The sequence below is a fragment of the Aeromonas sp. FDAARGOS 1405 genome, assembly GCF_019048265.1.
Lineage (GTDB): Bacteria > Pseudomonadota > Gammaproteobacteria > Enterobacterales > Aeromonadaceae > Aeromonas > Aeromonas veronii_A.
Map to the genome: position 1 here is coordinate 849959 of NZ_CP077311.1, position 57671 is coordinate 907629.

53 protein-coding genes (2 of these 53 running past the window's edge) are annotated in these 57671 nt (G+C 59.8%); 16 read left to right on the forward strand and 37 right to left on the reverse strand.

The genetic code is table 11. The features are described 5' to 3' along the window. Both I6L35_RS04055 and I6L35_RS04060 read right to left on the reverse strand, forming a co-directional pair. Positions 1 to 213, reverse strand: partial view of a hypothetical protein gene (locus I6L35_RS04055; RefSeq protein ID WP_216979603.1) — the 5' end (the start) only. The gene continues 273 nt to the left of window position 1, outside the view; only the first 213 of its 486 coding nucleotides appear in the window; it begins with the start codon at positions 211 to 213; its stop codon lies beyond the left edge, outside the window. 86 nt (positions 214 to 299) lie between these two features. Beyond that, positions 300 to 722, reverse strand: coding sequence for a hypothetical protein (locus tag I6L35_RS04060; RefSeq protein WP_005340092.1), 423 nt, complete (start codon positions 720 to 722; stop codon positions 300 to 302). Positions 723 to 810: 88 nt separating this feature from the next. On the opposite strand from I6L35_RS04060, the gene I6L35_RS04065 reads away from it, so the two are divergent. Continuing rightward, on the forward strand, positions 811 to 1479 hold the full coding sequence (locus I6L35_RS04065) for a response regulator transcription factor (RefSeq protein ID WP_019446511.1): 669 nt from the start codon (positions 811 to 813) through the stop codon (positions 1477 to 1479). Then, entirely contained in the window at positions 1476 to 2720 is a 1245-nt protein-coding gene (locus tag I6L35_RS04070; RefSeq protein ID WP_216979604.1) for a HAMP domain-containing sensor histidine kinase, read from the forward strand. Before I6L35_RS04065 ends, I6L35_RS04070 begins: the two co-directional genes overlap by 4 nt. A 95-nt stretch (positions 2721 to 2815) precedes the next feature. Here the strand turns inward: I6L35_RS04070 and rimK are convergent, their stop codons facing one another. Together rimK and metH are read right to left on the reverse strand one after the other, a co-directional pair. Further along, the gene (gene rimK, locus I6L35_RS04075) at positions 2816 to 3712 is read right to left on the reverse strand and encodes a 30S ribosomal protein S6--L-glutamate ligase (protein ID WP_005340088.1); all 897 of its coding nucleotides are present in this window, start codon (positions 3710 to 3712) and stop codon (positions 2816 to 2818) included. Between the two features lie 231 nt (positions 3713 to 3943). Then, positions 3944 to 7639: a methionine synthase gene (gene metH / locus I6L35_RS04080; RefSeq protein ID WP_216980237.1), complete on the reverse strand. Its 3696-nt coding sequence runs from the start codon at positions 7637 to 7639 to the stop codon at positions 3944 to 3946. A 216-nt stretch (positions 7640 to 7855) separates the two neighbouring features. Here metH and I6L35_RS04085 point away from each other — a divergent pair, with 216 nt between their 5' ends. Continuing rightward, positions 7856 to 9133, forward strand: a complete 1278-nt coding sequence (locus I6L35_RS04085; RefSeq protein ID WP_019446508.1) for a sodium:proton antiporter — start codon at positions 7856 to 7858, stop codon at positions 9131 to 9133. A 506-nt stretch (positions 9134 to 9639) separates the two neighbouring features. Next, positions 9640 to 9816: a hypothetical protein gene (locus I6L35_RS04090; RefSeq protein ID WP_005340085.1), complete on the forward strand. Its 177-nt coding sequence runs from the start codon at positions 9640 to 9642 to the stop codon at positions 9814 to 9816. A gap of 155 nt (positions 9817 to 9971) precedes the next feature. On the opposite strand, the gene I6L35_RS04095 is transcribed toward I6L35_RS04090, so the two are convergent. Then, entirely contained in the window at positions 9972 to 10469 is a 498-nt protein-coding gene (locus I6L35_RS04095; RefSeq protein WP_216979605.1) for a GNAT family N-acetyltransferase, read from the reverse strand. 141 nt (positions 10470 to 10610) lie between these two features. Continuing rightward, positions 10611 to 11432 carry an HDOD domain-containing protein gene (locus I6L35_RS04100; protein WP_216979606.1) on the reverse strand — a complete coding sequence of 274 codons (822 nt, stop codon included), beginning with the start codon at positions 11430 to 11432 and terminating at the stop codon, positions 10611 to 10613. A 169-nt stretch (positions 11433 to 11601) separates the two neighbouring features. Here I6L35_RS04100 and I6L35_RS04105 point away from each other — a divergent pair, with 169 nt between their 5' ends. Next, complete coding sequence (locus tag I6L35_RS04105) at positions 11602 to 11865, forward strand: hypothetical protein (RefSeq protein ID WP_042658108.1); 264 nt, start codon at positions 11602 to 11604, stop codon at positions 11863 to 11865. Positions 11866 to 11964: 99 nt separating this feature from the next. Here the strand turns inward: I6L35_RS04105 and aphA are convergent, their stop codons facing one another. Beyond that, complete coding sequence (aphA, locus tag I6L35_RS04110; protein WP_216979607.1) at positions 11965 to 12684, reverse strand: acid phosphatase AphA; 720 nt, start codon at positions 12682 to 12684, stop codon at positions 11965 to 11967. A gap of 106 nt (positions 12685 to 12790) precedes the next feature. After that, the gene (locus I6L35_RS04115) at positions 12791 to 13465 is read right to left on the reverse strand and encodes an adenine nucleotide alpha hydrolase (RefSeq protein WP_216980238.1); all 675 of its coding nucleotides are present in this window, start codon (positions 13463 to 13465) and stop codon (positions 12791 to 12793) included. Positions 13466 to 13631: 166 nt separating this feature from the next. Here I6L35_RS04115 and I6L35_RS04120 point away from each other — a divergent pair, with 166 nt between their 5' ends. The 8 genes from I6L35_RS04120 to I6L35_RS04155 all read left to right on the forward strand — a co-directional run bounded on the left by I6L35_RS04120 (position 13632) and on the right by I6L35_RS04155 (position 21133). Then, complete coding sequence (locus tag I6L35_RS04120; protein WP_216979608.1) at positions 13632 to 14951, forward strand: MFS transporter; 1320 nt, start codon at positions 13632 to 13634, stop codon at positions 14949 to 14951. A 144-nt stretch (positions 14952 to 15095) separates the two neighbouring features. Then, positions 15096 to 15818 carry a MarC family NAAT transporter gene (locus I6L35_RS04125; RefSeq protein WP_216979609.1) on the forward strand — a complete coding sequence of 241 codons (723 nt, stop codon included), beginning with the start codon at positions 15096 to 15098 and terminating at the stop codon, positions 15816 to 15818. Between the two features lie 159 nt (positions 15819 to 15977). Beyond that, complete coding sequence (locus I6L35_RS04130; protein WP_005342922.1) at positions 15978 to 16181, forward strand: hypothetical protein; 204 nt, start codon at positions 15978 to 15980, stop codon at positions 16179 to 16181. Between the two features lie 183 nt (positions 16182 to 16364). Next, the gene (locus tag I6L35_RS04135; RefSeq protein ID WP_041209699.1) at positions 16365 to 16568 is read left to right on the forward strand and encodes a hypothetical protein; all 204 of its coding nucleotides are present in this window, start codon (positions 16365 to 16367) and stop codon (positions 16566 to 16568) included. Positions 16569 to 16832: 264 nt separating this feature from the next. Then, entirely contained in the window at positions 16833 to 17729 is an 897-nt protein-coding gene (gene murQ, locus I6L35_RS04140) for an N-acetylmuramic acid 6-phosphate etherase (RefSeq protein ID WP_216979610.1), read from the forward strand. Between the two features lie 96 nt (positions 17730 to 17825). Continuing rightward, on the forward strand, positions 17826 to 19280 hold the full coding sequence (gene murP, locus I6L35_RS04145; RefSeq protein ID WP_216979611.1) for a PTS N-acetylmuramic acid transporter subunit IIBC: 1455 nt from the start codon (positions 17826 to 17828) through the stop codon (positions 19278 to 19280). Positions 19281 to 19382: 102 nt separating this feature from the next. Then, on the forward strand, positions 19383 to 20456 hold the full coding sequence (locus I6L35_RS04150) for a porin (RefSeq protein ID WP_216979612.1): 1074 nt from the start codon (positions 19383 to 19385) through the stop codon (positions 20454 to 20456). A gap of 41 nt (positions 20457 to 20497) precedes the next feature. Beyond that, positions 20498 to 21133, forward strand: a complete 636-nt coding sequence (locus tag I6L35_RS04155) for a DUF2057 family protein (RefSeq protein WP_254204524.1) — start codon at positions 20498 to 20500, stop codon at positions 21131 to 21133. Between the two features lie 68 nt (positions 21134 to 21201). Here I6L35_RS04155 and I6L35_RS04160 read toward each other — a convergent pair whose 3' ends face one another. The 27 genes from I6L35_RS04160 to I6L35_RS04290 form a co-directional block, all read right to left on the reverse strand. Continuing rightward, positions 21202 to 22065: an SIS domain-containing protein gene (locus I6L35_RS04160; protein ID WP_005342915.1), complete on the reverse strand. Its 864-nt coding sequence runs from the start codon at positions 22063 to 22065 to the stop codon at positions 21202 to 21204. A 32-nt stretch (positions 22066 to 22097) separates the two neighbouring features. Then, a complete protein-coding gene (gene tldD, locus I6L35_RS04165) occupies positions 22098 to 23546 on the reverse strand; it encodes a metalloprotease TldD (RefSeq protein ID WP_216979613.1) in 1449 nt (482 codons plus the stop codon). Between the two features lie 133 nt (positions 23547 to 23679). Beyond that, positions 23680 to 24486 (reverse strand): carbon-nitrogen hydrolase family protein, encoded by an 807-nt coding sequence (locus tag I6L35_RS04170; protein WP_216979614.1) that lies wholly within the window; start codon positions 24484 to 24486, stop codon positions 23680 to 23682. Between the two features lie 25 nt (positions 24487 to 24511). Beyond that, complete coding sequence (locus I6L35_RS04175) at positions 24512 to 24832, reverse strand: Dabb family protein (protein ID WP_216979615.1); 321 nt, start codon at positions 24830 to 24832, stop codon at positions 24512 to 24514. A gap of 34 nt (positions 24833 to 24866) precedes the next feature. Next, positions 24867 to 28760, reverse strand: coding sequence for a YhdP family protein (locus I6L35_RS04180; RefSeq protein WP_216979616.1), 3894 nt, complete (start codon positions 28758 to 28760; stop codon positions 24867 to 24869). Beyond that, positions 28761 to 30230, reverse strand: a complete 1470-nt coding sequence (rng, locus tag I6L35_RS04185) for a ribonuclease G (protein ID WP_005340056.1) — start codon at positions 30228 to 30230, stop codon at positions 28761 to 28763. It abuts the gene before it with no gap. 95 nt (positions 30231 to 30325) lie between these two features. After that, complete coding sequence (locus tag I6L35_RS04190) at positions 30326 to 30913, reverse strand: nucleoside triphosphate pyrophosphatase (protein WP_005342909.1); 588 nt, start codon at positions 30911 to 30913, stop codon at positions 30326 to 30328. Positions 30914 to 30915: 2 nt separating this feature from the next. Further along, positions 30916 to 31401, reverse strand: a complete 486-nt coding sequence (gene mreD / locus I6L35_RS04195; protein ID WP_005342908.1) for a rod shape-determining protein MreD — start codon at positions 31399 to 31401, stop codon at positions 30916 to 30918. Continuing rightward, positions 31401 to 32294, reverse strand: a complete 894-nt coding sequence (mreC, locus tag I6L35_RS04200; RefSeq protein WP_005342907.1) for a rod shape-determining protein MreC — start codon at positions 32292 to 32294, stop codon at positions 31401 to 31403. The genes mreD and mreC overlap by 1 nt, the downstream gene beginning before the upstream one ends. Before the next feature lie 42 nt (positions 32295 to 32336). After that, positions 32337 to 33377: a rod shape-determining protein gene (locus I6L35_RS04205; protein WP_005340051.1), complete on the reverse strand. Its 1041-nt coding sequence runs from the start codon at positions 33375 to 33377 to the stop codon at positions 32337 to 32339. Between the two features lie 204 nt (positions 33378 to 33581). After that, positions 33582 to 37238, reverse strand: coding sequence for a DUF6701 domain-containing protein (locus I6L35_RS04210; protein WP_216979617.1), 3657 nt, complete (start codon positions 37236 to 37238; stop codon positions 33582 to 33584). Further along, positions 37235 to 37660, reverse strand: a complete 426-nt coding sequence (locus I6L35_RS04215) for an MSHA biogenesis protein MshP (protein ID WP_216979618.1) — start codon at positions 37658 to 37660, stop codon at positions 37235 to 37237. Before I6L35_RS04215 ends, I6L35_RS04210 begins: the two co-directional genes overlap by 4 nt. A gap of 37 nt (positions 37661 to 37697) precedes the next feature. Next, entirely contained in the window at positions 37698 to 38627 is a 930-nt protein-coding gene (locus I6L35_RS04220) for a type II secretion system protein (RefSeq protein WP_216979619.1), read from the reverse strand. Beyond that, positions 38627 to 39250, reverse strand: a complete 624-nt coding sequence (locus I6L35_RS04225) for a prepilin-type N-terminal cleavage/methylation domain-containing protein (RefSeq protein WP_216979620.1) — start codon at positions 39248 to 39250, stop codon at positions 38627 to 38629. The genes I6L35_RS04220 and I6L35_RS04225 overlap by 1 nt, the downstream gene beginning before the upstream one ends. Continuing rightward, positions 39237 to 39725, reverse strand: a complete 489-nt coding sequence (locus tag I6L35_RS04230) for a prepilin-type N-terminal cleavage/methylation domain-containing protein (protein ID WP_216979621.1) — start codon at positions 39723 to 39725, stop codon at positions 39237 to 39239. The genes I6L35_RS04225 and I6L35_RS04230 overlap by 14 nt, the downstream gene beginning before the upstream one ends. Before the next feature lie 56 nt (positions 39726 to 39781). Then, positions 39782 to 40219 (reverse strand): prepilin-type N-terminal cleavage/methylation domain-containing protein, encoded by a 438-nt coding sequence (locus I6L35_RS04235; RefSeq protein WP_139409366.1) that lies wholly within the window; start codon positions 40217 to 40219, stop codon positions 39782 to 39784. A 14-nt stretch (positions 40220 to 40233) separates the two neighbouring features. Next, a complete protein-coding gene (locus I6L35_RS04240; protein WP_106844142.1) occupies positions 40234 to 40905 on the reverse strand; it encodes a prepilin-type N-terminal cleavage/methylation domain-containing protein in 672 nt (223 codons plus the stop codon). Between the two features lie 77 nt (positions 40906 to 40982). Then, positions 40983 to 41444: a hypothetical protein gene (locus tag I6L35_RS04245; protein ID WP_216979622.1), complete on the reverse strand. Its 462-nt coding sequence runs from the start codon at positions 41442 to 41444 to the stop codon at positions 40983 to 40985. Between the two features lie 145 nt (positions 41445 to 41589). Beyond that, positions 41590 to 42810, reverse strand: a complete 1221-nt coding sequence (locus I6L35_RS04250; RefSeq protein ID WP_069528448.1) for a type II secretion system F family protein — start codon at positions 42808 to 42810, stop codon at positions 41590 to 41592. A gap of 3 nt (positions 42811 to 42813) precedes the next feature. Beyond that, positions 42814 to 44523, reverse strand: a complete 1710-nt coding sequence (gene mshE / locus I6L35_RS04255; protein ID WP_216979623.1) for an MSHA fimbrial ATPase MshE — start codon at positions 44521 to 44523, stop codon at positions 42814 to 42816. A gap of 74 nt (positions 44524 to 44597) precedes the next feature. Further along, a complete protein-coding gene (locus I6L35_RS04260) occupies positions 44598 to 45680 on the reverse strand; it encodes a tetratricopeptide repeat protein (protein WP_216979624.1) in 1083 nt (360 codons plus the stop codon). Then, entirely contained in the window at positions 45677 to 46567 is an 891-nt protein-coding gene (locus I6L35_RS04265; RefSeq protein ID WP_216979625.1) for an ExeA family protein, read from the reverse strand. The genes I6L35_RS04260 and I6L35_RS04265 overlap by 4 nt, the downstream gene beginning before the upstream one ends. Before the next feature lie 92 nt (positions 46568 to 46659). Further along, positions 46660 to 48327 carry a pilus (MSHA type) biogenesis protein MshL gene (gene mshL / locus I6L35_RS04270; protein WP_139405092.1) on the reverse strand — a complete coding sequence of 556 codons (1668 nt, stop codon included), beginning with the start codon at positions 48325 to 48327 and terminating at the stop codon, positions 46660 to 46662. Positions 48328 to 48397: 70 nt separating this feature from the next. Then, positions 48398 to 48727, reverse strand: a complete 330-nt coding sequence (locus tag I6L35_RS04275; protein WP_005342886.1) for an MSHA biogenesis protein MshK — start codon at positions 48725 to 48727, stop codon at positions 48398 to 48400. Beyond that, positions 48720 to 49367, reverse strand: coding sequence for a type II secretion system protein M (locus tag I6L35_RS04280; protein WP_216979626.1), 648 nt, complete (start codon positions 49365 to 49367; stop codon positions 48720 to 48722). Before I6L35_RS04280 ends, I6L35_RS04275 begins: the two co-directional genes overlap by 8 nt. Next, complete coding sequence (locus tag I6L35_RS04285; RefSeq protein ID WP_216979627.1) at positions 49367 to 49960, reverse strand: PilN domain-containing protein; 594 nt, start codon at positions 49958 to 49960, stop codon at positions 49367 to 49369. Before I6L35_RS04285 ends, I6L35_RS04280 begins: the two co-directional genes overlap by 1 nt. Continuing rightward, positions 49960 to 50823: an MSHA biogenesis protein MshI gene (locus I6L35_RS04290; RefSeq protein WP_216979628.1), complete on the reverse strand. Its 864-nt coding sequence runs from the start codon at positions 50821 to 50823 to the stop codon at positions 49960 to 49962. The genes I6L35_RS04285 and I6L35_RS04290 overlap by 1 nt, the downstream gene beginning before the upstream one ends. 87 nt (positions 50824 to 50910) lie before the next feature. Between I6L35_RS04290 and I6L35_RS04295 the strand changes: the two genes are divergently transcribed. Continuing rightward, positions 50911 to 51834, forward strand: a complete 924-nt coding sequence (locus I6L35_RS04295; RefSeq protein ID WP_216979629.1) for a 1-aminocyclopropane-1-carboxylate deaminase/D-cysteine desulfhydrase — start codon at positions 50911 to 50913, stop codon at positions 51832 to 51834. Positions 51835 to 51898: 64 nt separating this feature from the next. Here I6L35_RS04295 and I6L35_RS04300 read toward each other — a convergent pair whose 3' ends face one another. Continuing rightward, positions 51899 to 53827, reverse strand: a complete 1929-nt coding sequence (locus I6L35_RS04300) for an EAL domain-containing protein (RefSeq protein ID WP_005342880.1) — start codon at positions 53825 to 53827, stop codon at positions 51899 to 51901. Positions 53828 to 54324: 497 nt separating this feature from the next. Here I6L35_RS04300 and I6L35_RS04305 point away from each other — a divergent pair, with 497 nt between their 5' ends. Then, positions 54325 to 55854, forward strand: a complete 1530-nt coding sequence (locus tag I6L35_RS04305; protein ID WP_216979630.1) for an EAL domain-containing protein — start codon at positions 54325 to 54327, stop codon at positions 55852 to 55854. Positions 55855 to 56123: 269 nt separating this feature from the next. Then, positions 56124 to 57221, forward strand: coding sequence for a calcium:proton antiporter (locus I6L35_RS04310; protein ID WP_216979631.1), 1098 nt, complete (start codon positions 56124 to 56126; stop codon positions 57219 to 57221). Positions 57222 to 57294: 73 nt separating this feature from the next. Here the strand turns inward: I6L35_RS04310 and hutH are convergent, their stop codons facing one another. Beyond that, positions 57295 to 57671, reverse strand: the end of a protein-coding gene (hutH, locus tag I6L35_RS04315) for a histidine ammonia-lyase (RefSeq protein ID WP_216979632.1). The gene runs 1156 nt beyond the window's last position; the window shows 377 of its 1533 coding nt (coding positions 1157–1533); its start codon lies beyond the right edge, outside the window — the gene reads right to left on this strand; it ends in the stop codon at positions 57295 to 57297.

A 57671-nucleotide genomic window follows, 5' to 3' on the forward strand; every position in this document is an offset into this window, starting at 1 on the left:
AGCGAGCTGGTCGCCGGGTTTGAGTGGCTGCGGCCAAATCTCCCCCTGCCGCCAGACGGCGGCACTGCCCTGCTCCACTTCGGCCCCCTGAAATTGCAGGCGGATGCCGTCGCTGTGCTCCAGCTCCACCAGCCACAATTCGTCGGCTCCCGCCTGCACCGCCCAGAGCGGTACACCCAGCATCCATGCACACCACTTTCTCGATTGTTCCATCTTCGTTCGTCCCTGAACAAAAAGCCCATGCTGGACAAGCATGGGCTTCATTCGGGAGCATTTCTAATCGGAACGCAGAGATCGGATCAGTCATCCTCACGGCAGCGGCTCAGGCGCATGCCATCAAACTTGCACTCCAGCTCGAGCCAGCGCCCTTCAAACGGCGCCAGACTGTTATCCGAGGTGGTGTAGCCCCAGATCCGCCCCCCTTCCACCGGCCCCTCCAGATCCATCTCGTCCTTGTCATCTTCGTCGAGAGCTTCGACCTTGCGTACATAGCGCACGCCGTTCTCAACCACCCCTTTCATCTCGACCCAGGTACCACCGAGATCATCCTCGTTGAGCCAATCCTTGAAGCGGGTCTGGTCGTCGATCACGAACGGCATGCCGTTGACCATCAACTGGCCAAGCTGCCAGGTGGTGCGGCCGGTCAGTTTGAATTCGGTCGCCTGTGCGGTGCCAAGTGGCAACAAGATCAACAGCAGGAGGGCGCAGAGAGACTTCTTCATCAGGGATCCTCGGGGTTACACTGGCAAACAGGATGCCGAATCCGGTGTGAAAAGAGCGTGAAACGCTCGCCAACCAGGAGAGCAAAGCATGAAGATTTTGGTAGTGGAAGACAATCCTCAGGTGGCGGAAACCATCATGGATTATCTGGAGCTGGCCGGTCACCGCCTCGATTGTGCCTATCACGGTCAGGCGGCGCTGCAACTGCTGGAGGAGCAGCGTTTCGACGTCATCATCATGGATGTGATGATGCCGCGCCTCGATGGCCTCAGCACGGTAGCGCGCCTGCGCGAGCAGGGGATTGCCACTCCCGTGCTGTTTCTCACCGCCCGCGACAGCCTAGAAGACAAGCTGGCGGGCTTCAAGGCGGGAGGGGATGACTATCTGGTCAAGCCGTTCGCCATGGAGGAGCTGGAGGTACGGCTGCAAGCTCTGAGTCTGCGTGGCCCGCGCGGCGATGTGGGGGCCATCAGCTTTGGCGATCTGACGGTCGATGTCGCCAGCGGCCGTGCCACCCGCGCCGGTGAACCCCTCAAGCTCGGCAAGATCCCGTTCCAGATCCTCGCCCTGCTGGCCCGCCGTGCCCCCGCCATCGTCAGCCGTCAGGAGGTGCTCGACACCGTCTGGGGCGATGAGGAGCCCGACTCCGATGCCCTGCGCAGCCACATTTACGCCCTGCGCAACGCGCTCGACAAACCCTTCCCCACTCCCATGCTGGAGACCCTGCACGGCCAGGGCTACCGACTGGTGAGCGCATGAGTCTGCCGAGCCTGCGCCGCCGCCTGATCATGGCGCTCGGCGGCGCCGGGGTGGTGCTGTTGCTCCTGCTCTCCGGCCTGATGCTGGTGGCCGAAGACAAGATGGAAGAGCTGAGCCTGCGCCACTGGCTGGAAGCCGAAGTGACCCGCTACAGCGATGACTGGCTGCGACTCGGCCCGGCCGCCGCAGCCCCGAGCCCCAGACAGTTCTCCAGCTACTGGACCGAGTCGGGCCGTCTGCCGAAATGGCTGAAGCCCTACCAGACTCCCGGCTTTTTCGAGCATCAGCTGGGCAAGGAGGACAAACACTTTCTGGTGGCCCGTCACCCCTCCGGTGAGGGACTGCTCTATCTGGTGTTCAATGACGACGCCGATGACTACCTCGACCCCTACGAAGACAAGCTGCATCTGGCCACCCGACTGATCGGGGTGACCCTGCTGCTGGGCTGCCTCGGCTTCGGCATCTGGCTGGTGCGCCATATCACAGGGCCGCTGCAACGGCTGCAACAGAGGGTCGCCCACCTCACCCCGGATCAGGCTGATTTCGAGCCCGACGCCCCCTGGCAGGAGCTGCGGGATATCGAGCTGGCGCTGCTGGCCGGCAAACAGGAGGTGAGCGCAGTGTTCGCCCGCGAACAGGAGTTCAGCCGTTTCGCCAGCCACGAGCTGCGCACCCCCAACATGGTGATCCAGGGCTCGGCGGCCCTGCTCGGCAAGGTGACGGACTTGCCCGCACCAGCAGCTCGTGCCACCACCCGCATCCGCGCCGCCGCCGACGAGATGGCGCTGCTCACCGAGACCTTCCTGCTGCTGGGCCGCAAGGAGGCAGTGGAGCGACCGCTGCAGCAGGTGACCCCGCTGATCCGTCAGGAGCTGGCCCGCCTCGCTCCGCTGTTGCAGCGGGAGGCACTCGATATCCGGCTTAATCTGGACGAGAGCAGCGAAGTAAATGCCCCCCTCTCCCTGCTCGCCATCGCCCTCGGCAACCTGCTGAAAAATGCCCTGAGCTATGCCGAGGGACATATCGAGATCGAGCTGTATGGCCCGGTGCTCACCATCAGCAACCCGACGGCGGCGGCGCCGGATCAGATCCTCGGCTACGGCTGTGGCCTCACCATCATTCAGCGCATCTGCGAGAAACTCGGTTGGCAGATCGACACCCGGCTGGAAGATGGCGTATTTAGCGCCCGTCTGGCGATGATCACTGCCGAACAGTTCCCTCTCCCTTTGGGAGAGGGTTAGGGTGAGGGCGCAGTGGCACCGCCAACCCACCAGCCAGATAGCAACAAGGCGCCCGAGGGCGCCCTGTTGCTATCTGACAGATGCAAGCCTGAGGCTCACTCCGCCGGCTTGTTCTTGCGGCTCGCCTTGAGTTCGAGGAACTCAATGATCTTGCCGGCCACATCCTTGCCGGAGGCGGCTTCCACCCCTTGCAGGCCGGGGGAGGAGTTGACCTCCAGCACCAGCGGGCCACGGGCGCTACGCAGGATATCCACCCCCGCCACATCCAGCCCCATGATCTTGGCGGCCTGTACGGCGGTTGCGCGCTCTTCCGGGGTGATCTTGATCGCCTCGGCGGTGCCGCCACGGTGCAGGTTGGAGCGAAATTCCCCCGGCTGGGCCTGACGGCGCATGGCGGCAACCACCTTGCCATTGACCACCAGACAGCGGATATCGGCGCCATTGGCCTCGCGGATATACTCCTGCACCAGAATGTTGTTGTTGGTCTGGATAAAGGCTTCGATCACGCTTTCGGCGGCCTTCTGGGTCTCGCAGAGCACCACGCCAATCCCTTGGGTTCCCTCCAGCAGTTTCACCACCAGCGGCGCCCCGCCCACCATGGTGATGAGGTCGGGCACGTCGTGGGTGCTGTGGGCATAGCCGGTGATGGGCAGGCCGATACCGTGGCGGGAGAGCAGCTGCATCGCCCGCAACTTGTCGCGGGAACGGCTGATGGCCACCGAGCTGTTGAGGGCCATGGTGTTCATCATCTCGAACTGGCGCAGCACGGCGGTACCGTAGGCGGTAATGCTGGCCCCGATCCGCGGGATCACGGCGTCATAGCTTCCCAGCTCCCCACCCTCGTAGTGAATGGAGGGGTTGTGGGAAGCGATATTCATATAGCAGCGCAGGGTGTCGAGCACCTCTACCTGATGACCGCGCGCCTGTGCCACCTCGACCAGACGGCGGGTGGAGTAGTTTTTCGGCTCACGGGATAAAATGGCGATCTTCATGACAATTCCGCTAGAAGGCTATGCCTGGGCAGGATGGGGCGGGAGAGTATAAGGTGCCACAGCGCCAAGACAACGCCAATTGTTTATCCTGACAACAAGACAAACCACACCAAACAGCACTCTAACCTGTCACTGTGACCAACAGGTTAAACGGCGGCTCTGCGCAGGTTGTTCAACCCGTGCAAGGATGCCGCCGTTTCTCGTTAAAGATCAACCGATGTCACGCGGAAATCAGTTCAGGTTTGGCCCCAACCAGCGCTCGGCCTCTGCCAGCGTCATCCCCTTGCGAACAGCGTAATCTTCCACCTGATCGTGCTGGATCTGCGCCACTGCGAAGTATTTGCTCTCGGGATGGGAGAAGTACCAGCCGGACACGGCAGCCCCCGGCCACATGGCGTAGGATTCGGTGAGCTGCATGCCAATGGCCTGCTCGACATCCAGCAACTCCCAGATGCTCCCCTTCTCGGTGTGCTCCGGGCAGGCCGGATAACCGGGGGCCGGGCGGATACCCTGATAGTTCTCGCGGATCAACTCCTCGTTGCTGAGGGCCTCGTCGGGAGCATAACCCCAATGTACCTTGCGCACCTGCTCGTGCAGATACTCGGCAAATGCCTCGGCGAGACGGTCGCACACCGCCTGAATGAGGATGGCGTTGTAGTCGTCGTGCTGCGCCTTGTAGGCCTTGGCGATGGCCTCCTCACCGATACCGCCGGTCACCGCGAAGGCACCGATCCAGTCGGGCTTGCCACTCTCTTTCGGCGCCACATAGTCCGCCAGACAGTAGTTGGGGAAGCCCTGCTTCTCGCTCTGCTGGCGCAGGTGATGCAGCACCTTGATAACCTCGGTGCGCGACTCGTCACTGTAAACTTCGATGCTGTCCCCCACCCCGTTGGCCGGGAACAGGCCGATGATGCCGGCGCAGCGCACGCTCTGATCCTTTTCCAGCTGATCCAGCATGGCGTTGGCGTCGGCAAACAGCTTGGTCGCCTCCTCGCCGATGATCTCGTCCTCAAGGATGCGTGGATACTTGCCCGCCAGCTCCCAGCTGAGGAAGAACGGCGTCCAGTCGATGTAGGGGCGCAGCACCGAAATGGCCACATCTTCGAACTTCTGCACCCCGAGCTCGCGGGGCTTCGGCGGCTGGTAGCCAACCCAGTCCAGCTGGTGCCGGTTGGCGCGGGCGTGGGCCAGACTGACCGGGCGGGAGCGCGGCTGCTTGCGGGCATGCTGATCCCGGGCAATCTCGTACTCCTTGTCGATGCGGGCGACAAACGCCTCCTTGAGATCCGGGCTGAGCAGGCTCTGCGCCACCCCCACCGCACGGGAGGCGTTGGAGACATAGACCACAGGCTCCGAGTAATTCTGCTCGATCTTCACCGCAGTGTGGGCCTTGGAGGTGGTGGCACCGCCGATCAGCAGCGGCAGCTTGAAGCCCTGACGCTCCATCTCCTTGGCCACGTGCACCATCTCGTCCAGCGACGGGGTGATGAGACCCGACAACCCGATGATATCAGCGCCGACCTCCCGCGCAGTCTTGAGAATGGTCTCGCAGGAGACCATGACCCCGAGGTCGACAATCTCGAAGTTGTTGCACTGCAGCACCACCCCGACGATGTTCTTGCCGATGTCGTGCACATCACCCTTGACGGTGGCCAGCACGATTTTGCCATTGCTGGAGCCGCCCGATTTTTCCGCCTCGATATAGGGCTGCAGATAGGCCACCGCCCGCTTCATCACCCGCGCCGATTTCACCACCTGGGGCAGGAACATCTTGCCCGCGCCGAACAGGTCGCCGACCACGTTCATACCATCCATCAGCGGCCCTTCGATGACGTGCAGCGGCTTCTCCGCGCCAGCGCGTGCCTCTTCGGTATCCTCTTCGATAAAGTCGGTGATCCCCTTGACCAGTGCGTGCTCCAGCCGCTTGCCCACCGGCCAGCTGCGCCACTCCTGATCCCGCGGATCCTCAGCCTGGGCACCGGCACCGCGATACTTCTCGGCGATGGCCAGCAGCTCCTCGGTGGCGTTGTCATTGAGGTTGAGCACCACCGCCTCGACCTTCTCTTTCAGCTCCGCCGGAATGTCTTCATAGATGGCGAGCTGACCGGCGTTGACGATCCCCATGTCCATGCCGTTCTTGATAGCGTGGTAGAGGAAGACGGCGTGAATGGCTTCGCGCACCGGCTCGTTGCCGCGAAACGAAAACGAGACGTTGGAGACGCCGCCGGAGATCATGGCGTGGGGCAGGTGTGTCTTGATGTCCTTCACCGCCTCGATGAAGTCCACCGCGTAGTTGTTGTGCTCATCGATGCCGGTCGCTACCGCGAAGATATTGGGGTCGAAGATGATGTCTTCCGGCGGGAAACCGACCTGATCCACCAGGATCCGGTAGGCACGCTGGCAGATCTCGAACTTGCGGGCGCGGGTGTCGGCCTGACCCGCTTCATCGAACGCCATCACGATAACGGCGGCGCCGTAACGGCGCAGCAATCTGGCCTGCTGGATAAACTTCTCCTCCCCCTCTTTCATGGAGATGGAATTGACCACCGGCTTGCCCTGCACGCACTTGAGGCCCGCTTCCAGCACCTCCCACTTGGAGGAGTCGATCATCACAGGCACCCGGGCGATGTCCGGCTCACCGGCGATGAGATTGAGGAAGCGCACCATGGCCGCTTCGGCGTCCAGCATCCCCTCGTCCATGTTGATATCGATGATCTGGGCGCCGTTCTCCACCTGCTGCTTGGCAACGTCGAGCGCCTCGTCGTAGAGCCCCTCCTTGATCAGCCGCTTGAACTTGGCCGAACCGGTAACGTTGGTGCGCTCCCCCACGTTCACGAACATGGATTCAGGGGTAATGATCAGCGGCTCAAGACCCGACAGGCGGCAGGCAACCGGCAGCTCGGGCAGCACGCGCGGCTTGATGCCCGCCACGGCGTCGGCCATGGCGCGAATATGGGTCGGGGTGGTGCCGCAGCAGCCACCGACCAGGTTGAGGAAGCCGCTTTGGGCCCACTCGCGGATATGCTCTGCCATCTCACCCGCATCGAGGTCGTACTCGCCGAACGCATTGGGCAGACCGGCGTTGGGGTGGGCGCTGACGCAGGATTCGCTGATGCGAGACAGCTCCTCCACATACTGGCGAAGCTCATCGGGCCCAAGCGCACAGTTGAGGCCGAACGAAACGGGTTTGACGTGGCGCAGCGAGTGGTAGAAGGCTTCGGTGGTCTGGCCGGAGAGGGTACGACCGGAGGCGTCGGTAATGGTACCGGAGATCATCACCGGCAGGCTGTAGCCCAGCGCCTCGAACACCCCTTCCACCGCGAAGGCGGCGGCCTTGGCGTTGAGGGTATCGAAGATGGTTTCGATCAGGATGATGTCAGCGCCGCCCTCAATCAGGGCGTGGGTCGATTCGGTGTAGGCGGCCACCAGCTGGTCATAGGTGACGTTACGCTTGCCGGGATCGTTCACATCCGGCGAGATGGAGGCGGTACGGTTGGTGGGGCCCAACACCCCTGCTACGAAGCGCGGCTTGGCGGGATCTTTTGCCGTCCACTCGTCGGCCACAGCGCGGGCCAGACGGGCGGCTTCCCGGTTGATCTCGGCCGAGAATTCTTCCATCTCGTAATCGGCCATGGCGATGCGAGTGGCGTTGAAGGTGTTGGTCTCGAGAATGTCGGCCCCGGCAGCGCAATACTGCTCGTGGATCTCGCGGATCACCGCCGGACGAGTCAGCACCAGCAGATCGTTGTTGCCCTTGATGTCGGTATGCCAGTCGGCAAACCGCTCACCCCGATAATCCGCCTCCCCCAGCTTGTAGCCCTGGATCATGGTGCCCATGGCCCCGTCGATGATCAGGATCCGCTCCCTGAGGCAGGCTTCCAGCTTCTTTGTTACGTCCGACTGCTTGCTCGGCTCTCTGCTCGACATTACGTTCGACACCGCGTGTTCCTCTTACATCCATGCAACTGCGTAAACAGCATCCTAACAGCAAACAAATAAAATGGAAATCTAGCCGTCTATCAGTCCAAATGCGCCACCATATACTCATTTATGGGTAATGAGTAACATAGGGCCCGAGAGTAACCTATGCCCGTCCTGCATAGGGATACGTGCTTGCTGTCTACCAACGAGAAAAAAATAACTATGAGCGTCTACTACACACTCTGTTTTCTGGCAGCGTTGGCGATTTTTATCGCCTTTGCCAACCAGTATGTTGTGAAGATCCAGACCACCATCGCCATTACTGCGGGCTCCATGCTGATCTCCGCACTGCTGGTGCTGTTTGGCAAACTGGGCTGGTTCAACCTGGAACCTCTTGCCGTCAAGACCATGGAGAGCATCGACTTCCAGAACTTCCTGCTGAAGGGGATTCTGGGCTTCCTGCTGTTCGCCGGTGGCCTTGGCATCAACCTCAAGGCGCTGCGTAGCCAGAAGTGGGAGATCACCATTCTGGCCATCATTGCCACCCTGCTCTCCACCTTCCTCATCGGATACGGCTTCTGGTTTATCGCCAAGCTGCTGGGCTGGGAGTTGCCGCTGGTCTACTGCATGCTGTTCGGCGCGCTGATCTCCCCCACTGACCCGATTGCCGTACTGGCCATCGTCAAGAAGATGAAAGCGCCACCCCAGATCGCCATCCAGATCGAAGGGGAATCCCTGTTCAACGACGGTGTTGGCCTCGTCATCTTCGCTACCGTGTTTGCCGTCGCCTTTGGCGGTGTCGAGCCCACCTTCGGTAGCGTGGCCGGTCTGTTCCTGCACGAAGCCCTCGGCGGCATCCTGTTCGGTGCCGTGCTGGGCCTCATCGCCCACGTGATGATCAGCGCCACCGATGACGGTTCATTGGAGCTGCTGCTGACCCTCTGCATCCCGACCGCCGGCTTCGCCTTTGCCAACATGATCGGCGTCTCCGGCGCACTGGCCATGGTGGTCACCGGCATCATGATCGGCAACTGGACCCGTCACTCCGGCTTCTCCGAGCAGAGCAGCCATCACCTGGATCACTTCTGGGAGTTGATGGACCAGTTCCTCAACGCCCTGCTGTTCCTGCTGATCGGTCTGGCACTGGTACTACTGGATCTCGCCTGGCGTGACTGGATCCTGCTGGTCATTGCGGTGCCGCTCTGCCTGGGTGCCCGCTTTATCAGCGTGTCGCTGCCCTATGTGGCTTTCCGCCGATTCCGCAATTACAACACCTTCTCGGTGCGGATCCTCACTTGGGGTGGCCTGCGCGGTGGTCTGGCGATGGCGATGGCACTGGCACTCCCCTCCGGCGTCATGATGATCCCGGAACATGGCGTCGATCTGCGGGAGGTCATCCTGGTGATGACCTACTCGGTGGTGATGTTCTCCATCGTGGTGCAAGGCATGACCATCACCCCGATGATCACGGCTGCCAAGAAGGCCTGTGGCGACTACTGAGTCGGCCCACTGTGCTGATTGCAGAATGAGAGAGGGCTCCCGTCGGGAGCCCTCTTTTTATGGCGGATAGCTGTGGATATTTGCTGCTGATAGCACCTTGATTACACAGAGGAAAAGCGTACTGGCTTCAACATCGGCAAATTATTGTTTGCTTTTTATTCATTTCGAGGAGAGAATGCGCGTCGGCTAGTTAATCAGCCCTGTTTATGTTTACCCTGCAATGCTTCACCTCACGATGAATCCTGCCAGTACCCGCATAACCTTCTTCTGATTTACTCGCCTTGAGAACCGTCAGGCTGTCTGCCTGCGTTGCCCGGCTCTCACGGTGCAGACCCGATCTGCCCACCCAATTTGATTTATGCATCAGCATATTCCTTGAAAGTGCAGACACCCCTTAACCGGGCTGGGTATTCCTGCGCGCTTGTCGTTCACCCAATCGACCGCGCCCATTGACCTGACATTTGCCAATACAAGGAGCAACCACCTAATTTATATAGAGAAATACCATGATGAAAGCAGTACAAACACACAAGCCCCTGCGTCGCAGCAAGCCCATCAACCTGCCTGTGCAAGAGCACGACAATGATGCGTTTCTGATCCAGTTCAGCACCCGCTTCAGCGGCGGTTTCGCCATCTCCTGTGATGGTATCGCTGGCGAGTTCTCCATCGAAGACCTCAACTGATCCTGCCTGCCCTCCGGCAGCGCCCGATGCAGACAGGCCGCAACTCACGGCGGCCTCTTTGCTTCTCTCTCACTCCTTTAGCCAGACCCGGCCTCTTGCTTGTCACTCAGCCTGACAGCCACCTCGCCATTCGCTTTCCAGCTCTCTGACCTTGATCACTGCTCCAGCAGCAGGCACTCATCGGCATCTTCGCTCAATTTGACCAGCCGACTACGCACCAGCCCCAGCTTGGCCAACAGGCCGATGGAACGCTCGTTGCCCGGCGTAACGATGGCAATCACCTGCCCGATCCCCAGCCGACTTTTGCCATCGGCCAGAGCAGCCTGCGCCGCTTCGATGGCATAACCCTGACCGCGATACTGCGGCAGGAAGGCGTAACCGATATCGACCTGCTCCAGGGTATCGCGCTTGATCAGACCGCAGATACCGAGGCTGGCGCCATCTTCCCTGCGCTCGACCAGATAGAGGCCGTGACCATGACGGGCATAGCTCACCGCCGGTCCCTGCTGGATATACTCCTGCGCCTGTTCCAGGGTACGAATGCCCCGATCACCGATGTAGCGATAGAAGTCACCGTCATTGAGCAGCTCAAGAATAAAGGGGGCATCGGCGATGGTCAGTTCACGCAGAACGAGACGGGGGGAGGTAATCATGGCAAGGGCTCTCTCAAAACAGGCGAAGTCAGCAGAGTGCCCCCTCGACAACCGACTGACAAGCAATAGCGGGCTCACGGCCATGAAAAGGGGGCCAACCTCGGCCCCTTTTTACGATGTCACACAGCGGTAGCAGAGTGGTCAGGCAGCCAGCAACCCGGCATAGCCATTACCCTGCTCGCGCAGCGCAGTGAACTGGGCGGCACAATCGGCCCAGCTCAACCCCAGCGCATCTGCCACCTTGTGGGGCCACTCGGGTGGCGCCTCTTCCCCCACATCGGATTGCGCAGCCAGCACGATCGCCAGATGGATCAACCCGGCCTCGGGAGAGAACTCCTTGGCCAGCATGGGGTTGTAGTGATACTCCACCGCATTGCTGATGGTCTCGGGGAACTTCCAGTAACGTGCCATGGCCGCCCCGACCTGGGCATAGTTGAAGCCAACCACCAGTTCTTCCGCCTTGGCCCGCCCCTTGTGCAGCTCCAGATCGTGGATGTGATGGACGGTGTTTTCCGGCAGGCCCACATGCATCACCAGTCGGCCAAGATCGTAGAGCAGGGCGCAGGTAAAAACCTCATCTCCCTTCATCCCCTTCTTCACCGCCAGACGACGGGCCAGCTCCGCCACGTTGAACACGCTGCCCCAGAAGTGTTTGAGGTCAATGCCGGGCACCGCAGTGACCGATTCGGTGAGCCCGCAGGCCAGCACCATGTTGCGCACCATCGCCAACCCCAGCCGCACCGAGGCTTCATTGACGGTGCCGATCTGGCGACTACTACCGAATTTGGCCGAGTTGGCCAGCCGCAGCAACTTGGCGGAGATGACAGGGTCCTTGTTGATCAACTTGCTGATCTTGAGCAGATCCGGATCCTTTTCATTGAAGGTCTGGATCAAATCGCGCATCACTTCCGGGATCTGGGGCAGTAGCTTGGGCTCGGCCAGCAGGGAATCTATCGTGGGCATAGGCGTGTCCATCCATGTTATCTGTGTTCCAACCTGTTTGCCTTGGCAAACTCTTCCTAATTATGGGTAACAAATGGTCTCCCCATCGGATTGTTTATTCGCTGGCTGTTCAAGGTGTTAGCCCCATTCAGGCTATACTGGCCGCCACATTCACTGTTACGGATATCCCATGAACGACACTCAGGAGTTTTTTGACGAAGAGACGCTGCTGGAGATGGTGGAAAACCAGCTCAACGATGGCCACCCGCCCCATGTGAAGGCGACCCTGATGCGACTGGTGATGAAGGGCACCCCGCGGGAAGAGGCGCTACAGTATATCGCCTGCGCCCTCGGGGCCGAGCTGATGGCGATGGAAGCTGATCAGGGCCCTTTCAATCTGACCCGTTACGGCGAGTTCCTCGACAGTCTGCCCGAGATGCCGTGGGCTGACTGATAGCCGGTGCTGGCCAAGGCCCACGCCTTTGCATGATTCCTTAAAAACAGAAGGGCGGGTGCCAATGGCCCCGCCCTTGTTGCATGGATCCTCTCCGGATCAGAACTGGGAGTTGATGATCACCTCTTCCCCCAGCGCCCCTGCCAACGGCAGTGGCCGATAACTGGAGTTGGCGGCCCGCAGCAGACGAATGCCGCGAATGCCGACCTCCTGCGCCGCCTTGATATCCCCGTCGGCGTCGCCGTAGAAGAGCTTCATCTGCTTATCCTTGAGCCACTGCACCTTGGTGTTCTGGCCCGGCTGATCGCCGGCGAAGATCACCGGATTGAGCTGGTCAGCCGGAATACTCATGGTCTGCTGCAGAGTCTGGCTCACGGTTTCGGTCTTGGTGGCCGAGCGACCGGTGACGAAATAGATGTGGTCACCGCGCTTGAGATGCATGGCGATGAGCGCCTTGCCCACCTCTTTCGGCATGCTGAACGCATCCCAACCATTGTTCATCTTCTCCCAGAAGGCGGGGTTCTTCAGATAGCTCTCGTCGTTGGGCGAGAACTCCTGCTTGCCGCGATAAAAACCCGGGCTGGAGAAGAGCAGGGTATCGTCGATATCAAACCCGACAGCCATTGGCGGCAATCCATCAAGACTCTTGGCAATCTGCTCCACCGATACCCAGTGGATCGGCGCCTGCTGGGCCAAAGTGACGGTGGTGACACCGGCAGGGATAGGCTGAACGGTGGCGGCTTGACCTGCTACGGCAGGCAGAGAGAGGGCGGCAGCCAGCAAGGAGGCAAGCAGCGCCGGACGAGAGACGTGTTTCATAAGGCAGGTTGTCATCTTGAATCAAAAGAGGGGGCCAATAGTGCCCCCATCCCGCCTCTCAAATCTGTGAATACTCCTGCAAAAGGGAGCGTTTGACGCCCGATAATTAATCTTCGACTGGCAGCAGATCGGTAAAAACAAAGCCGTCACGCAGCACTGTCTCGCCGACTCGAATGTCGAGCGGGCGGGAGAACATGGGGCCATCATAGGCCAGGGTATGAAACTCGCCGTTCTCGCCGCACGGATCGACGCCCTCTGGCAGCGCCGCCAGCAGTGCCTCGTCAAAATCGTGACCACCCAGGCTGGCATCCAGCTTGTTCGGGTCGAGAGCACTGATCCGCGCCTTCAACCCAGCGGCCACCATCTGCGGCGCCAGGTCACGGGTATTGCTGCCCCACAACGGGAACAGTGGTTCGATGCCGGTGCCTGCCAGCTGCTTTTCACGGTAGGCGCGCACATCCTCGAGGAACAAGTCGCCAAAGGCCATATAGCGGATCCCTTGTGCCACCACATCGGCGATAAAGCCAGTCATGATGCGGGCGTAATCCTCGTTGCTGCAGGGCCAGGGCAGATCGATGGTGATGAGAGGCAGCCCGACGCAGGCGGCCTGCTCGGTCAACAGCTGCTTGCGCACCCCGTGCATCGCCACCCGCTCGAATGCCTGATTGAGGGTGGTAAACAGCCCCACCACTTCAATGGCGGGATCTTGCCGCAACTGATGCAGAGCCCATGCGCAATCCTTGCCACTGCTCCAGGAGAGCAGTACCCGTTTCTTTTCCATCATTCCTCCGCCAGCGGGGCATTCGGATTGCCCCAAAAAGATGCAAGACAGTGTTGCGAATTGCGCGATTTACACACAAGAGGCAGGCAGCATACTCTCGATCACCTGTATATGCCCCTTGCCCGGGGTGACAATAACTAAAAAAACCGATGGGAAACATACGGATATGACCACGACCACACAACAGCACGATCACTCCCGCCCCCTCAATCGACAGGATTACAAAACCCTGAGTCTGGCTGCCCTCGGCGGTGCGCTGGAGTTTTACGACTTCATCATCTTCGTCTTCTTCGCCGTGGTCATCGGCGAGCTGTTCTTCCCGGCCGACATTCCCGAGTGGCTGCGCCAGTTCCAGACCTTCGGCATCTTCGCCGCCGGTTATCTGGCCCGCCCGCTTGGCGGCATCATCATGGCCCACTTTGGCGATCTCATCGGTCGCAAGCGGATGTTCACCCTCAGCATCATCATGATGGCGCTGCCGACCCTGTTGATCGGTCTGCTGCCCACCTATGCGGTGCTCGGCATCGGCGCCCCCATCGCACTGCTGGGACTGCGGATCCTGCAAGGCGCCGCCATCGGCGGTGAAGTGCCCGGCGCCTGGGTGTTCGTCGCCGAGCACGTACCCACCCGTCGGGTCGGAGTTGCCTGTGGCACGCTCACCGCAGGATTGACGGCCGGTATCCTGCTCGGCTCCCTCATTGCCACTGCGGTCAACAAGAGCCTGACGCCGGCCGAAGTGAGCGAGTGGGGCTGGCGGGTGCCCTTCCTGCTGGGCGGCATCTTCGGCATCGTTGCCATGTACCTGCGTCGCTGGTTGCACGAGACCCCGGTCTTCGCCGAGATGAAAGCCAACAAGACCCTGGCTGACGAGCTGCCCCTCAAGGCGGTGCTGCGCAACCACAAGAGCAGCGTCGTAGTCTCCATGCTGCTCACCTGGCTGCTCTCCGCCGGGATCGTGGTGGTGATCCTGATGACCCCCACCTATCTGCAGAAGGTTTATGGCATCAGCCCGGCGGACGCCCTGACCGCCAACTCGCTGGCGATCGTCGCCCTGACCCTCGGCTGTATCGTCTATGGTCGACTGATCGACCTGCTGGGCAGCGGTCTTACCTTCATGTTCGGCTCCCTGCTGCTGGCTGGCTCCAGCTACGCCTTCTATCACGGTCTGACGGCCGGTACGAGCCAGCTGGTGCCGCTCTACATGCTGGCGGGCTTTGCGGTCGGGATTGTCGGTGCCGTGCCTTACGTGATGGTCAACGCCTTCCCGCCGGTGGTGCGCTTCTCCGGTCTGTCGTTCTCCTACAACGTGGCCTACGCCATCTTCGGTGGCCTCACCCCGATGGCGGTGACCCTCTGGATGAAGAGCGACATGCTTGCCCCCTCCCACTATGTGGTGAGTCTGTCGGTGCTGGGTTTTGCCATCGGCCTCTGGCTCTGGTTCCAGCAACGGGCCATCCGACAACAGCAAGCGCCGCAAGCGGCCTGACCCGAACAACAAGCCCCGGTAACTGCCGGGGCTTTTTTGTACTGCTTATGTTCAGTTTCGCCAGCATAAGATAGCCTCCCTCTTGAGTCAGGTGACCACCTGGATCAAGGTATTCCCATTCATCCTTGCTACCCGAGGCTCAACATGTTCTTTCAGGTCGTATTTCTCGCCTTGCTGGCGCTGCTGCCCATGGTCAATCCCCCCACCACAGCCACCCTGTTGCTGGGGCTGAGCAAGGGGATGTCGCGCGAACACGTGCGCCGTCAGGTCAATATGGCGGCCATCTATCTGTTCTGCACCCTCTGCATCACCTTCTTTATCGGATCTTCGATTCTGGATCTGTTCGGGATCTCCATCCCGGGTTTGCGCCTGGCCGGGGGGCTCATCATCGGCTTTATCGGCTTTCGCATGCTGTTCCCCGCCCCCAGCCAGCAGAGCGGGGTCGATATCAACCAGAGCATCGCCTTTGTACCACTCACCATGCCCAGCATGTGCGGGCCGGGCACCATGGCGCTGGTAATAAGCGGGGCAGCCCAGATTGCCGAGCTGCCTGACGAGTACAACCGCCTCACTATCTATGGCGCCATGGTCACTGCATTTGCCCTGATGAGCCTGATCAGCTGGGGAGTATTGAAGCTGGCGGATCCGGTCTGCAAGATCCTTGGCGCCACCGGCATCGATGCCATGACCCGCATCATGGGCTTCCTGCTGGTCTGCATGGGTATGCAGTTTTGCATCAACGGCATCAAGGAAGTGGCACAGGATCCGGTCTTCCACGGCGGCCAGGCCATGCAAACCGCACCGGCGCTACCGCAGGCTTCCGGCACGTTTGATCAGTTGCCGCAAAAGCCCGCCAGCTCTGATTGAAAACGGTATCAAAAAGTCCCTGACGATCTGCACTGATCTTGTTCCTGATCATGTTACTGACACAAAAATGGGTTAGTTTGTTTTTTATACAGACTTTATTCAGACGGACGCTGATAGGTTTGTTGATGAATACCCACTCAACTTCAGGAGAGTATGCAGATGGACAAGATGCTGACCGAAATAGGGAGCCATAGCCTGTTTCACGAGTACCTGAACGTGGTTGGGATTGCGAGCCCATCCCTCGCCAAGATTGAGCAACACTGGGAATATAAAAAGCGGGAGCAGCTGGTCGCCAAAATCCAGATCGATAAGCAGGGCAATGCCCGTTACTTCATCGATGCTCGCGCCATATCCATCAACTGATACCGAATAACCAGCCAGCCCCGGTCCACTGACCGGGGCTTTTTGTAATCTGAGCTCCCATACTCCCCGACCCGCTGCATCGCTGTTGTTGCACGAAAAGTCTGTCTGTTTTTTGTACAGCACTCATTCAGCTCGACATGGCTATCTTGTATCTGCCCCCCCTTGTTCCAGAAGAGTGCCCATATGACCAAGATGCTGACCGAAATCGGCAGTCATAGCCTGTTTCACGAATACCTGAATGTGCTCGGCATAGCCAATCCAGCCCTTGCCAACATAGAACAACTGTGGGAACACCGGCAGCAAGAGAGGCTGCTCGCCAAAATCCAGATCGACAAACAGGGCAAGGCCCGTTACTTCATCGACGCCCGCGCCATCTCGGTCAATTAACACCGATGATTCTGCAAGCCCCGGCCTACTGACCGGGGCTTTTTGTTGCATGCCCATCAAGCAGGCTAGCCAATCCCCCTGTCATCTTCGCTCTTGTACCTGTACGCCTCTTTAGGAATTTTAATTACAAAAAAACAAAAATTAATGGAATAATTAATTATGCGATAGCGATCTCATAATAAAAATCAAAAATCGAGCATGATAGCCAGCATCAAGAAAGATGATGTACGCCGGGGATGGCGACGACCTGAAGTAGAGGAAGCGATGACCATTGACCTATCAAGCATGATTACTGAAACCCGCAATCCAGCCAGCATCGAGATCGATCAGCTCCCGACGCTGGATATGCTGCGGATCATCAATCAAGAAGATCAACACGTAGCAGTGGCTGTAGGCCAACTGCTGCCCGAGATCGCCAAGGCGGTCGATGCTATTGCTGCGGCATTTGGCAAAGGCGGCCGCTTGATCTACATCGGGGCAGGCACCTCCGGGCGCCTCGGCATTCTGGACGCCAGCGAATGCCCACCCACCTACGGTGTCTCTGCCGAACGGGTCATCGGCCTGATTGCCGGGGGCCACAAGGCCATACTGCAGGCGGTGGAGAATGCCGAAGACGATGCAGAACTCGGTGCCAACGATCTTAAAAACATCCACTTCAGTGCCCACGACGTGCTGGTGGGTATCGCAGCCAGCGGGCGAACCCCCTATGTGCTGGGCGCCATGCAGTATGCCAGGAGCCTGGGTGCCACAGTGTGCAGCATCAGCTGCAACCCGGGCAGCCCGCTCGCCAAAGCGGCCGACATAAGCATGGTCGCCGTGGTCGGACCCGAGATAGTGACCGGCTCCTCCCGCATGAAAGCGGGCACAGCCCAGAAGCTGATCCTCAATATGCTCTCGACCGGTGCCATGATCCGCACCGGCAAGGTCTACGGCAATCTGATGGTGGATGTGGAGGCGACCAACGCCAAACTGGTGGAACGCCAGAAGCGCATCGTCATGGAAGCAACCGAATGTGACCGTGGCACGGCCGAGCAGGCTCTTGCCGCCGCAGATAGCCACTGCAAGACCGCCATCGTAATGATCCTGGCCAATATCTCCGCCAGCGAAGCACGAGAGCGGCTGAAAAGCAGCGGCGGCTTTATCAGCAAATGCACAGATTAATCGGCCGACCGCACATTGGCCGCGCCAGCAATGGCGACAGGATAACAACATAAGCGGGGGCATCCGCCCCCTCACATCAGACTGACCGGGTTCTTTATGGCAAAAATAACTGATTCCATGATTGGCCAGATCATCCAGGCCATCGGCGGCCGGGATAACATCACCAACTGTGGCCACTGCATGACCCGCTTGCGGCTGAGCCTGGCGGACAGCCTGCATGCCGATCGCGATACTATCAAACGGATCGCCGGGGTGATGGGGGTGATTGAAAGCGACAACCAGTTCCAGATCGTGCTTGGTCCGGGCAAAGCCCAGACCGCCTGCGAAATGATGAACGGTATGCTGAGTACGGACGCTGGCATCCTCACCGCCCCCCGCCCGCAACCTGCGGATCTTGGCAACATCGCCGCCGCCAACAAGCAGGCGCTGAAGCAGAAGCAGAGCAGTGCGGCGCACCGCTTCCTGGCCAAGTTTGCCACCATTTTCACTCCGCTGATCCCCGGTTTTATCGCTGCGGGTCTGCTGCTCGGCTGTGCCACCCTGATCGAACAGACCCTGTTGCTGGAAGGACAGCAGACAGGGGGCATGCTGGCCGAATTCGTCGGCTACATGAAGCTCTTCAGCAAGGGACTGTTCAGCTTCCTCAGCATCCTGATCGGCTACAACGCCCAGAAGGCGTTTGGTGGCTCCGGCGTCAACGGTGCCATCATCGCCTCTCTGTTTGTCATGGGTTATGACCCTCAGGCCAGCAGCGGCATCTACTCCGGTATCACCGACTTCTTCGGCCATCAGATCGATCCCCGCGGCAACATCATCGGCGTGCTGATCGCCTGCATCATAGGCGCCTCGGTTGAGCGCCAGGTTCGCCGCTACATGCCGGACAGTCTGGATATGATCCTCACTTCCTGCATCACCCTGCTGATCATGGGAGCCGTCACCTTTATCCTGATCATGCCCCTCGGCGTGCAGCTCTATAACGGCATGTCCTGGCTCTTCATCAACCTCAATGGCAACCCGTTCGGTACCGCTATTCTGGCTGGCCTGTTCCTCATCTCGGTGATGTTTGGCATCCACCAAGGGTTCGTTCCCGTCTACTTTGCGCTGATGGATGCCCAGGGCTTCAACTCCCTGTTTCCTATCCTGGCGCTGGCCGGTGCCGGACAGGTAGGGGCTGCGCTGGCGCTCTACAGTCGGGCAGGCAAGGATTCCCTACTGCGCACTCAGGTGAAGGGCACCATCATTCCGGGCATTCTGGGGGTCGGTGAGCCGCTCATCTACGGCGTCACCCTGCCGCGGGTCAAACCCTTTATCACGGCCTGCTGCGGTGGTTCGCTGGGGGGCTTCGTGGTTGGCCTGATCTCCTGGCTGGGTCTGCCGGTCGGCCTCAACACCGTCTTTGGCCCCTCCGGTATCGTCGCCCTGCCGCTGATGACCTCCGCCCAGGGGATCTTCCCCGGCATGATGGTCTATGCGGTCGGCCTCGCCGTCGCCTACCTCGGCGGCTATCTCTTCACCCTGATGTTCGGCTGCAAGAACGTCGATCTGAGTTAATCCCTCCTCCGGATTTCTAGCCAAGGTCTGGCCCCGAGCAATCGGGGTCATGGCCGAACTCATCCCGGCTCTGGCACAGAGCCCGTACAGGAACGATAAAAAATGAAAAAATCCATGCTTGCTCTGGTTCTTCCCGCACTGCTCGGCACAGGTTCCGCTCATGCGGCCGTCATCTATCAGGCTGACGATGGCTCCAACGTCGACCTCTACGGCCGTCTTGGCTTCAATATTTCCGACAAGAAGAGCGGCAATGATCAGGGTGACTTCGATGGCCGTATCGGCTTTACCGCCCGTCAGACCGTCAATGACGATGTCGCAGTAATCGGCATGGCGCAATATCAGGTCAATGCAGCCGAATACGCCAACAACGTGCAGAAGAACAGCAGCGATCTCACCGCCCGTTACGTCTGGGCAGGGATTGATGGTGGTCAGTGGGGCAAGGTGACCGGCGGGCGCGTCTCTTCCGGCCTCATCATGTTCACCGATATCGGCGATGTGTTTGCCGCCTCCGACGTCTCCATGGCCCGTCAGGCCAACAAGGTGGACTCCACCGCCGTGCAGGTGTTCCGTCAGGATGGCACCCTGCAGTACCAGAACACCCTCGGCAATCTGGATCTCTCGCTCGCCTACATCCTCGGCAACAGCACTTCGGATCTCGATTACGGCTACAACGGTGCCCTGCGCTACACCTTCGATCTGGGCAGTGCCGGCAAACTGGCTCCGGTCGTGGCGTATCAGCAGACCAAAGCCGCCCAGAGCAGTGGCAGCAAGGTCGATCCCAATGCCGATGAGTATCGCTTCGCCGGGATTGGTACCCGCTACTATCTCGGCCCTCTGATGTTGGGTGCCCTCTATAGCAAGGATCAGGTGACCTATCGCGACGGCCGTGCCGACAGTGAAGACAAGGTGTGGGAACTGACCGCTGTGTATGACATCAACCAGAAGTGGGGGGCCCGCGCAGGCTATCGTCACCTCGTCAACGAGGGTGGCGACCAGATGGCACTGCGCGATACTACGCTGGAGCTGCAATACAAGCTCACCCCGCGATCTTCCCTCTACAGCGCCTATGTGATCCGCAATGGTGAAGATGGTCTGGCTGGTAGCACCATCACCAGCTTTGGTGGCAGCAGCAACAGCGAGAGCTTCTACCACCTCGGCCTGCGCTACGAATTCTGATCTGGTTGCCGGCCTGCGGGCCGGCTCCTTTATGGAGTCTTATGATGGCACGATCCTCCCTGCTCTCTCCCCTACTATTATCCCTCCTGTTTGCCCTGCTGCTCAGCGTGCCGGCACAGGCGGCCCGGCTGGAGCTGGCCGATACCCTCACCCTGCTCGCCTCGCCACAGGGCAAACCCTCGGCCTTCACCCGGACCATTGAGCTCCCGGCGGGAGAGTCCCGACTGCTGGTGCGCTTTGACAGCCCAAGTGACCCTCGATCCACCAACGAGAGCCCGGGACGCGTGACCTCAGCTCCTCTGCTGGTCACCCTTACAGCACCAGCACAAGGGACGCTGCAACTGACCACCCCGGTGCTGACCAGCCCCTCGGCTATCCGCCAGTTTGCCGCCAGCCCGACCCTGCTGCTGAGTGACGACAAGGCCATATCACAGCCGCTGACACTACAAGCCCTGCCACGCAGCCAGGATGGTCTGGGCACCGATTACCAGGCCCTGCTGGCGAGCCATACACCAACAGCAAGTCCGCCCCCCATTTTCGCAACACAAGCCGCAACTACCATTCATACCGCTTCGGCACTTACGCCGGAGCAGGCGGATGCCACCCTGCGGGAACTCTATCTGGCGGCCGATGCCAAGCGGCGTAAAGCCTTTATCCGCTGGGCCCTTGACCTCTAGCAGACAACAAAAAACCACCTGTTCAGGTGGTTTTTTGTTGTACGGATGATGCAGAGGCAGAGCCGACCTCACTCCTTGTTGAGTCGGTCGATGGCATCCCGGGTACCGTCAATCAGTGCCCAGGCTCGCTCGTCTCTGCGCTGCACCAGGCCGAGGAACAGGATGTCGGTAATGGTGTTCTGGGCGGTACGTGAGGAGATGGAAGAGATACGCAACTCGTTCTCCTCCGCCACCGTATCCAGCACCATGTCGGCCATCTGGCGCAACTGGGTTTGCCGGAACGAAGTCACGGCAATCAGGGTGGCACCATTGCGCTTGGCCAGCTCGGCCGCCGCCAGCACATCACGGCTGGCGCCAGAATAGGAGATGACCAGTTGCACATCACCCGGCCCCAGGGTCTGGGCGATGGAGATCTGCACATGGCTATCCTGGGCAAACAGGGTAGTTACGCCGATCTTGAGCAACTTGTACCAGAGATCCTTGGCAGTCAGTGCCGAACCGCCAATCCCCACCAGCTGCACCCGCCCGGCGCCATCTATGGTATCGAGTACCTGCTTCAGCAGAGCACTGTCGAGGGCCTGAGTGGTCTCGACGATGGAGTTGATCTTCTCCTGCGCCAGCTTCTTGGCCATGGTCTCCAGATCATCGTCCCGCCCGATGCCATTGTAGAGATCACCGACATTGTCGGTCTTGATGGCATGCTTGCGCCCCAGATCCTCGCTAACCGCCAGCTTGAAGGCGGTGAAGCCCTTGAACCCGATCTTCTGGGTGAACTTCACTATGCTCGACTGGCTCACCTCCGCCTGCTGGGCCAGCTCCTGGGAGGAGAAGCGAGTCACCTGCTCCGGGCAGGAGAGGATGTAATCGGCAATCTTGAGCTCGCTAGGAGAGAGCTGGCTCCGGATATTGGATATTTTCGACAGGGTAAGCATGATTTCTCTCTGTTCTTGTGCTGCGTCGAGGCTTACTGGGTGCCACCCACGGTGAGTTGATCCAGTTTAAGGGTGGGCTGGCCGACACCGACCGGCACGCTCTGCCCCTCCTTGCCGCAGATGCCGACCCCGCGATCCAGCGCCAGGTCGCTCCCCACCATGGAGACCTGGCTCATCGCCTCGGGGCCGTTGCCGATCAGGGTCGCCCCCTTGATGGGGGCAGTGATCTTGCCATCCTCGATGAGGTAAGCCTCGGAGGCGGAGAAGACAAACTTGCCGGAGGTGATGTCCACCTGACCGCCACCGAAGTTGGGGGCATAGATGCCCTTCTTCACCGAGGCGATGATCTCGGCCGGATCGTACTGACCCGCCAACATGTAGGTGTTGGTCATGCGCGGCATCGGCATGGCAGCGTAGGATTCGCGGCGCCCGTTGCCGGTGAGTGGCACACCCATCAGGCGGGCGTTCTGCTTGTCTTGCAGATAGCCCTTGAGGATACCGTTCTCGATCAGCACGTTGTAGCCACCCGGCGTCCCCTCGTCATCTATGCTGACGGAGCCACGCCGACCCGGCAGGGTGCCGTCATCGACGATGGTGCAGTGCTTGGAGGCCACCTGCTCGCCGATGCGACCGGCAAATGCGGAAGAGCCCTTGCGGTTGAAATCGCCCTCCAGACCGTGACCCACCGCCTCATGCAGCAGCACACCAGGCCAGCCGGCACCCAGCACCACCGGCATGGTGCCGGCTGGCGCGTCGATGGCTTCCAGATTGACCAGCGCCTGACGCACCGCTTCACGCACATAGCCAAAAGCGCGGCTCTCCAGCCCGTCCAGTTCGAGGAACCAGTCGTAACCAAAGCGGCCACCGCCACCGGCACTGCCACGCTCGCGGCGATCCCCCTTCTCGGCGATCACGGTCACCGACAGCCGCACCAGCGGACGCACATCAGCGGCCAGGGTGCCGTCGGTGGCGGCCACCAGCACCTCTTCGTAGACGCCGCTGATGGAGGCCATCACCTGATTGATGGCGGGATCCAGACTTCTGGCGAACTTGTCCATCTGCTCCAGTAGGGCGATCTTCTGCTGCTTGTCGAGGGTATGCAGCGGATCCATGGCCGGATAGAGCAGGTTCGCTTCGGTGCGAGTCCACGCCTTCACCTTGCCGTGAGCACCTGCTGCGGCGATGCCGCGAGCGGCAGTCACCGACTGTTGCAGCGCCAGCAGGCTCAGCTCGTCCGAGTAGGCGAAACCGGTCTTCTCGCCGCTGACGGCGCGCACCCCGACCCCCTGATCGATGTTGTAGCTGCCATCCTTGACGATGCCATCTTCCAGCATCCAGGACTCGTGCCAGCTGCGCTGGAAATAGAGATCGCCGAACTCCACCTGATGGCTCATCAGGCTGCAGAGCAGCTGCTGCAGGCGCCCTTCGTCGAGGTCGTTCGGGGCCAACAGGGAGGCACTAACCTGGCTCAATAGACTCAATCTTCTTCTCCACTCTCGTAACGAGCTGTTTTAAATCGTCTTGCCGACGGGTTGGCAACAAGCCACACCATCACAACAAACGGGCATGCTCCAGCACGGGCAAACGGCTGCGTTTCAATTTTTCACCACACCATCAGAGCAAACGGGCGTGTTGCAGCACTGGCATGGTGCGTTTCAATTCGTCGATAAGCCCGGGCTCCATCTTCGCCAATACGGTGCCGCGCCCGGACTCTTTGCTGGCCAGCACCCGGCCCCAGGGGTCGATCACCATGCTGTGGCCCCAGGTCTGGCGCCCCGTTTCGTGAGTGCCGCCCTGATTGGCCGCGACTACGTAGCACTGGTTTTCGATGGCGCGAGCCCGCAGCAGCGGCTCCCAGTGCGCCTCGCCGGTCACGGCGGTAAAGGCGGCGGGCACCAGCAGCACACGAGCTCCAACTCGGGCCAACTGGCGGTAGAGCTCGGGAAAGCGCAAATCATAACAGATCGAGAGGCCGAGGGGACCAAACGGGGAGTCCACCAGCACAGGTGCATCCCCCGGGCTGAAGGTCTCCGACTCCCGATAGCGGCCGTGATTGTCCGCCACATCCACGTCGAACAGGTGGATCTTGTGGTAGTGGCCCCTGAGCTCACCGCTTGGGTCAAACACCAGCGAGCTGGTGTGGATATGGTCGGAACCTTCGATGGTGGTCGGCACAGCCCCGGCCACCAGCCAGATGCCGTAATCTCGTGCCCATTCGGCCAGCTGCTGCTGGATCGGGCCCTCACCTATGGTCTCGGCCCCATCCAGATAACCCTGCCGCTCGCCAAACAGGGCAAAGTTCTCCGGCAACAGCACCAGCAGCGGCCGCTCTTTGGGCAAGGCGGCCAGCTCGGCGGCGATCTGCTCCAGGTTATCCTGCCAGTGACGGCCAGATACCAGCTGTATTGCGGCTAACCACATGACTCTCTCCTTGTCGCTTGGGCCATCAGATGGTGACAGCATCCCCCGCCTTCAGGGTGTAATCCAGCACTATGATGCGCGCCAGCACCGGGCGAAAGATGGCCTTGAGGGCATCGTGATCAGGATGGGGCATATAGCGCTGGCGGGCAGCCTCGTCGGCAAAGGTCATCAGCACGGTGTGGGTAAAACCGTCATCCCTCCCCTCCGGGCTGTCATTCTCACCCCACTCCACAGCAGTCACACCGCTGACCTGATGCGGAATGGCGAGAAAGGCGGTACGCACCGCATCTATCTGGGCAGGCTTGGTGTCCGGCTTGAAGGCGATCAGCAGGATATGTCGGATCATGGCTCACTCCTTGTGATGGTGCCGGGCCGCTCGTTCAGCGCTGAGCAGGCCCCGCGTGTTTGGGGCTCAGCAGGAAAGGGGTCACCTCTTGCGTTGGCAGGCTGGGAGCAACGGCGTCGACCGCCTCTTTCTGCTGCTGGTTGAGCTTGATGCGTGCGCGATCGCGCCCCGCCTCAATCAGCTTGGGTGCGTCGAGCGGGCCCGAGATACGAAAGTCGATGCGGGTCACCACATCCACCACCGGCTCCAGCAGTTTGGAGAGGGCCAGCACATAGAGACCCGTGATCGGCGTGATGGAAAAGGCCGCCACCACCGGCAGGGTGCCACCCAGGTTCGGGGAAAAGCTCAGCTCGTAGTCGAGCCGCCAGCGCACCAAATCGGCGATCCCCTCGCCGCGCAGATTGCCTGCAGCCCCCTTCATATAGAAATCATTGTTGCTGACCTGCCCCTGCTTGATGGTGGCAGAAGCAGACATGGATTCGAAGTAGAAACCCTTGTCGAACACATCGCGAAAATCGAGGCGCAGCTTGCGCAGCAGGGAGTCGAGACTGAGCAGGGAGAGCAGCCGCGCCCCCTTGTCGTTGACCTCCCGCAGGGTGCCCCCCTCCAGCTGATAGTTGGCACTCCCCCCCAGAGTCGGCAGACTCGGGCGATAGGGCACATCCTGCCAGTTGAGATCAAAGGCGAGGGAGCCGGGGGCATCACCGATGGGCGAGGTGTAGCCGAGCCGCTTGAGCAGCAGCTCGCTGTTGTTGCTGGTCAGCTTGCCACGGGCCCGCGTCTCCATCCGGTTGCCATCGGCCAGCCAGTCGACGCTGCCGGCAAGCTGACTGCCTGCCAACAGCATATCCAGCCCCTTGAGAGTCACCTTGTTGGCGCCCGGCAGCAGCTCGCCTTTCACTTCGCCAAGCGGCAACTCGCCAAAGCGGCAATCGACACAGCTGAATGTCAGCCAGGGGATCGAAGCCATGATGGCGTTATCCTGCTTCGCATCGGGATCCGGGCTGAGATCCGAACTCTTGCCGGACCAGTAGATGCGGGCAAACTTGGCATCCACCGGACGGTTGGCCACTGCGGGCAGGCGGATCACCCCCATCACATCGGGGCTATCGATCATCACTTCGGTCGCCTGATTGGTCGGTCCCACGGTGAAACGCGCCGCCTTGAGGGTGGCACTGCCGATATAGGCACGGGCCAGCTGCCCATCCACCCACCACTCCTGTGGCAGGAAGGCAGGGCCGACTACCGCATTACCGGTCTGGTTCTGCGCTGCCAGCCATTGCTTGAGTCGCGCCAGCCAGCCGCCCACATCGGCCTCCTGCTGGTTGATGGCAAGCAACATGGGGGCATCGCGCATTACCCGGGCACCCGGTTGGCCTATATCAACCCGCACCCGACTGAGATAAGGCCCCCCCTCGCCGTAGACCAGCCGGGTCTGCATATCCACATCAGCCCCCAGCACGGCGCGAATGTCGGCGCTGCCATCCCGGCCACGGGCGATCACCTTGAGCGGCAGCCGGCTGGCGCTGCTCTTGGCCAGCGGCAGCGGCAGATCCAGCCCCATCCCCTGCAGGTTGGAGTCGAGCGCCAGCTGGAAGCTGAACGGCTTGCTCTCGGGCAAGATCAACTCGAGCTTGCCGCCCCAGTTGCTGCGGCCGTTGAGGATACCGTACGAAGAGATGGCGGCGGGTTGGCGGCGGCTATCCCATTGCCCCTTGAAATCGAGGTCGACCTGATAGTGATCCGGATGCTGGCGCCCCTGATAGTCGAGGGTCAGCGGCTGGTTCCACAGGCTCGCCTTGAGGTTGCTGAAACGGGTCTGCTGGTTGTCATACTCGAGGCGCCCCTGCACCTTCTCCAGCGGCAGATCCAGACTGGCGACCCGCACCTTGTTGTTGCTGAAGGTGGCATCGCCACTCGCCTTCACCTCGCTCTCGCCATCGAGAGGAATATCGAGCTTGACCGATCCTGCCATCGGGCCACGGATCTCGATCTCCCGCAGCGCCTGTCCCACCGAACTGCCCAGCGGGGAGTCCTGCAGGTAGTCGCTGATGGCCTTACCCTCCCCCTGCACCTTGGCATCCACATAGAGGTGGGCGCCTGGGGAGAGATCCGGGATCCAGGCATGCACCGAGTCGGAGCTCGCCTTGCCAAGTCGGGTGGAGCGGCTGCGCATATCGAGGCCGGCATTCTGGAACAAGAGATCGATCTGCAGGTCGGTGAGCGGTTGCCAACCAGGGAAGAACTCGTAGGTGGCCCGCTCCAGCGGCACCGCCACCTGGAAGATGCCATCACCTTTCTCATAAGGGAAATCCCGAAACTCCCCATACCAGAGCAGGTCGGCCCCCTTGGCCTTGCCCCCCTTGATGGCGCCGCTCAGGTAATCCACCAGCCCCTTGTCCATCGCCTGCAGCGGGAAGTAGCGATCCGCATGGCCCGCATTCTTCACATCGATGCGACCGGTCAGGGCGAGGAAAGGGTGCTCGAACAGATCGAGGCGGAAACGGCTGGACAGGGTCAGATCCGGGTTATCCAGCGCGATATCCTGCCCGTACAGCACCCAGCCCTGTTCCTCGCGCCACCAGTCGAGGCGGGCCGAGAAGTTGTCGACCGGGATCGGCATCTTGAAGTGACGGGCGGGATCCACTTTGTCGTTTGCCAGCGCCACTCTGGCGCTGCCCCCCTTGGGGGTGAGCCAGAATTCACCGTTGAGATCCTGCATCCCGGGCACGTCGTGCCAGGCATTGAGGCTCACATTGACGATCTCGCCGCTGAGGGATATATCCTGCCACCCGGCATCCGCCTGCAGGGTCAAATCTGTCAGCTTGCCCTTGGGTTTGGTCTGCTTGAGCAGCTCGCTCTGGGCAGGATAAATCGCGGAGACCAGCTGGCTCAGCTGGGCAAGCTGGTCGAGATCGATCTGCGGCACATAGCCCTGCACCCGATCCCCGATCCGCTCCAGCTGCAACCGGCTGTGCAGCCAGGGTTTACCATCCAGCTTGAAGGTGACGCCATGGCTGGCCAGTTGCCAGTTTTCACCATCGCGGCGTAGCTGAACCTTGCCGCCATCGAGGCCGAAACGGTGCATCTCCCCTTTCTTGGGATCCTTCCAGATCAGGTAGTTGTTGCCAAAGGCCAGTAGGGTATTGCCCAGCTTGCCGCTGTCAAACTCGCTCCAGAGCTGGAAATCGAGCTGCCCGGTAACCCTGGGTTCACCAGCATGGAGCCTGGCGAGGGTCGGGGTAATATCGAGCTGGCGGGCACCCAGATAGAGCTGCCCCTTGAGGCGATCGAGCCGATCTTGTGGCGTATCTACATCGAGTATCAGGTCCAGGGTGCTCTCGCCTACCCCGTTGATGAGATAGGCCTTACCGACCCCCTGATGGCGCTTGCCACGATTCTGCCAGCGCAGTTGGGCAATATCGAGTGCTCGCATGTCGCCCAGTGCGGTGGTGACATTGAGCCGGGTGTTATGGATGTCAAAGGTGGAGAGCTGGGTCAGCAGAAAGCGCAGCAGGGCGCCCTGCTGGGGATCGCCGGAAGGGCTGTCGTCAGCCGGTTGGCGCAAGTCGAGGGTGATATCGCCATCGCTGAGGATCAGCTCGCCAAACACCGGCTTTAGCTCGTTAATAGTGCGCCAGAAGTCGAGATGCACCCAGGCCTTGCCGAGCTTGACGGTATAGCGTTTGGAGTCGGGGGCAACGGCGAGCTGTTGCAGTTCGAGGGCCGGGCCTGATTGTGTCCAGCTCAGTCCAATTTGATCGACGCTGACCTTGATTTGCGAATCGCCGAGCAGAGTGTGGATAAGGCTCTCTCGATACTGATTCAGCAAAGGGCCCCCGACCCGCACCAGGGTGACCAGCATGGCCAGCAGTACGAACAGGACCCCCAGGGCTAACCAGCCCCGACTCAGCCAGCGATAGACCAATTACATCATCACCACGTCGAACTGCTCCTGGCCGCAGAGAGGCTCGCTCACCACCCGCACCTGCTTGCCGATAAACACTTCCAGCTCCGCCAGACTGTGGGACTCCTCGCCATGGAGATAGTCGGCTACGGCAGGGGCTGCGTAGACGGTGAACTGATCTGCATCGTAGGCACGGTTGACCCGGATGATCTCCCGCAGGATCTCGAAGCAGACCGACTCCACCGTCTTGACCCGGCCGCGTCCCTTGCACTCGGGGCACTCGGAGCAGAGCACATGCTCCAGACTCTCTCGGGTGCGCTTGCGGGTCATCTCCACCAGGCCCAGCTGGGAGAAACCGTTGACGTTGGTCTTGGCGCGATCCTTTGAGAGCGCCTGCTCCAGACTGTGCAGCACCCGGCGGCGGTGATCTTCCGACTGCATGTCGATGAAGTCGATGATGATGATGCCACCGAGGTTGCGCAGGCGCAGATGACGAGCGATGGCTGCCGTCGCCTCGACGTTGGTATTGAAGATGGTCTCTTCCAGATTACGATGGCCGACAAAGGCGCCGGTGTTGATATCCACCGTGGTCATGGCTTCGGTCTGGTCGATGATGAGGTAGCCACCGGATTTCAGCTCCACCTTGCGCTCCAGCGCCCGCTGGATCTCGTTCTCCACATCGTAGAGATCGAAGATCGGTGACTCGCCGGGGTAGTACTCCAGTTTGCTGGCCAGCTCCGGCACATACTCTTCGGTGAAGCGCTTGAGCTGATCGAAGCTCTGGCGGGAGTCGACGCGGATCTTGTCGAGTTCTGCGCCGACGAAATCGCGCACCACCCGGAATGCCAGACTGGGATCCTCGTAGAGGATCTTGCAGGGGGGATACTTCTGCTTGCGCTCGAGGATCTTGCGCCACAGCCGCTTGAGGAAGGCGGCATCCTGCTCCAGCTCCTGCTCCCCCACCCCTTCAGCGGCGGTACGGATGATGTAGCCACCCAGCTCATCCACATAGCCAGCTACGGTGCGCTTGAGGCGCTCCCGCTCCGCTTCGGACTCGATTCGCTGGGAGACGCCGACGTGAGCGCTGCCCGGCATAAAGACCAGATAGCGGGAAGGCAAGGTGATATCGGTGGTGAGACGGGCACCCTTGGTACCCAGCGGGTCTTTCACCACCTGCACCATGATGTCCTGCCCCTGACGCACCAGCTCGGCGATATTGCCGACCTGGAACTGCTCCTTCTCCTTCACAGCCACACACTCGGTATGGGGCACAATATCGGAGGCGTGTAAAAAGGCCGCCTTGTCCATACCGATATCGACGAAAGCCGCCTGCATGCCCGGGAGCACCCGGCTGATCTTGCCTTTGTAGATGTTGCCGACAATGCCGCGTTTGGCCTGACGCTCTACATGCACTTCCTGCAGCAGACCGTTTTCGACCAGAGCGACACGGGTTTCGGAGGGGGTAACGTTAACCAGCAGTTCTACCGACATAACTAACCTTGCCTGTTCCAGTTTTGAATTCTTATACAGCCAATCCGGTACAACGCGCGCAAGGAAGAACGCAGCAGAGCACAGCTGACGGAAAATTACTTGTGTTGTTCCAGATGCTGCTTGATCAATAGATCCGTCTCCAGCAGCGGCAGGCCGACCACGGCGCTATAGCTGCCTTCGATGCGGCTGACAAACTTGCCGGCAATCCCCTGAATGCCGTAGGCCCCGGCCTTGTCACAGGGCTCTCCGGTTTGCCAGTAGGCCTCAATCTCGGCCTCGTCCAGCTTGCGAAACGCCACGTTGGTGGTGACCAGTCGCACATCGCAGCGCTCGGGGGTGGCCAGCGCCACCGCGGTCATCACCTGATGTACCTTGCCGGAGAGTGCCTCCAGCATATCCTTGGCATCGAGCAGATCGGACGGTTTCTCCAGCACCCGATCCCCCAGCACCACTATGGTGTCGGCACCCAACACCGGCAACGCCGTCGGCGCACACGCCACACCAGCCATCGCCTTGTCGCGGGCGAGACGGCAGACATAATCCTGCGGTTTCTCCCCCTCTTCCCGTTGCTCCGGCACATCCAGTTTCAGCACATCAAAACGATAGCCAAGCTGGGCCAACAGTTCGCGACGACGGGGGGAACCCGATGCAAGATAGAGTTGCAGTTCGTTGTTTTTGCTCATATTTACCTGATATTGAAGCGGCGCCGCACTTTGCGCAACACCAGAAACACCCAGGGCCATATTAGCATCGTCGTCAACGTCGACCAAAAGTAGGCGAAGTTGAGGCTGGCCCGGCTAAACAGGTGTTCGGCCCAGAACACCGTCAGCTTGCCTACCAGCGACAGCCCACCGATGATCAGGGCCTGCTGCCAGAGGGAGAAGTTGCGGATCTTCTGGAACTGGAATGCTGCCAGATAGGTGGTGATGGCCATCGCCATGGCCCGCACGCCGAGGGTGCTGCCAAGCAGCACATCCAGCAGCAGGCCGGCCACCCAGGCGGTGCCGACGTTGGTCCGGTGCGGCAACGCCAGTGCCCAGTAAATGAGCACCATGGCCAGCCAGTCCGGACGAAATGGATCAAATTCGAAAGGAAGCGGCAGGATCGACAGGCTCAAAGCCAGCAGGATCGAAATCCAGATCCAGATCCTGCCGCTGGCGGGTTGCAGCATCAGCGAGTGGCTCCTGCGGCGGAGGCAGCCGTTGCCACCCGTTCGCCATTCTCATCATCGTGTACTTCGGGTTTCTTGTCGGTCCACAGCAGCAGCAGATAGCGCAGCCTGTCCAGCTCGACCAGCGGCTTGGCCTCGACCTGGGCGAAGGGCTTGCCCTCCACATATTCAGAGCGGGTCACGGTCGCCACCGGATAACCTTCAGGGAAACGGCCACCCAGACCGGAGGTGACCAACAGATCCCCCACCTGAATATCGGTGTTGCGCGGCAGGTTACGCAGCTCCAACTTGTCGAGCTCACCACTGCCGGAGGCGATGGCGCGCAAGTCGTTGCGCAGCACCCGCACCGGAATGCCGTGGCTGGAGTCGGTTATCAGCAGCACGCGACTGGTGGTGGAGCCCACGTGGAGCACCTGACCAATCACACCCTGATCGTTGATCACCGCCTGACCGTTATAGACGCCATCCAGCGCCCCCTTGTTGATCAGCACCTGATGGCTGAAGGGGTCGGAATCCACCGACAGCAGCTCGGCCACCATCTTGCGGGACTCTTTGTGCACCGGCGAACCGAGCAGCTCGCGCAGACGCTGGTTCTCGTGCTCCAGATGATCCATCTTGAGCAGGCGAGAGCGCAGGGTAAACAGCTGTTGCTCCTGCTGCTTGGTCTGCTCGATGAGATCGGCACGGGTCTGCACCTGGGTCGACATGGTGTCGAGCAGGGTACCGGGCGCATTGGCCATGTATTGCAGGGGACTGACTAACGAACTGAGGTAGACGCGGACATGGGTAAACACACCGAAGCGGGAGTCCGCGACGATGGCAGCAATGGAGATGATGACGGCGAGAAACAACCGTAACTGAAGCGAAGGGCCTCTACCAAAAATGGGTTTCATGGGTCGTCAAAAAAGAGCCGGCACGCTGGCCGGCTTTGGGTCTTATTCGTAGTGGAACAGATCGCCACCGTGCATATCGATCAGCTCCAGCGCCTTGCCGCCGCCACGGGCCACACAGGTGAGGGGATCTTCGGCCACGACGACAGGAATGCCAGTCTCTTCCATCAGCAGACGGTCGATATCTTTCAGCAGAGCGCCACCACCGGTCAGCACCATGCCGCGCTCGGAGATGTCGGAAGCCAGTTCCGGCGGGGACTGCTCCAGAGCCACCATAACGGCGGCCACGATACCGGACAGCGGCTCTTGCAGCGCTTCCAGGATTTCGTTGGAGTTGAGGGTGAAGCTGCGCGGTACACCTTCAGCCAGGTTGCGACCACGGACTTCAATCTCGCGCACCTCTTCGCCCGGATAGGCGGAGCCGATCTCGTGCTTGATGCGCTCGGCAGTGGCTTCACCGATCAGGCTGCCGTAGTTGCGACGGACGTAGCTGATGATGGCTTCGTCAAACTTGTCGCCACCGATACGGACGGACTGGGAGTAGACCACACCGTTCAGGGAGATGATGGCTACTTCGGTAGTACCACCACCGATATCAACCACCATGGAACCGGTTGCTTCGGACACCGGCAGGCCGGCACCGATGGCAGCAGCCATAGGCTCATCGATCAGGTAAACCTCGCGGGCACCTGCACCCAGAGCGGACTCCTTGATGGCACGACGCTCAACCTGAGTGGAGCCACACGGTACACACACCAGCACACGCGGGCTGGGGCGGAAATAGTTGTTGTCGTGAACCTGCTTGATGAAGTGCTGCAGCATCTTCTCGGTCACGTAAAAATCGGCAATCACGCCGTCTTTCATCGGGCGGATCGCGGAGATGTTGCCCGGGGTACGGCCCAGCATCTGCTTGGCGGCATGACCGACAGCAGCGACCGATTTGGCGTTCCCGCGCTCTTGGCGAATGGCGACAACTGAGGGTTCGTTAAGGACGATCCCTTGATCTTTTACATAGATCAGGGTGTTGGCAGTTCCCAAATCGATCGACAGATCGTTGGAAAAGACGCCTCTGAGCTTTTTGAACATGGCTACGGGAAATCCTAAGAATTTGGAGGTGCAGAAAACCGGCTAACTTTACCAATGCCCACCCCAATCGGCAAGCGCTCAAACTGTCGCCAATCAATCAGGCGCGACAAAAATGCGAGTCATCACTCACTCGCACACGCTTGCAAACACTAATAAACAAGGATTTAGGGGGATGCTGCTGAGCCATCCCCCCTTTCACATTATTCAATGCAATACTTCGCGCCGATAAATAATTCTGTCATTACCACGGCTGGAGCCGAAAATGGCCTCCCCCTGCAGGTTGCCGTCATTGGCACTCGTTGGGTCAGACAACCAGAGTGGCGATGATGGCTGTTTTGCCAAATCGACCTTGTAGGGGATGCGCACCGAGATGTCCGGCTTGGCAAAGTGGAACAGGATCTCCCCGTCTTTCGCCAGTGCAGCCTCCCCACCCGGTGCCGAACTGCCCAACCCCAGCTTTATCTTGCGACCCGCCCCCAGCTCCAGGTCACGGCTGGCCCCATCAAAGGTGTGACTCGGGTTGAGGAAAGTGAACCCCTGATTGGCCAAAGAGAGCTGGGTACATTGATCTTCCTTGTTCAACAACCAGTTGCCCGCTTCGTAATATTGCATCTGCTGCGGAATGGCCAGCGGCGCCGAGGCCAGGCCTGCCTCCGTGCCCGCCTGCAGGCGGCCGAAATAGGCTTTCATTGGCACACTGTCGATTAAACGGGCATTACAACCGCGGCCACTGCAGTTACCCACTACGGCATCATTGAAATTCGGGCTGGCAATCAGCGTTCTGTCGCCATCGTTATCCCTCATATAAAGGCCAAACAGCAAAGAGTTGTAGGGACCATCCGGTTGCGTGTCAGAGAGGCGCACAAACTCGCTGCTACCGGCAGTCAAAGTCGCCCGGCCATTTAGCCATGGCAACGGCTGCAAACTGCGCAAGCGGTTCGACAGGGATTTACCATCCAGGTTATTGGCAACCGAGATAAAAGCACTCCCCTTGGCAAAGGGCCCCGTATAATTCAGGGTCTGTACACCCGTTGTGTTACGAGCCAGCACATCCAGCGCAATGCCAAAGGGCTGGCCCATGTAGGAGAACGCATTGCAGGCCGGCACGATATCACCGCTGACCAGATTGAAGTCGGCAGGAATAAAACGCCCCACCGGCTGGCTCTGGGCTGATGGGATGGTGTAATTGAAGTAGCCATTGGCTGGTGGCGTCGCCGTCATCCGGAACACTCCCACCTCGCTCACAGTCTGGCTAAGGCTATTGACACTGTTGGTCGCTGCCACGTGGTTGTAAGTAGAAGTACCCAATACGGCATTGGAGCCGGGGCTTGGTGCCACCAAGGTGCTACCCAAGCCAATGCCACTCAGCACAAAGTTGGGCGTAGTCTGATTTCCTGCGCAGATATCCCCATCATTAGCCGACTCCCAGGCCATCGCCTTGATATCTACCTGAAACGTCTCCCCCGCTTTTTTGAAGACTGGACAGCTGCTATCACCTGCCGCGCATACCCCTTGCGGAGGGGTAATGCACAAGCCCACCGGACGCGCTACAAACTGATCCGCGCCGAGCATCACCAGACCGGCTTCACTGCCGGTACCATCATAACGGGCATCCAGTTGCACCTTGCCCGCGTCCGGGTACTTAACCGTTATGGTCGACTGCCCCTGAGCATCGAATGCGAGGGAGAGCGGCGTTGCAGCGCCCTGACTGGCACCAATCGTACTGCTGTTGACGCTCATCTGGCTGTTATAGGGGTTACTGGTGGGGGTGATATAGCTACCCCAGAACTTGACGCTCTTGCTCTGGTTGGCAAACCCCGGCACGCACTGCCTGGTCACGTCGCTCTTCTTGACCGCCTTGATGGTCACCGTCTGCGGCTGGTTCGAGTAGGTGTCGGGCACGTCGAAGATAAATCCGCTGTCGGCAAAGGTGAGCGTACAGGCAGCCGCACTCTTGGCGCCACCGCCAACCCGGCACAGGGTGGTACTCAACGGTTTGGTCGAGGGCGTCGAGCCGCTGACCCCGACGGTCACCGTACCGGCGGTATTCTGTCGCAGCGCCAGCGTGGTGGTTCCTCCGCTGAAGCTCACTTGATTGCCTCCCACCCAACCACCGCTGGTACTCGTTGCGGGTTGCAGGGTGGCAGTCACGGGCTCGGTCACCAACAGGCTGCAGTCGGCATTGGCACAGGCCCGAATGGTCAGGGTTTCAGGGTTGCAGGTCAGCGCATTGCCGCTGTGATCGAATTCGAAATGATCGATCTGGGTGCCCACTGGACTGGAACGCAGCGCACAGATCCGCACGTTATCGATCTCGTGGAAGTTGGTCACCGACCCGGTGGACCCAGTCAATGACAGCAGGAAGTTGCCCGGTACTGTCGCTTGGCCGGTCTGGCTCGTCATGTTGATTGGACCAACGAGCGTACGAAACCCGTCACCGCTATCCCGTTCGACGGTGGCCACCGAGTTGCCCGCCGTGCGAGAGTCGACCGTAATGCGATAGCGGTGGGGGCGATTGCTGTTGGTACCGCTGTCGACGGTCGGGTTGAGATTGCTGGCGGTTCCGGCCAGGTAGCGGTAACCGGAGGTACCGGAGCCGGATCCGCGAATAGAGACGGCCTGCGGTCGGGAGCCGATATTATAAGACCCCCCCTCATTGGCGTAGTTGCCGTATTCGTCGATCCCGACACCAAGCCAGCCGCCCGCAAAACCACTGATCCCGGTCTTGAAACCGTATCCTAGGGGGCCACCAAACGCACCTGGTTGTGGCGTCAGGGTGGCATCCGAGAGCACCACCGCCATGCCATCCGCCCCGCTTGTGCCGGAAGTCTTGTAGGCGTATTGATCGAACTCGACCGTCACCAGGTTACCAGCCCCGGGGAAGAGGCGCTGGAAAGTGGCCGACGTGGCCTGGTTGGTGACGTTCTGGGTAAGACGCAGGCGACCATTCTGCACCGATGGCAATGTGCTGTTGTTGCGCTGAGCCACGACCCAACTGTCGGGGTTGATCTGGCTGCTTTCGAAACCGTCGACAAAACAGGTCAGCATCGGCGGAAGTACCGCTTCATTGATGCTGGACTGGGCATCCATGGCCAGATAGCGGGCCGTCACCCTGCCATAGACGGTGGCATTATTGTTCATGGTGAGCTTCCCATCGGCATAGAGATAACCATAAAACGTGGTGCGGTTGTCGATCACCATGTCGTTATAGTTAACCCAGATGAGACTGCCCTGATTATTGGCATTGATATTGACCGTATTGACCAGCTTGACATCCTGATTGACGAAAATCCGGGTGGTGCCACTGCCTGAGAGACGGATGGTACCGCTGTCCAGAATCAGCTTGTCGATGAAGTAATCCCCCTCCCCCAGCACCAGGATCGCGTTGTTGCGCACTGTCAGCGTCTTGATCAGGTAGGTGCTGCGGCTGGGGAACGTCATAGTGCAGTTTTCTACCGTCATCGCACCATAAGAGGTACTGGAAGCCGTTTGCGCACCGAACGAACAGAGCTGGGTCGAATTGGAGGTGATGGCGGGAAAAGCATTATTCCCGCTCAGGGACAGCCCGCGGATATCTTTGCCAGTAACGCTACAAACCATGTAGCCGCCAGTACCATCATCGCAGCGCGGCGTATTGTTCTGATCCGGCTGGATGGAGCAGAAGTTGAGAGGCAAACCGCCGGAACCGTTGATCTTGGCGTTGTTGAGTTGGCTAAGCTGGTAGCCGCTAATCTGATGGCAAACGTTATTGTTGTTGCCATGATGCCCTTGCACCACATCCGGAAAGAGCGTGCCTGTGTCGATAGGGTCGAAGGCCCAGACATGGCCAGTAAAGAGGGCAAGCGCCCATACCCATTTCATTGTCCGCCTCCGTCATACGCTTCAAGCATCAGAGTTCTGCTCACGGCAAAATCGGGACTCGCACTATCCAGTTCAGAGGAACCACAGGTTCCGACACTCTCGAGACGATAGCCATTAGTCACGGCACCGTTATAGGTCACCGGAACCTGAGTGCAACGCACAGCAACTTGGCACTGCACCAGACCGGTAACGCCGGTGAACGAGGGGGTCGGGCTGATCCAGTCACAACGATCCTGGGGAGATGGCGCAGCAGGCCGGTTCGGAAACAGCTGATACAGAGCAATCTCCAGCCCGCTCTGGGCGGCCAGCAGGGCCCGCACGCTGCGCACCTCCACGGTATTTTTCTCGCCGCTATCGACCAGAAAACGGCCCATGGCAGCCGCCAGCAGTGCCATCACCACAATCACAAACAGGGCGATCATCAAGGCACTGCCTCGCATCCGTCCGAAAGCCTGTGGATCAGGGCACATTGAACACCTCTATCTTGTGGTTGAAGGTGACCGACTCCCCCTTGCGTTCGAACACAAAGCGCATGCCAAACTCCCCTTCGGCGTTAAACGCCGAGGTTTCCCGATAGAAGGTTCCAATACGAAGGGAATCGGCCATCAATACGCCTTGTGCAGGTAAGGATGCTCCAATGGGGGCAGTGGCACGGATCAGCGTGTTTCCTTCCACACAGTAACGTACCTGCTGGTTGGCAAAGTAGACCCGGCTGCCCGGAGAGAGACCAGCTAGGCTCTCGGCACTGGTATAGCGGATGGTTTGCGCTCCGGATACGGGCGTCAGCACATCCGTGACCTTGGCCACGCAGCGGCCATAATCGCAGCCAGCCGTGAGCGAACCGGCATTTTTGTCCGGCACAGGGAAGACGATCAGCTGATCATTTTTTTTGACGGCGGTGGCATCCACATCCAGTGGGTTGGCAGCAGAAGCCGGGGTCGCCATCACCAGCTCAAGGGTGGCCGTGCTCCCCGACATAGCACGGTTAAGCGCCAGATAGCGGCTGGAGGTGCTGATGGGCCAAAACCGCAGACAGGCACCGGAGTCGACCCATGCCCCGCCAGTCGTCTCGATCCGCTCCGATCCCGGCACCGCATCGCGCAGTTCGCGGTTAAGCCGCTCCATGGCGAAGCGGGCATCGCTCATCAGCTGCTCACGGCTGCTGGCATCGCCATAAATCTGGGTACCGATACCGATAAACTGGCTGGTAAAGGTCGCCATTATCCCGAGCAGCAGGATGACCATCACCAGCTCGACCAGGGTAAAGCCACGGTTACCCCGAGGTTTGTGGTAGGTTCGATTGGCCACCAGGCGTAATCTGGCGCCGGAGTTGGCTAGGGGCGCTGATATTCTGGTAGAGAGGCAACCCCCGACAGCAGAGCGATCCATCAGTAGTTCCCCCGGTAGAAGGAGAAGTCGAGCACGCTCTGATCCGGTAGCTTGATCTGCAGATCAATACGCTTACCCACAGAACAGGGTGCGGCACAACTCTTGAAGGTGCCGTCGCTGAAATCGGCTCCACTCACCGCAATTTTCACCTGATAGTTGCGATACTCCTCGCTACTGACTCCCACCTCAGTTTGGGTCAGCGTGTTGGCATCCACCCAGCTACCTGCGGTATCGAAATCATCCACATCGTTATAGGCATAGGATGCGGGCTCGCCATCAGGACCATATTGACTAGGCTGCCAACCAGCAATCGTCGGAGCAGGAGGTTGCTGGGTACATGCCACGCCAACAGGGCAACTGCAATCCCCATAAAATTGGCCATTAAAGGTCTCGCCACAACGATAACGACCACCGTTATGATCCGAATGTTCATCAAACGACTTTTGCAGGATCTCGCCGGAGAGGCGCTGGGCAAGCTGGGCGGCGCGCACCTGCTGCACCGGATCCACTGCCTGAGGTGCTTGATTGATAAGTAACCCCAACATACCGGTCAAGGCCACGGCCAGCAGCACGATGCCGAGGATCAGCTCAATCAGGGTAAAACCACGCTTAAGGGATCTCATGGATATATCCCTCTGACTCAATCTGGATACGGCTGGTTTCGCGACCATCTGTGGCTTGCAGCTCGCAGCCACCGGCGCAGCTACCGAGCGGGCGGCCCATCTGATCAAAGCGGATAACAAAAGGAGGCGTGCCCTTGTTCGAGGAGAGGGAGATCCCGGCTGACAGGGTCACCGGACGGCCACGGGTGAGCTGATTAGCGTTCCAGCTCGATATAGCCGCAGGATCACCACAAGGGGAGAGCGTGCTGTGGCCAAACTGGCCCTCGTCAACCCGCAGTGAGGTACAACGATTGGCCGGTTCGTGCATATTGACGGTCTGTACCAGCCGCAGCCGGGTAAGCAGCTCGTCACGCACGGTTTGAGTTTCAAAGCCGCCTTTGCCCAGCCATTTTGGCACGGCAAAGGCGGCCAGAATCCCGAGTAACAGGATCACCAGTACCAGTTCAATCAGGGTAAAGCCCTTGGTTGCAGGCATGGGACTTCTCATCAGGGAAAAGAGAAAGCGAGGCCGAAGCCTCGCCTTTTTAATCATTATTTACCGCATTCAGTACTTACTGCGATGGAGGGTACGCCACCTACAGCAGTAATAGTATTCGCATAAGTCACAGCACACTTACTGTTAGGTTCGTTGCTGGGTTTAAAAGTACCAGGAGTACCAGACACTTCACTCCAGCCATCCAGAGCAACAGTTTTACCTGCATCTGTGGTGAGTGGGTAACCAAATTTGGTGTTAACTGTGGTACCGGCTACAGAAACAGCACCAGAGGTACCCTCAATTCCCAGAATTGCAGCTTTGCTATATACCAACTGGGAAGAGCTTTGCAGAGATGCTTTGACACCATCTGCAGCTGCTTTACGAGCATCATCCTGCAAATTCAGGAACTTGGGTGCAGCGGTGACCGCCAGAATACCCAGAATAATGATCACGATAACCAGTTCGATCAGGGTAAAACCCGCCTGTTTTTTCATTTCACTTTCCTCTGTCAATTGATGTTGGTAGTCACCTGACCGGACGCCGGACGGTAACTGAAACTCATGAATGCATCAGTACTGCCTTGCGGATCCTGATACTTGCCATCGCTGCCCTTACTCAAACTATTGACCAGATAGTAACGACAGACCGAATCCAGTCCATTACTGCTCACAGTGGCATAGTATTTCAGGTCATTGCCGCTACCGCGTACTTCATTGAAGTTGGCCGTAGCCTTGGGCGGGTTTTGCAGCAACCCCTCCCAAATCTTGAGACAACGCTCTGCGCTCAGATTGGCCGGATCCACATCCGGATTGCCGCTGGCAGCAGTATCCATGGGATAGCCGGGAGACAACTCGCCGTTGCTGATCTGGGCATCGGTCGGCGTGGTCAGATAGAAGCGGCTGCCGTCATAGAGCACGGTATTGAGGCTATCCTGTTTGGCGCGCCCTTCCGCTTCCCACTGGGCCCGCACTAGCGACACTCCTGTTGCAAAACCACCCGAGACGCCCTCGACGCTGGCCTTTTTCGCCTCGTCGGTTACATCCAGAAAACGGGGCAACGCTGTTACCGCCAGGATCCCCAGGATCACGATAACGATCACCAGCTCAATCAGGGAGAAGCCGGCGGTCACTCTTGTCATCCCGTTATTTGGCATTGATGGTGCCATTGGTTTCATTTTCATGCTCCCTTGGTAATGGCCGATATTATTTCATGCAGACCTAAAAAAATCATGTAGTTGGGTCATATGATTAGCCTCATTCAAGGCTTTTTAATCACTCGCCCGTCGGAAAACAGATAAACCAGCCAATAACCATCCCACCCCATCTCGCACCCGCTGCCATCGGGGCGGGCCAGAAACTGCAAGGGTGGCATGCCCCCCTCCGTCTCTCCCACCAACGCCAGCCACAACTGACGACAATTTTCTGATGGTGATTGCAGGGGCAACAGTCCGAGTGGCCAGCCACGCTCATCAAATTGCCAACCATGACCCGCGCTATGCAGGGTGTCGGGGCGCCGCTCATTCAGCCAGATCCCGTGCAAACGCTGTGCCCGCTCCGCAAATTGCTCCCCCAGCAGGGTGAGCGAAAGCTGTTGCGCCTCCTCCCGGTTGATCTGATAGCTGCGCACCAGGGTCGTGACGATCACCATCAACAGCATTATCACGGCGATCCGCCGATATCCGGCCAGCCAGCGATCATCCTGTTGTGTCTGTCTGTTCATCCACTCCTCGACTCCCTCGCCCTATTGCCTCTTACGACGCTCATCATGCCCAGCCACTCAGGTGTGAAGATGCCGAGTTACTTGCTACGAACCACTCACATCCCGCTCGCATCATGTCCCACCATTCTGGCGTGAAGATACGGGGTTACTTGCCTCTTACGGCCCTCATCATGTCCCACATAGGCGTGAAGATACCCAGCGCCAGGATCAACACCATTACTGCCACGATCCCGATCAGGATCGGCTCGATGCGGGCGGTGAGACTCTTGAGGTCATAATCCACCTCGCGCTCGTAATACTCGGCCGCTTCGTGCAGCAGGTCATCGACCTGACCGGTCTCCTCACCCACGGCGATCATCTGCATCACCAGCGGGGTGAACAGGCCGCTGCTACTGGCGGTGCGAAGCAGGCTCTCGCCCCGCTCGATACCGGCGCGCATATCCCGTACCCGCCCCGCCATATAGGCGTTATCCACCGCATCGGCCACCAGGGTCAGCGCGGTGTTCAGCGGCACCCCTGCCTTGAGCATCATGGAAAAACTGCGGGCAAAACGGGCCAGCAGGGAGCGCTCTATGATGGTGCCGACGATCGGCAACTTGAGCTGCCAGCGGTGCCAGGTCAGCTTGCCCTTGGTGGTGGCGACCCAGCGGCGCCAACCGAACACCATCCCCGCCAGAATAGCGAGCAGCAGCCACCAGTAGTTGACAAAAAAGTGCGAGGTGGCGAGCAGAATGCGGGTCGCCAGCGGCAACTCCACCCCGAATTTGGCGAACATGCCGGCAAACACCGGGATCACCATGATATTGAGGATCACCATGGCGATACCGATGGCGATCATCACGAAGCTGGGGTAGCGCATGGCAGTCTTGATCCGCTTGCGAGTCTCCAGCTCCAGCTCGAAATAGTTGGCGAGCTGCAAAAAGGCCTCTTCCAGCTGACCTGTGTTCTCACCCACATGGATAATGGCGACGAACAGGCTGCTGAATACCTTGGGGTGCGCCTGCATCGAGCTGGAGAGCGGACGACCGTTGCCAAGATCTTCCCCCAGCGAGTGAAGCGCCCGCTTGAGCGGCTTGCTGTGGGTACTCTCCTCCAACCCGGCGATGGCACGCAGGATCGGGATCCCGGCCCGGGTCAGGGCATACATCTGGCGGCTGAAGATCACCAGCTCATCCAGCTTGACGCCCCCTTCCAGCAACAGTGACCAGTCGATGGCGGCGGACTTGGCCTTGCCCGGTTTGAGCTCGGTGGGCATCACGCCGCGGCGCATCAGCTGCTCGGCGGCCGCCATCTCGTTGGCCGCTTCGACCACGCCACTGGTCGCGTTGCCCTGGCTGTCACGCCCCTTGTAGGCAAAGTTAGCCATCGCTTACCCCAGATCCTCGGCCAGTCGCAGCACCTCATCCACCGAGGTGATCCCCTGACGGGCATAATCGAGGGCAGTGAGGGCCAACGGCCGGTAGTGTTCGTGTTGACGGGCCGCCTTGGCGAACCCTTCCGCATCGTTGCGGCGCAGGGCATCCATCATCGGCTGATCCAGCTCCAGCAGCTCGTAGACCCCGATCCGGCCGGAATAACCGGTAAAGTTACAACTCTGGCAACCCCGGCCCTTGTGATAGGTATGCTGGCCAGGCGCCTCGCCGGAGAGCACGGTAAGCCAGGTGGCCTGCCCTTCGTCCAGCGCCTTCTCCTCGACGCAGTGCTCACATACCCGCCGCACCAGCCGCTGGGCGACCACAGCCCGCAGGGCACTCGCCACCAGATAGCCGGGCGCCCCCATGTCGATCAGACGCAGGGCACTGGTCACCGCATCGTTGGTGTGCAGGGTGGTCAGCACCAGGTGACCGGTGATGGCGCCACGCAGACCGATCTCCACCGTCTCGTTGTCCCGCATCTCACCCACCAGCAGGATGTCCGGGTCCTGGCGCAGGGTGGAACGCAGCACGTGGGAAAAGGTGAGACCGATCTTGGGATTGACCTGCACCTGGCTGATACGGGGCAAACGATACTCCACCGGATCTTCGACCGTGATGATCTTGTTGCTGGACTGGTTGAGCTCGGAGAGAGCGCCATAGAGGGTGGTGGTCTTGCCGCTACCGGTGGGGCCGGTCACCAGGATCATGCCGTGCGGGCGTTTGAGCTGACGACGGAAACGGGTCAGGATCTCCGGCGGCATGCCGGTCTCGGTCAGCGAGAGGATGCCGGAGGATTGATCCAGCAGACGCATCACCACAGACTCGCCATACTGCACCGGCATGGTGGACATCCGCACATCCACATCACGGCCGCGCACCTTCATATTGAAACGGCCATCCTGCGGCAAGCGCTTCTCGGAGATATCGAGCCCGGCCACCAGCTTGAGACGCAGCACCAGCGCCTGGGCGATGCGCACCTCGTTGAGGATATTCTCGTGGAGGATGCCGTCGATCCGCTGGCGAATGCGCAGCACCTTCTCGTCCGGCTCGATGTGGATATCCGACGCTCCCACCTGCACCGCATCCTCGAACAGGGAGCGCAGCAGCTTGGCCACCGTCGCCTCCCCCTCGTCATTGGCCCCCAGATTACCTGAACCCAACTCGAAGCCGGAGTCCTGATACTCCTCCTGCAGCTGTTCGGCGAAGCTCTCAATCTCGCGGGTGCGGCGATAGAGGCGGTCAAAATAGTCCAGCAACTGCCCTTCCCGCGCGACCGCCAGCACCATCTCCCGCGGGCTCAGCAGGGCGGCGATGGCATCCAGCGCACTCAAATCCGCCGGATCCGACATGGCCACCGTCACCTTGTTGTCGGTGAGGTTGACTGCCAGCGCCCGATAACGGCGTGCCTGCACTTCGGGCAGCAACGGCACAGCAGCGGCGTCGATGGTGAGGTTATTGAGATCGAAGAAGGGCACATCCAGCTGGCGAGCGAGGAACTGCAGTAGCTGCACCTCACTGATAAAACCGAGGTCAATCAGAGTGGTACCCAGTTTGCGGCCGGTCTGACGCTGCTGCTGCAAGGCAAGCTGCAACTGATCATCAGAGATGATCTGCTCTTGAACCAGCAGGTCGCCGAGGCGCATTTTCAGTCTGGGTTGTGCCATGTTTGCTCCGATATCTGTTACTTCACACCCGTTGCCACATCCGATGATCTCTTCGCTCATCGAACCTGCGTTTATCAAGGGGTTAGTTGGCCAATTCGTTGTTCCAGCCAGTTGGTCGACGCCTCGCCGAGGTTGCCGTGCAGCAGGGCGTTGCGATAGGCATCGAGCGCCCGCTGGCTGTGCCCCTGACCATCCTCGGCCACGCCGAGACCAAGCCACCAGCGGCCCTGATCCGGCTGCTGGCGCAGCAGCTTCACATAGAGATTGGCCGCCTCGACATTCTGTCCCAGCTCCTGAGCCAGTCCGGCCCAGGTGGCGTAATAGTCCAGGTTGCTGGCAAGATCAGGTTGATAACCGGACAACCAGCCAAGTGCCTGCTGCTGCTGTCCCTCGCTGATGGCAAGACGGGCCAGCAGCAGACGAAAATCGGCCTGCAGGGGATCGAGTCGGATCCCCTCCTCCAGCAGCTGACGCGCCTCGGTCAGACGCCCCTCGCCGTAGAGCAGCCCCGCCAGTTGCTCCCGCGCCCCCTGGTTGTAGGGATCGTGGGCCAGCACCTGATAGTAATTGTCCTGCGCATCCCGCAGACTCCCCTTGGCCATGGCGGTCGTCGCCTTGCGCTCCGCCAGTGCCGCCAGCTCCTTGGCCGACAGTTCAACCGTCTCGATCTTCAATACGCTAGGTTTGCGTGGCGCACTCGCGACAGCCTGCTGTTCTGCCGCCAGTTCAGCGTAAAGCTCGGGCTGCAGCTCTTCATCGGTCGGCTCCGACTCGTCGATATCGCTGGAGGCATCAAAGGGGGCACCATCGGCCATCTCTCCATCTACCTGCCCGCCAGCGGTATCAGCCACTCTCTCATCCCCACCCGGCAACGGCAGCGCAGCGGCCACCTCGACCGGCTCGGGCGGGTTGACTGGCGCGGCGGCTCGTGTCACCACATCGGGGGCCACCACTTCACTGGCGGCGACGACAGGGTGAGCTTGCTGCCAGTAGATCCAGGTGCGCCAACCGAGGATCCCCAATGCCAGACCACAGATCAGGGTCAACAGCAACATCCACCAACCCTGCTGACGTACTGGCGGGATATAGACGGCAGTTCCCTCGGCGCCTTGCTGGCGCCGATCCAGATCTTTCAGCATCTGGTTGATAACGCTCATGGCCAGACTCCATAAGCCAGGGCGCACCCCAGCAACAGTAACAGGGGCCACCAGCGCAAGGGCGCAAAGCGGCTGGCATCGTCGGTATCGCGAATGGCGAGCCTCACCAGACGGCTATCGATCCGGCGCCCCCCCTGACCGTAGGCCAACATCAGGCATTTGTGCGCCAGGATGTTGATCAGTCTCGGGATCCCTCGCGAGGCCCGCCACAGCATCCGCATGGCGCGGCCAACAAACAGTGGTGCCCCGCGGTAGCCGGAGACCTGCAATCTGTGCTCCAGATAGGCGCGGGTCTCGTCAAAGCGCAGCGGGCGCAGGCAGTATGAAAAGCCGATCCGCTGGCGCAGTTGGCGCAGGTGAGGCCTGGCCAGTCTGACATCCAGCTCTGGCTGGCCGAACAGCACGATCTGCAGCAGCTTGCTCGATTCGGTCTCGAGATTGCCGAACAGGCGGATCGCCTCCAGCGTCTCGTCCGGCAGCGCTTGCGCCTCGTCGATCAGCACCACCACCCGACTGCCCTGCTGGTGCAGGCTGATCAGGTGACGATGGATACGATCGGTCAGATCCAGCTCGCTCTGATCCCGTACCGCCAACCCCAGCTCCAGCGCCAGCGCGATGCGCAGTTCGGCCGGAGTGAGGTGGGGATTGGGCAACCAGGCAAGCCGCACCGGACGCGCTTCCGAGCCCAGTTCGCTGAGCAGCTTGCGGCAGAGCAGGGTCTTGCCGGTACCCACCTCGCCGGTCACCTTGATAAAGCCCTCCCCCTGCGCCAGCGCCCAGTTGAGCACCTGCAGCGCCTCTTCGTGAGGCGGCAGGCCGTAGTAGAAGCCGGTATTGGGAGTGAGGCTGAACGGTGCCTCCTGCAGGCCGAAGTGGGTCAGGTACATGAGACCTCACCTGCCACGGCAAGCAAGCAGCCTGTGCTGGCAAGGCAGCACAGGCCGTTCGGGATAAGGGTGACCGCATCTGGTGTCATGGGTCAGCCCTTGGCCGGATACCACTTGTCGAGCAGCTCGGAGGAGCGTTGCAGCTCGTTTTGCCAGGTATCTTTCTCCACCACGGTCGGTTTGAGCATGATCACCAGCTCCACCTTCTTGGTGCTCTCGCGGCGGTTGGTAAAGGCTTCGCCCACCCAGGGAATATCCCCCAGCAACGGCACCTTGCTGACGATCTCCTGCTTGTCGGTCTTCATTAGACCGCCGATAACGATGATGTCACCGTTATTGGCCTGCACTACGGTATCGGATTCGCGGATCGAGCTTTTCGCCAACGGCAACACCAGCGTATCGCTGTCTGTCACCTTTATGGTCTTGGTTTGCTCTTCAGTATCGATAACGGAGGGATGGATATGCAGCAGCACCTTCCCCTCTTCATCGATCTGTGGTGTTACATCCAAAGAGATACCTGAGAAGAAAGGGGTCAACTCTACATTGGGAGTTGTTCGGTCACCGCTCGTCGTGCTCACGGTTGTTGTCGATGCGTTGGTGACGAAGTACTCGTCCGTCCCCACCTTGATCACCGCCTTCTGGTTGTTGGTCGCGGTGACACGGGGGCTGGAGAGGGTATTCACATCGCCCTGAGTCTTGAGCAGGTTGACCGCTACATTGAAGTTGCCGTCAGAGACCTTGAAACCGGCGCCGCCACCCAGTGCAGTGAAGATCTGATTAGGGGTGGTGGGTAACTGGGTATTGGCCAGTGAACCGCCACCGGTAATCCCCTTGTTGCCATCCCAGCTGGCGGAGAGACCGCTCCAGTCCACCCCCTGTTCATACCCTTCGTTGAGGGCAACTTCGATGATCCGCGCCTCCAGCACCACCTGCCGCTTGAGGTGACTATCGGATTGATTCAGGAATTCACGCACCGCCTTGAGCTCTTTCGGGTAGGCGCGAATGGTGACCAGACCCGCCTGCGGGCTGGTGATCACCGCGCGACCATCACCCGTGCCAATCAGGGTCTGCAGGGAGTCGCGCAGATCGGTCCAGTAGTCGCTGTTGGTATCGGTCTCGATACGGGTGCCATTGCTGCTGTTGCCGTTCGAGTTGTTGCCGGAGGAGTTATTGGTGCTGTTGTTGTTCGATGCACTGTCAAAACTGCTGTCGCTGCTGTTATTGCTGTCATTGGCCGTCACCCCGCCGGTGCTGACCGAGGTGCGGGAGAGGCCACGGCGGGACATCATCAGATAGTTGACCGGGATGGTTTCGGTACGCAGACCCGCCGGATAGATATGGAAGACATTGCCCTTGCGCTGCACGTCGAAGCCGTACATGTCGCCCACCACCGCCAGCACTTCCGGCAGAGTCACATCCTTGAGCTCGACGGAGACCAGCCCTGCCACCCCGGGGTGAACCGCCACGCTGTAGCGGGAGCCCTTGAACAGGGAACCGAAAAACTCCACCGCTTCCACGTCGTGAGCCGCGATACGCAGCCGCTTCTCCGGCATGCCGACCGGTATCTGCGGCCGGTTCAACTGCAGCAACTCACTTTGCACCGATTTGGGCAAAGCGGTCAGAGGGGCAGCCTGTTTCTGCTGTTCGTTCATGGCCTGTTTGAGGGCATCCTTCGCCTGGGTCGGCTCGGGGTGCTGATACGTGGTACAGCCTGCAGCCATCATGGCCACGGTGATCAGACAGAGACGGTGTTTTTTCATGTAATTAGGGCACCCTGACTTGCAATTAAACTCGATAAAGCCGATTCACCTCTCGAGAGGCAAGCACGACTCAAACCCGGATCTTGCTGGCAAACAGTGTTACCGCATGGCGTTTTCCCGCCTTTTCCAGCACCACGGCATCGGCATTGATGGCCACCAGCGTATAGCCGTCCACCTGTTGCCCGACCCGATAACTCTTGCCATTGAGTACCGCCAGTGCCGGGCCATTGCCCAGCACGACACTCTGCAGCTTCGGCAAGCCGGCGCTACTCTCGCCGGTCGCACGGGCGCCAACCGCCACATCAGCCAGCGGCGCGGTGGGATCCTGCAATACCTCGACCTGCTCCGCCTGTACCAGCAAGCTGAACAGGCAACAGCACAACGCAAACACTCTAGCCACGGATAAACTCCTTGCTGGTACTCAGGGTGTAGATCTCCATCTCCACCACCGCGCCGGGATAGGCTTTGACCTGATAGTCGAACTGCTTCCAGTAAAAGTGGCGCGGCAAGGCTTCCAGCGCTTTAAGATATTGATACACATCGAAATAGCCGCCTTCAAGCTGAAGCCGGATACCATGCTTGTAGAGATTGACCTTCTGCTCCCCCGCCATCAGCGGGGTCGGCTCCAGCGAACTGAGGGCCAGCATGTGAAGGTTGGCAGAGCGGGAGAGCAGCGCCTCCAGCACCAGCGGCATCTCGTGCGCCGGGATCAGATCGACGGTCTGGGCCTTGAGCTCATCGTCGATCCGGGCCAGATCCGCTTCGACCTGCGCCAGCTGGTCGCGAACTCCCTGATTGGGATCCCGCTTGAGCCGGGCCTGCTTGCCAAGGTTTTCCAGCTCCATGATCTCGAGGTCGCGCTCGGCGGCGCTCAGGGCCATGCGATCCTGTTGCAGACGGGTATCTGCACCATCGATCCAGCCGTAAATGCCAGCCGCGCCCAGCAGTACCAGACCAGTCAGCTGGATCAACACCCGCTCCCGCTGGCTCAACACGGCGATACGCTGGCCCCATGCCTGCCATTGTGCTTTCAGGTTCATCAGGGTTTCTCCCGCGCAATGCCGCTCAACTGGAAGGTCAGGCGACCCTCCTTGTCACGGCCGAGGGTCAGCTCACCAAACTCCTTACCCACCAGACTCGGGGTCTGCTTGAAGCGGTTGACCCAGGCCGGCACATCCTGACTGCGTCCGGCAAAGCCGGAGAGGTTGATCCGCCCTTCGTTGATCTCGATGCGCTGCAACGAGAGATTGCTGTTGCGAATGCGGGAGAGATCCGCCATCACGCTGGCATAGCCCTGGGATTTTTGCAGGGTCAGGCTGCCCAATTGGCGCATCAGCCCCTGCTTGGCCATCAGCTCATCCTGCTTGTTGACCAGTTGCTGTTGCAGCCGGGGATCTGCCTGATGGCGCGCCAGCTCGGCGTCGAGCCGCTGCGCCTCGCTGCGCTTGAGTTCCAGCTCGGCAGAGCGCTGCGCCAGCGCCCGGCTGACCTGCTGCTGCTGCCAGCTGTAACCGATCCCCGTCAACAGGATCAGCAGCAGCGCAAAGCTCCATACCAGCGCCATCTGATTGAGGCTGGCCCACTGCCGCTTGGGTCGAAACTCGGCGCCATAGAGGTTTATCTGACGTTTCATCACGCATCCTCCCCGATGGCGGCGGCGTAAGCCGAGAGGTATTCAACGCCGGCCAGCACCGCCTTGTTGGCCATGGCGGAGACGGCAAAGCCGAAGGTCTGCTCCATGTGGCGCACCAGGGTACCGATAAAGGGCGAGGCGACGGCAAACTGCATCTGCCCCAGCTCGGGCAATTTCAGCTGGCCCGCCAGATAGTCGAGGGAGCGCTGGATCTCCAGCGCCAGCGAATCGAGCAGCATGCTGTCTGGCTCATGTTCGCTAGTCAGGCTGATGAAACCGCGCAGCTGGCGGGAGAAGCAGAGCCCGCCCTGATGGAAGACCAGCAGTTGCAGATCCTGCCCCTTGGGCTGCCACAGCAGCATGCGCACCGTCTCGTCAGCGTCATAGAGAGAGGTGAGCGCCAATTCGTCGCTGATGATGGATTGCAGGGTGGCGATGCCGTTGATGGCATCGGCCAGCTGTTGCACCCGGCTCTTGGGCAGGCAAATCACATTGATGCGAGGACGACCGGCCGGCGGGGTGGGCAAGTCCACATAATCCATCGCCAGTTGCAGCACGGGTTCGCTGACATAATCCTTGATGGCCCAAGGGAGCGCCCCCGCCATCTCGGCGTCAGGCACGGCAGGCTTGTCGATCTGGATCTGTTGATAAAGGCTGGCGGCGAGGGCCACCCGCACTTTAGACTTGGCCAGTCCATGACGGCTGAACAGCTCGTTCATGGCCACTGCCCACTCCTGTGGGCCGTTGATGGTGCGCGTCGCGAAGATGGGGGGATTGCCCACCGCAGCCAGCATGATCCTGTCATTGGCCAGCAAGAGCCCGACCTGGCGGCTTGGCGTCGACCGTCTGAACAGTTGTTTCATGTAAGCCCGCCCATCAATAGTGATTAAATGTATGAAATATTAACATAAACAGCAGATTAGCCTCCATATTAAAAGACGGACTCACCATTGCAAGCCAGCCTTTCCGCCGAGTCAGAGGGTCAAGCCATCCTCCCTTCCCCCTTGCAACGCCTCCACCATCCGTTGCTGACCCGCTATGGTGTGGAGCTGTGGTGCAAGCGGGATGATCTGATCCATCCGGCCATCTCCGGCAACAAGTGGCGCAAGATCAAGTACCACCTGCTGCATGCCAAAGAGCACGGCAAACAGCATCTGCTCTCGTTTGGCGGCGCCTACTCCAACCATATCCACGCGCTGGCGGCAGCGGGGTGCCAATCTGGTCTTCGTACTACCGGTATCATACGGGGCGAATATGACGCCGTCAGTAACTCTACCCTGAGGGATGCCCGGCGCTGGGGCATGGATCTCGTTTTTGTCGACCGCCAGAGTTACCGGCGACGGCAGGATCCCGACTGGCTGGCCCAATTCGATGCACCCGATACCCTGATCGTGCCGGAAGGGGGTAGCAGCCCGCTGGCCATCCCCGGGGTGGCGGAACTGGTCGGCGAAGTGCCCTTCTCGCCGGATCTCTGGGTACTGCCCTGCGCCAGCGGCGGCACTCTGGCGGGCCTGATCGCCGGCAAACGGGATCGGGAGCAGATCCTCGCCATTGCGGTACTGAAGGGGGGCGGCTTTATCGCTGACGAGGTGTGTCGCCTCCATCCCGCGGCTGCCAATATCCCCGGCTGGCGCATCGCGCTCGATCACCACGATGGTGGCTACGCCAAATTCAGCCCGGCCCTCTGGCAGTGGGTTCAAGATTTCAGCGCCGAAACAGGTCTGCCTCTGGAGCCGATATACAGCGGCAAGGCGATGTGGGGACTGTTTCGCGAGCTTGCTGCGGGCCGCATCGCTCCTGGCAGCAAGATCGTCTTTATCCATACCGGCGGCATGCAGGGATTGGCCGGACTGCGGGAACAAGGGCGACTGTGAGCCCCGCCTGACGGCAACCGCAAACGAGAGAGGGTCGCCCCACGACGACCCTCTCTCATTTATCTCAATCACCAGCCGGCTCCAGCACCAACCGGCGTGGCTCGGCAAACCAGGGCCCCTGCCCGGCATGCACCCCGAGGTGGCGCAGCATCTTCCACTCATCGCCACTCTCTACCCCCACCGCCAGCACCCGGGTACGAGTATTGGCGCAGCCTCCTACCAGACTGCGGACCGCCATCTGGTTGACCTGTCGGGCGTGTATCTCCCGCACCAGGCTGGGGTGCAACTTGAGGAAGTTGATCTCGAACTCCTTGATGTACTGGGTGCTCACCACATCCTGGCCAGCATGATCAATGGCCAGCTGGCAGCCCAGCATGCGCAGGGAGCGCAGCGGCCGCTTGAGTGCTTCGAAGTGGCGGGTCACCTGGGATTCGGAGAGTTGCAGGATCAACCGCTCGTTGGTGCTGCGCGGCAACTGGAACAAGGCGAAGAAGAGCCAGCGCTGGAACTCGCGGTTGAGCAGGCTCTGGGCGCTCAGGGTCAGGCTGATGGGACAGCTCTGCTCGGAACGCTGGCGCAGCAACACCAACGTTTGCTCCGCCACCAGCCGATCCAGTTGCAGCAATAGCCCCACCTTCTCCGCCATTGGCATGAAGATCCCAGCTTGCAGTTCCCGCCCCTGCTCATCGTGGATATAGGTAAGCAGATCCTGTTGCAGCACCACCTGATCCCGATCCTGCTGGACCGGTTGGGTATAAAAATCGATGCCCTGTTCTTCAAGACGGCGACTGATGAGGGTACGCCAGCGCACCGTCCCCTTGCTGCTCTGCTCCTCGTCCAGCTGCTTCTCATAGAGAAACCAGCCATTGTGCCCCTGTAGACGGGCACTCTTGAGGGCCAGCTCTGCCTCCTCCTGCACCTTGAGCAGGGTGTCTTGCGCCTGGTAGCAAACAGCACCGATGTAGATGGCCGTCTCCGGATTGACCTGCTGCGGCCAGTGCAGCCGTTGCAGGCTCTTGAGCAACTGGCTGGCACTGTCCACCATCTCGCTCTCCGACATATTGGGCAACAACACCGCAAAGACATGCCCAGCATAACGAGCCTGCAAGGCGCCATTATGCTTGCGCACAAAAGCACTGATCACGGCACTCGCCTCCAGCAGCAGATCGTGTCCCTGCAGCTCGAACTGGTCAGCTTCCAGCTCTTCCAGGCAGGCGAGTTCAATCAGCAAGACACCGCCACTCATGACGCTCGCCTCCATGATGGCGCTCTCGAGCCGGTTATCGAAGAAAAGGCGGTTGCCAATACCAGTCATCTTGTCGACGAAGGCGTTGCTGCGAATGAAGTTATCGAAGCGGCTGCGCTCCTTGCGAGCATCCGCCAGCTCAGCCAGCAGATGGTCAAGTGCCTGGCTGGCGGCAACCGGCCACTCTTCGGCGGGGTCATGGCTCAGTTTGACCAGTTTGTCATCGAGGATCAGCTGGGCGCGTATGCCCAGCAGCTCGGCCCCGCGCAACTGCTGGCGCAACCAGCGGATGGAGTACCAGAGACCGAACACCACGATAAAGATACCGAACGAGATGCCCGACATCGCCTTGATGGAGTACTCCGCCTCCTTGAAAGGACGCTCCAGCTTGAAGTTGGCCTGCATGCCCGCCTGATGGGGCAGTAGATGGCTGTATGGCACCAGCAGCGGTTCATTAACCGGACGTTGTACATCACGGAACCAGTAGACCCGCTGGTCGTTCTGGCGCACCTCCAGCTCCACCACATGAGCCGCCCGCAGCAAGGTGGGCAGCCAGCGGCTCATATCCTCCATGCCGTGAGCAACATCGAGCTGCTTGTCGATCACTTCGACCAGCGCATCAACCTTCTTTTGCTGCAACTCCATGCCCAGCTCACGAAAGCTGAACACCCCGCCAATCAGCACGGTCGCCATGGCTGCGATCACGCACAAGGTAATAAACGAGACAAGATGTGTTGTAAGTTTCATGTGCCTTTCCGTATGCCCGGCATCATCCATTGGAGTTCATGGTAGCAGTGGCACTGTAGCCATCACTATGGACGGGGATCCCGCTTCTGTAATTTAAGCGAGGCAGCATACCCAAAGCAGAGAGGGAATACCAAGGAAGGTACACAGGTGGAGCAGGGGAAGATAGCAGACAGAAAAATGGTCCCTCAAAAGGGACCAAAAGGAACACTCATATCAAAACTAACACTCTGTGCTACTGACAAAAAACAGATACAGGAGTATTGAACACACGGTGAGTCAAACCGCAGGGGTACTCTAAAGCAGTTCGGATAAGTTGGGCAATTGTCATTTATGACAGGTCAACGATTGCCTCTTTTAAAAAGAAATTAAAAAAATCGATTAAAACCAATTAGTTAAAAAATCAATCAATAAGTGTGACATATCGGACTCAAATTGATTGTGCTAATGCACTATGATTGCGTGACCCATCTGTGTCTCGTGAAACAGGCAGGACTACCTTGTTACGCATCTCCCCCCTCTGGATCACTGTTCTTCTATGTGTCTTGCCCATTCTGGCAAGCCAGTCCGTCGGCATCTGGCTTACCAGACCAATGGCCAACCACCTGATGGAGCAGAAGGTGGCCGAGATAAAGCGTGCCATGGCGATACGCCATCACACCCTGGACAAGGCTATGAACGAGCAATTGGCACAGTTTGATTTCGATTGTGGTGCCAACGACATGGCGTTGCTGCGGGATCCCCGTTTTTACAGCACCCATATTCGTCTGCAGGGGTTGGAACTGGCATCAGGGAAAAGCTGCTCAAGCCTGGGTATAGGCATTTCGCTCATCAAAAATGTCACCCAGGAGGGAAAGCTTCCCGATAAACTGGGACTAACCGCCACAACAGCCAGCTTCAATACTGAGCAGGAGATGGTTGCCTACTACCAAAGCGGCGGCAACATTGCCTACTGGGTGCTCGATAACAGCTGGAGCCACGATCTGCTGCAACTCCCCTGCAGTGGCTGTTTCTATCTGGAGTTCAGTCAGCGGGATCCCGTGGCAATGACCCCCCGCTTCCCGCGCGGTAACCAGGCAATCAAGCTCGAAGAAGGCAGCCGCAGTCTGAGCTTCTTCGATCAGGACAAACTCACCCGACAAACCATCTGGGCAGGTTCCGCACTCGATCAATTTGCTCGCGAGCAAGTCAGACGCATCGCACTCTGGTGCGGTGCTATCCTGAGCGGACTGCTGGTGACCGCCTATTGGTCGCTGCGAAACTATCGCCGCTCGCTCAAGGGGCTATTGCAGGCCGGAGTGGTGCGCCAGGAGTTCATTCCCTTCTATCAACCCATCGTAGATATTCGTACCTGGCAGGTGGCCGGTTTTGAGGCTCTGTTGCGCTGGCAACGGGGACACGAGCTGATCCCCCCGAGCGCCTTTATCGAATATGCGGAAGATCAGGGACTGATCCTGCCGATTACCAGACAGTTGTTGGAACAAGTGATCACGGATCTGCCGCAGTTGGCGCCAGAGCAGTGGATCAGCGTCAACCTGGTCGCCGCACATATCGAACAACCCTTGCTGCGCAACATGTTGAGCGAACACCACAATCCGTCGCCCGAGCGCCTTACCTTCGAGCTGACTGAACGCAAGCCGATCATCGATATTCAGAGTGCCACCGACGAGATCACCCTGCTGCAACAAATGGGATATCACTTCAAACTGGACGACTTTGGCACCGGTTACGGGGGGTTTGCCTATTTGCAACGGCTGGGCATTCGCCAAATCAAGATTGACAAGATGTTTGTCGACACCATAGGCACCAACGACCTCAAACGCAGTGTGCTGGATGCCATCATCACATTTGGTCTGGAATCAGGCATGGAGATGATTGCAGAAGGGGTTGATACGCGGGAACAGGTTGAGTATTTACGACAACGCGGCGTCTGTCTGATCCAGGGTTACGTCTTTGGCAGACCAATGGCGCTGGCAGATCTTGCCATCTGGCAACAAACGTGGCCCCCACAATATTCGCAGGAGAGCTGACACTGATATTACACAAGACAGGTCCGGCAGAGCTCGTCCCAACTGACCCGCTTGCGCCCTTTTCCACAGAGGCTGGCTGGCACTGACGCAGCCTCTGGAGCCACTAGGCTGATCGCCTTCAACCACCTGTTTACATTCAGAAACAAAATGATCTGCCCCTGGCCGGATGGAGCGCTTATCATAAGCATTCGGCTACCGTGAGCACCTTTACGCGTGCCTCCCATCAATCCCCGTCGGCCAGTGCCGCCCCGAGATGAGAACCATTGCCTATGAAGACATTTATCCGGCAAGAGATTGCCCTGCCCGTTGGCCTGCTCACCCTGCTCTTTTTCAAGACGCTCGGCAGCGACCTGCTGACAGAGACCACTCCGCTCGGGATTTATCTTCCTGTCTCGGCGATGCTGCTTGCTATCGTCACCTGGGCCATCTTTTCGGTGGTGCGCCACTCGGATGCCCTCGCCATCAAGCTTGGCGAGCCCTTCGGCACCCTGATCCTGACCCTGTCGGTCATCTCGCTGGAAGTGGTGATGATCTCCTCGGTGATGCTGACCGGCGAGCCCAACCCCACCATGGCCCGTGACACCATGTTTGCGGTGGTGATGCTGGTAAGTACCGGCCTGGTGGGCTTCACCCTGCTGTTCGGCGGCTGGCGCTACCACACCCAGAGCTTCAATCTGGACGGGGTCAAATCCTATCTGGTGGCCATCATTCCGCTGGCCCTGCTCTGTCTGGTGCTGCCGAACTTCACCCGGGGCGGCACGGTCGGCAGCATGTCTAACCCGATGTCATGGATGCTGATCATCATCTCGATCTTGCTCTACGGGGTCTTTCTGCTGATCCAGACCCGCAGCCACAGCCACTTCTTCATCGACAGCGATCATGAGGATTACGAAGAGCACCACGGCCCGCTACAGAGCAACCTCTATCACACCCTGTTGCTGCTCGCCTATCTGCTGGTGGTGATCCTGCTGGCCAAGACCCTGGCCATTCCCATCAACCACGGGGTCAAGGTGCTGGCAGCTCCGCCAGCACTGGGCGGCTTTATCGTCGCCTGTATCGTGCTGGCACCCGAAGCAGTCGGCGCCATCAAGGCGGCCTTCAATAATCAGCTGCAGCGGGCCATGAACCTTTACTTCGGCTCTGTGCTGGCCACCATCGCCCTCACCGTGCCTGCCGTGCTCTTTATCGGCTCCATGCTCGGTCAGGAGGTGCGCCTCGGTCTCTCCCCCGCCGATATGGTACTGCTGGTCACGACCTTGATGGTGTGCAAGGTGACCTTCAGCAGCGGCCGCACCAATGTGCTGCACGGAGCCACTCACCTGGTGCTGTTCGTGGTCTATCTGTTCCTGATGTTCGAACACGAATAACCGCGTTCAACCAACACCAGAAACGCAAAGACCGCCCGATTGGGCGGTCTTTTGCTATGGGCGGGATGGCTGCTTAGAGGCTCGGCAACACGCCGGCAGGGAGCAGGTCGTTGTAGCTGGCACGGCCCAGCAGCGCGGCGGCCGCCTCGATGTCCGGTGCGAAGTACCTGTCCTTGTCATAGAAGCTGACCTCTTCCCGCAGCCGGCCCTTGGCCAGCTCGATGAGCTCGGTGCTGCGCAGGGGAGCACGAAAATCCAGCCCTTGCGCTGCCGCCAGCAGTTCCACCGCCAGAATGCCACGGGTGTTCTCGGCCATGTCCGCCAGTCGACGGCCGGCGAAGGTGGCCATGGAGACGTGATCCTCCTGGTTGGCAGACGTCGGCAGGCTGTCCACCGAGGCCGGATGGGCCAGGGTCTTGTTCTCGGAGGCGAGCGCCGCCGAGGTGACCT

What these genes read in the sequence shown, in the direction of transcription:
- I6L35_RS04105 (WP_042658108.1), top strand. Translation starts at nt 11,602, where the DNA reads ATGAACGACACTCAGGAGTTTTTTGACGAAGAGACGCTGCTGGAGATG.
- I6L35_RS04290 (WP_216979628.1), bottom strand. Translation starts at nt 50,823, where the DNA reads ATGAAACAACTGTTCAGACGGTCGACGCCAAGCCGCCAGGTCGGGCTC.
- I6L35_RS04280 (WP_216979626.1), bottom strand. Translation starts at nt 49,367, where the DNA reads ATGAACCTGAAAGCACAATGGCAGGCATGGGGCCAGCGTATCGCCGTG.
- I6L35_RS04235 (WP_139409366.1), bottom strand. Translation starts at nt 40,219, where the DNA reads ATGAAAAAACAGGCGGGTTTTACCCTGATCGAACTGGTTATCGTGATC.
- rimK (WP_005340088.1), bottom strand. Translation starts at nt 3,712, where the DNA reads ATGAAGATCGCCATTTTATCCCGTGAGCCGAAAAACTACTCCACCCGC.
- I6L35_RS04205 (WP_005340051.1), bottom strand. Translation starts at nt 33,377, where the DNA reads ATGTTCAAAAAGCTCAGAGGCGTCTTTTCCAACGATCTGTCGATCGAT.
- metH (WP_216980237.1), bottom strand. Translation starts at nt 7,639, where the DNA reads ATGTCGAGCAGAGAGCCGAGCAAGCAGTCGGACGTAACAAAGAAGCTG.
- I6L35_RS04090 (WP_005340085.1), top strand. Translation starts at nt 9,640, where the DNA reads ATGATGAAAGCAGTACAAACACACAAGCCCCTGCGTCGCAGCAAGCCC.
- I6L35_RS04240 (WP_106844142.1), bottom strand. Translation starts at nt 40,905, where the DNA reads ATGAAAATGAAACCAATGGCACCATCAATGCCAAATAACGGGATGACA.
- I6L35_RS04175 (WP_216979615.1), bottom strand. Translation starts at nt 24,832, where the DNA reads ATGATCCGACATATCCTGCTGATCGCCTTCAAGCCGGACACCAAGCCT.
- mreC (WP_005342907.1), bottom strand. Translation starts at nt 32,294, where the DNA reads ATGAAACCCATTTTTGGTAGAGGCCCTTCGCTTCAGTTACGGTTGTTT.
- I6L35_RS04135 (WP_041209699.1), top strand. Translation starts at nt 16,365, where the DNA reads ATGACCAAGATGCTGACCGAAATCGGCAGTCATAGCCTGTTTCACGAA.
- I6L35_RS04310 (WP_216979631.1), top strand. Translation starts at nt 56,124, where the DNA reads ATGAAGACATTTATCCGGCAAGAGATTGCCCTGCCCGTTGGCCTGCTC.
- I6L35_RS04065 (WP_019446511.1), top strand. Translation starts at nt 811, where the DNA reads ATGAAGATTTTGGTAGTGGAAGACAATCCTCAGGTGGCGGAAACCATC.
- I6L35_RS04285 (WP_216979627.1), bottom strand. Translation starts at nt 49,960, where the DNA reads ATGAAACGTCAGATAAACCTCTATGGCGCCGAGTTTCGACCCAAGCGG.
- I6L35_RS04170 (WP_216979614.1), bottom strand. Translation starts at nt 24,486, where the DNA reads ATGTGGTTAGCCGCAATACAGCTGGTATCTGGCCGTCACTGGCAGGAT.
- I6L35_RS04130 (WP_005342922.1), top strand. Translation starts at nt 15,978, where the DNA reads ATGGACAAGATGCTGACCGAAATAGGGAGCCATAGCCTGTTTCACGAG.
- I6L35_RS04230 (WP_216979621.1), bottom strand. Translation starts at nt 39,725, where the DNA reads ATGCCTGCAACCAAGGGCTTTACCCTGATTGAACTGGTACTGGTGATC.
- aphA (WP_216979607.1), bottom strand. Translation starts at nt 12,684, where the DNA reads ATGAAACACGTCTCTCGTCCGGCGCTGCTTGCCTCCTTGCTGGCTGCC.
- I6L35_RS04150 (WP_216979612.1), top strand. Translation starts at nt 19,383, where the DNA reads ATGAAAAAATCCATGCTTGCTCTGGTTCTTCCCGCACTGCTCGGCACA.
- mshE (WP_216979623.1), bottom strand. Translation starts at nt 44,523, where the DNA reads ATGGCACAACCCAGACTGAAAATGCGCCTCGGCGACCTGCTGGTTCAA.
- I6L35_RS04095 (WP_216979605.1), bottom strand. Translation starts at nt 10,469, where the DNA reads ATGATTACCTCCCCCCGTCTCGTTCTGCGTGAACTGACCATCGCCGAT.
- I6L35_RS04100 (WP_216979606.1), bottom strand. Translation starts at nt 11,432, where the DNA reads ATGCCCACGATAGATTCCCTGCTGGCCGAGCCCAAGCTACTGCCCCAG.
- I6L35_RS04085 (WP_019446508.1), top strand. Translation starts at nt 7,856, where the DNA reads ATGAGCGTCTACTACACACTCTGTTTTCTGGCAGCGTTGGCGATTTTT.
- I6L35_RS04070 (WP_216979604.1), top strand. Translation starts at nt 1,476, where the DNA reads ATGAGTCTGCCGAGCCTGCGCCGCCGCCTGATCATGGCGCTCGGCGGC.
- I6L35_RS04225 (WP_216979620.1), bottom strand. Translation starts at nt 39,250, where the DNA reads ATGAGATCCCTTAAGCGTGGTTTTACCCTGATTGAGCTGATCCTCGGC.
- I6L35_RS04265 (WP_216979625.1), bottom strand. Translation starts at nt 46,567, where the DNA reads ATGTACCTGACCCACTTCGGCCTGCAGGAGGCACCGTTCAGCCTCACT.
- I6L35_RS04260 (WP_216979624.1), bottom strand. Translation starts at nt 45,680, where the DNA reads ATGAGCGTTATCAACCAGATGCTGAAAGATCTGGATCGGCGCCAGCAA.
- I6L35_RS04300 (WP_005342880.1), bottom strand. Translation starts at nt 53,827, where the DNA reads ATGAAACTTACAACACATCTTGTCTCGTTTATTACCTTGTGCGTGATC.
- I6L35_RS04155 (WP_254204524.1), top strand. Translation starts at nt 20,498, where the DNA reads ATGATGGCACGATCCTCCCTGCTCTCTCCCCTACTATTATCCCTCCTG.
- I6L35_RS04060 (WP_005340092.1), bottom strand. Translation starts at nt 722, where the DNA reads ATGAAGAAGTCTCTCTGCGCCCTCCTGCTGTTGATCTTGTTGCCACTT.
- I6L35_RS04250 (WP_069528448.1), bottom strand. Translation starts at nt 42,810, where the DNA reads ATGGCTAACTTTGCCTACAAGGGGCGTGACAGCCAGGGCAACGCGACC.
- mreD (WP_005342908.1), bottom strand. Translation starts at nt 31,401, where the DNA reads ATGCTGCAACCCGCCAGCGGCAGGATCTGGATCTGGATTTCGATCCTG.
- murP (WP_216979611.1), top strand. Translation starts at nt 17,826, where the DNA reads ATGGCAAAAATAACTGATTCCATGATTGGCCAGATCATCCAGGCCATC.
- I6L35_RS04120 (WP_216979608.1), top strand. Translation starts at nt 13,632, where the DNA reads ATGACCACGACCACACAACAGCACGATCACTCCCGCCCCCTCAATCGA.
- I6L35_RS04245 (WP_216979622.1), bottom strand. Translation starts at nt 41,444, where the DNA reads ATGAACAGACAGACACAACAGGATGATCGCTGGCTGGCCGGATATCGG.
- I6L35_RS04220 (WP_216979619.1), bottom strand. Translation starts at nt 38,627, where the DNA reads ATGGATCGCTCTGCTGTCGGGGGTTGCCTCTCTACCAGAATATCAGCG.
- I6L35_RS04115 (WP_216980238.1), bottom strand. Translation starts at nt 13,465, where the DNA reads ATGGAAAAGAAACGGGTACTGCTCTCCTGGAGCAGTGGCAAGGATTGC.
- I6L35_RS04210 (WP_216979617.1), bottom strand. Translation starts at nt 37,238, where the DNA reads ATGAAATGGGTATGGGCGCTTGCCCTCTTTACTGGCCATGTCTGGGCC.
- rng (WP_005340056.1), bottom strand. Translation starts at nt 30,230, where the DNA reads ATGTCGGTAGAACTGCTGGTTAACGTTACCCCCTCCGAAACCCGTGTC.
- I6L35_RS04215 (WP_216979618.1), bottom strand. Translation starts at nt 37,660, where the DNA reads ATGATCGCCCTGTTTGTGATTGTGGTGATGGCACTGCTGGCGGCTGCC.
- I6L35_RS04160 (WP_005342915.1), bottom strand. Translation starts at nt 22,065, where the DNA reads ATGCTTACCCTGTCGAAAATATCCAATATCCGGAGCCAGCTCTCTCCT.
- I6L35_RS04190 (WP_005342909.1), bottom strand. Translation starts at nt 30,913, where the DNA reads ATGAGCAAAAACAACGAACTGCAACTCTATCTTGCATCGGGTTCCCCC.
- mshL (WP_139405092.1), bottom strand. Translation starts at nt 48,327, where the DNA reads ATGAAAAAACACCGTCTCTGTCTGATCACCGTGGCCATGATGGCTGCA.
- I6L35_RS04125 (WP_216979609.1), top strand. Translation starts at nt 15,096, where the DNA reads ATGTTCTTTCAGGTCGTATTTCTCGCCTTGCTGGCGCTGCTGCCCATG.
- murQ (WP_216979610.1), top strand. Translation starts at nt 16,833, where the DNA reads ATGACCATTGACCTATCAAGCATGATTACTGAAACCCGCAATCCAGCC.